The following is a 43,632-nucleotide window of genomic DNA, read 5'->3' as shown; positions in this document are numbered from 1 at the left end:
CCGCTGGTCGTCGAGGAAGTCGAGGTCAGCGCCGAGGGCATGACCATCGCCGAGGCGCTTCTGGCGCGGTTCAACCTGCTGAACCAGCGCTTCGACATGCAGGTCCCGCCGATGATCCGGATCTACATCGCGCAGGACAAGGCCAGCGGCCGCTGGATCTTCCACCAGCTGACCCATCACATGATGGACGACCAGACCTCGGTCAACCTGCAGGAACGCGAGATCGAGGCCTATCTGCAGGCGCGGGGCGATCAGCTGCCCACGCCCACCCAGTTCCGCAATTACGTGGCGCAGGCCCGGCTGGGTCTGCCCCGGTCCGAGCATGAGACCTTCTTCCGCGACATGCTGTCGGAGGTGGATGAGCCGACCGCGCCCTTCGGCTTCAGCGATGTGCTGGGCAACGGCGGCCTCATCCACGAGGAGCGCCGCTTCGTCGACCCCGACCTGGCGCGGCGCCTCTTTGCCGGGGCCCAGAAGATCGGGGTCAGCACGGCCAGCCTGTTCCACGAGGCCTTTGCCCTGATGATCGCCCGGCTTTCGGGGCGTGAGGATGTGGTCTTCGGCACGGTCCTTCTGGGCCGAATGCTGGGGGGCGAGGGGGCCGGGCGGATCATCGGCCCCTGCATCAACACGCTGCCGGTGCGGATCGCGCTGGGGGAGCTTGCGGTCCAGGACGGCATCCGGCGCACCCATATGCTTCTGGCCCGCCTTCTGCGGCATGAACATGCGCCCCTGAGCATGGTCCAGCGCAACAGCGCCATCCGGTCCAATGTCCCGGTGTTCAACTCGATCCTGAACTACCGCCGCCCGACGCAGGGCACCGGCGTGGGCCATTTCGGCCCGCAAAACCAGACCGCCGCCGCCAGCCCGGACGGCCCGGACCTTTCGGTTGAAGCTGACAAGGCCAGTGCGTGGTTTTCGACGACGATCCCGGGGCGGCATTTCATCCGCTTCTTCGAGCGGACGAACTACCCGCTGACCCTGTCGGTGGATGATTTCGGCGACGGGTTCCGGATGGTGGCACAGGTACAGGCGCCGATCGATCCCGACCGCGTCTGCGGCTATATGCAGACGGCTCTTGAGGACTTGGCCGCCGCGCTGGACTCCGCCCCCGAGCGTGGCCTGAACGAACTGACCATCATGCCCGAAGACGAGCGTCACCGCCTGCTGGTGGAGTGGAACGACACGGCCGTGCCCCTGGCGCCTCTGGTCACCCAGGACCTGATCCGGGCGCAGATGTCGCGCACGCCGGACCGGGTGGCGGTGAAATGCGGCGACGAGATGCTGAGCTATGCCGGGCTGGACGCCCGCGCCAACCGCATCGCCCGCGCCCTGCGCGACCGCGGCATCGGGCGCGGCGCGCTGGTCGGGCTCTGTGTCGGGCGCAATGCCGATCTGCCGGCCGCCCTTCTGGGCATCTTCCGGGCCGGGGCGGCCTATGTGCCGCTGGACCCCGCCTTCCCGGCGGACCGGCTGCAGTTCATGGTGGAAAATTCCGGCCTGCAGCTTCTGCTCTCCGAAACCGCCCTGGCCGGTGGCTTCGGCCTGCCGCGCGATCGGCAGCTGCTGCTGGATGGCGATGCCGCGGCCCTCGCCGCGCTGTCGGACCAGCCGCTGCCGCCCGATGCGGCGCGCGATGCCGGGCCGGAAGATCCGGCCTATGTGATCTATACCTCGGGTTCGACCGGCACGCCCAAGGGCGTGGTCATCCCGCACCGGGCCGTGGTCAACATGCTGCAAAGCATGGCGCAGGTGCCGGGGATAAAGGCCAGCGACGTGCTGATGGCCGTCACCACGCTGTCCTTCGACATTTCGGTGCTGGAACTGCTGCTGCCGCTGACCGTCGGGGCGGCGGTGGCGGTGGCTTCCAGCGCAGAGACGGCGGATGCCTATGCCCTGGCCGGGCTGATTGCTAGGCATGGCGCCAATATCCTGCAGGCCACGCCGGTCACCTGGCGCCTGCTTCTGATGACGGGCTGGACCGCACCGCCGGGCTTCAAGGCGCTGGTCGGCGGCGAAAGCCTGCCGCGCGAACTGGCCGAGGCGCTGATCGGGCAGGGGGTCGCGCTCTGGAACATGTACGGGCCGACCGAGACCACCGTCTGGTCGACCTGCTGCCAGATCCGCGATGCCGGCCATATCGGCATCGGCGGGCCGATCGCCAACACCCGCACCTATGTGCTGGACAAGCATGGCCAGCCCTGTGCCGCCAGCGTGCCGGGCGAGCTTTACATCGGCGGCGCCGGAATGGCGCTTGGCTACTGGCGCCTGCCCGAGCTGACCGCCGAGCGTTTCCTGCCCGATCCCTTCCAGCCGGGCGCCACGATGTTCCGCACCGGCGACAGCGCCTGCTGGCGCGAGGATGGCACGCTCGACCATCTGGGCCGGCTCGACTTCCAGGTGAAGATCCGCGGCCGCCGGATCGAGCTGGGCGAGATCGAGGCCCGTATCGACCGCCATCCCGGCGTGCGCGCCTCGGTCGTCATCGTGCGCGAGGATCAGCCGGGCGATCAGCGTCTGGTGGCCTATCTGACCGCGCGGGACCAAGCGGCGGCACCGGGCTCCGATCCGCATCGGGATCTGATTGCCGCCCTGCGCAGCGCCTTGCAGGACCAGCTGCCCGATTACATGGTGCCCTCGGCCTTCGTCGTGCTGGCCGAGATGCCCCTGACCCCCAATGCCAAGATCGACCGCCGGGCCCTGCCGGCCCCGGTCGGCACCGGGATGGCGAGCCAGACCCATACCGAACCCGAGACGCCGGTCGAAGAGCACCTCGCCGCCGTCTGGGCCGAGGCCCTGAACCTGCAGAAGGTCAGCGTCACGGATGATTTCTTCGAACTCGGCGGTCATTCCCTGCTGGCGCTGGAGGTTCTGGTCCGCGCCGAGCAACGCCACGGCATCAGGATCCCGGTCCGCGCCATGCTGGAAGGCCGCACCATCCGCCGCATCGCGCAGATGCTGGACAACACGGCCGCGCCGGCGCTGCCCAATGGCATCGTGAGCGTACGGCAGGGCGATGCCACCCAGACGCCCCTGTTCTGCATCCCGGGGATCGGCGGCGTGGCCCTGCAATACGAACGGTTGGCCGCCCGGATGCACACCCGCCGGCCGATCTATGCCATCGAGATGCATGACTTCGACTTCGGGTCAGACGCCCAGCCCTCGCTGAGCAAGATGGCCGCCACGGTCGTGCATTACATGCGCCAGGTGCAGAAGACCGGACCCTATGCGATCCTGGGCTATTCCTTCGGCGGCAACCTGGCCGTCGAGGTCGCCGCCGAACTGGAGAGCCAGGGCCAGAAGCTGGAACTGGTCTGCGTCATCGACTCCTATGCGCCGGGCTCCTTCGTGATCGGCGGCAGTGCGGTGGAAAAGCTTGTCCAGCACGTGAAGATATTGGCGCGCTCCTCGTTGCGGGATGCGGTCGGATATATCGGCTCCCGGGTGCAGCGCCGGCTGGGCCTGAAAGCGGCGTCTGCGGTTTCGCCGCGCGACCCCGCCCTTCAGCCGCCGGAAACCGAACTGCAGCGCCGCCTGCGCGCCGCCGCCGAGATGGGCAGCAGCGCCTTCTCGACCTATCTGCCGCGCCGGTTCAAGGGGCAGGTGGCCCTGATGCGCGCGCTGGTCATCGATGATTGGGTGCAGGTCCGGGATACGACCGGCACCAATGGCTGGAACGAGTTCTGCTGCAAGGTCGAGGTGATGAACATCAAGTGCCGTCACCTGGATCTGTTCAAGGACCCGCATATCACGACACTGGCGGAATGCGTGGACAATCTGCTGATGCGCGGGGAGGCGGTCGCAGGCGCGGCCTAGTGGCGCTCCGGAACGGAAAGAGGGGGAACCCGGATCTTCCTGCTCAGCGGCTTTCCGGGTCCCAAACCTCGGGGAGCCATGAAAAGTCGCATTCCAGAATAGCGCGCACCCCGCCTGCAGGAACTCATCCCGTAATAAATCTTATGTAAAATTACCGCTGTTTTGAGCCCGCTTCAGCTGGCCTCGCGGGCATCGACCAGCCGGCGGAAGGCGGCGTTGTCGCTGTAAAGCGTGTCATAGTTGCCCAGGCCCACCATGCGGCCGCGATCCAGCACCAGGATCTGGTCGCAGTTGCGCACCGTGCTGATCCGGTGCGCGATCAGCAGGATCGTCTTGGTCCCGGTCAGCTCGTTGATCGCCTTGACCACCTCCTGCTCGGTCAGATTGTCCAGCGCCGAGGTCGCCTCGTCAAAGACGATGATGCCGGGATTGTTGTAGAGCGCCCGGGCAATGCCGATGCGCTGGCGCTGGCCGCCCGAAAGCCGCACGCCGCGCTCGCCCACCATGGTGCCGAAACCCTCGGGCATCTGGGTCTCGATGAATTCGAGGATCTGCGCCATGCGGGCGGCTTCCCGGACCCGTGCCATGTCGATCTCTGCGGGCAGGAGACCCAGGGCGATATTCTCGGTCACGCTGGCATCCAGAAGGAAGATGTCCTGCGGCACATAGCCCAGATCCGCCTGCCAGGCGCGCACATTGGCCGGGGTGACGGGCACGCCATCGACGAGGATCTGACCCTGATCCGGGGTCAGAAGGCCCAGGAACAGATCGACCAGCGTCGTCTTGCCCGCCCCGGTGGAACCGACGATGCCCAGGGTGGAGCCGGCCGGGATGGTCAGGTTCAGGTCAGAAAGCGAGTCGCTTTCCGCCTGCGGATAGCGGAAACCAAGGCTGCGCAGTTCGACGGCATGGGTGAAGGGAAGGGACGTGGCCGGGGCGGCGGGCAACGGCGGCAGGCTGTCGCGCTCGGCCAGATCGGCGGTGATGCCATCGATCACCGCCCCGCCAAAGCGCAGTTGGGCCAGCGATTGATAGACCCCCTGCACCGCGGGCAGGATACGGTAGCCGGCGAAGGCATAAAAACCCAGAAGCGGCAAAACCTGCGACAGGGCGCCGGTTTCGCTGCTGCGGTATTTCACCATGAGGGCAAGGGTCAACAGGATGATCCCGCCAAAGGCAATCGCCTCGATCGCATAGCGCGGCACCATGGCCACGCTGTTCGTCGCCGCCTGAAGATGGCCGAAGTCATGCGAGGCGCGGGCAAAACGGCGGCTGTAATGGGCCTCGCGGCCCAGAAGCCGGACCGCCTTGATCCCGCCCAATGCCTCTGAAACGGTGCGGAACCGTTCATGGCTGGCCAGAAAATGCTCCTGGCTGGCGCGGGCCAGATAGGTGCGGATCAGGACATAGATGCCCAGATAGGCGCCGGCCAGCACCAGAACCCCAATCATGGCAACCTCGGGATTGACCACGATCAAAAGCGCGACCAGCACGACCAGCAGGACGCTCTGGGCGATCAGGTTGGCGGCGGGCTGATAGGCATTGCCGACCAGAACGTTGATGTCGGAGAGCAGTTTCTTGCCCATGTCGCCGCTGTGGCGGTGCAGGAAATAGACATAGGGCTGGCGCAGATAGGTCTCCAGAAGACGCGCGCCGATCCGGAAGGTGCAGATCTGGGTGAAGCGGTTCACCAGAAAGAGGCCGATACTGCGGACGGCAGCCGAAGCGATCAGCAGCAGGAAGGACACCAGACCCAGAAAGATCAGAAAATTCTCTGGATCGGTAAAGCCGAAGGTGTCGTGAGCCCAGGCCAGCGTGGCATTCTTGGCGATCAGGTCCGGATTGGCCAATACGGCGAGGAAGGGCATGATCGAGACCGTGCCCAGCGTGTCGAAAAGCGCCATGACCACCACGATGCCCACGACCAGCCAAGCCTGCCAGCGTTCCTGTGCATCAAGCAATCGGTAGGCTTTCAACAGGTACTTCAATCCCACTCCCCGAACTCGTTCACACTACCCTGACAAGGCAGCGCCTTGCGATAAAGGTTGAGCAAAGAGCTCACCCTGCCACAACACAGATTGCTGCCCACATGAAGGCCCGGCGCACTTTCGGATGCAAAAGTCTGCCTGTGCTGCCAAAAAACCACTCATATTAGGGGTATAGGAACGATCCTTACACAAATGAGACCGTTTTGCACCATCCGGAATCCGGGGCCGGAGCCCCGGCATTTCAAGGCAGGGGCAAGGGGGCCTGTTGATACTGTTTCCCGCCGCCGGTGCCGAACCAGGAGGGGGAATGCTGGTTGAGGTCCATGAGCAGGTCGCCGCGGGGATTGTGGTCGCCGAGGGCGCTGAAGATGCTCCAGGCGCCGTATTGGCTGGAGGCGGCGACATCGCCGTAATGCATGAAGGGGCCGTCGCTGACCGCGGCCCAGCCGATCCAGAGTTCGTGGTAAAGCTCCGCCATGGCCTGACTGCGCGAGAAGCCCGACAGGAAGGTGGTCAGCGTCGCCAGATCGGCCGCGCTGATCCCGTCGAGCGCGAAAGAGTGCAGCAGGTGCGAGCCGCCTTCATAGGCGACCAGATCCAGGCCGTATTTGTCGGCGATCGCCTTGTGGGCCGCCCATTGCGCTTCGATCTGCGGGATCGACTGGGGATAGTTCGGATCCTCCATCTTGGCCTTGAGCCAAGCCGTCGCATCGATGCTGCCGTTCTTCAGCACGGTCAGCAGCTCGTCGCGCAGCGCCGTCGTCGCCATGGTGGCGCTGCCGAAATAGGTCGTCACCGCAAGGGAATCAAAGACCGCGGAAGGCGGCACATAGCCGGCGGGATCGTATTTCTGCCAGAGCGATGCGGTCAGAAGCTGGGTGGCAATCCAGGAATTGTCGGTCTGGGCCCCCATCACATTGTCCACCCGGGCATCGGCCTCGCTGCCGAAGACCTGATCCCAGATCAGCGCCGATTTGGTCGCCAGCATCGCGCCATAGCTGAGCCAGGCCGCGCCGTCGGTCGTGCCCCAGACCGTCTTGGCCTGGGCGGCCAGCCATTGCGTCTGGGTGAAGGCCCAGTTCCAGGTCTCGTTGCTGTATTCGACATGGACCTTCAGCCCGGGGTTCAGGTGGTCGCGCACATAGGTCGCGAAATTGCGGATATAGGACTCGTCCGCCCCGGCCGGCATGTTGAACCAGGGCTCGGTCCCGGTCTGGTTGGCCAGTTCCACCATCACTTCCACCGGCACGCCCGCCGTGGCCCAGGTCACATCCCCCGTCTGCGGGCGGTCCGCCCAATGCGCCGAGGTCACGCCATCGTCGGTGTTCATCCATTCCATGAAGCGCAGCTCGCGCGCATCCTGCACCACCGCAAGCCAGGCCGGGTTGAAGATCTCGCCCGCGTCGTGCAGCGCCTCGTATTGCTGCGGCACGATCGCCACGTCGCGCAGGTAATTGCCGTTGTGCTTGGGGTCGGTCGCCGTGATGTCCATCGTCAGCGTGTTGCCCGTCATGCTCTGGAACACGATCCGCCCGGGTTCCGAGCTCAGGATCTTGGCATCGCCGCCAAGCTGCACCGTCCCCTCGCCGGTATAGGTCAGCACATAGACMCCSGCCCGCGAGGCCGCCGCCGCCGCATCCGTCGAGCTGCTGCCCCAGTCCCAGACCGTCCCCACCGAGGTCAGCCCCGCAGGGATCGAGGTCGGCCAGCCATTCGCATCCAGATAGCCCCGGCTCTGCAGCGACGTGTAGTTCATCGCATCCCAGGTCGTCCCGCTGTGCCCGATCCACGGACGCGACGTCTTCATCAGATCCAGAAACGGCATCTGCGTCGACCAGTCCGAGATATGCGTCAAGCCAAAGGCCAACGTCGGATCCGTAAGACCGGATCCGGATGCGATGCTCGTGCCTGCAGTGGTCATGTTTTTCCCCTGTCCGTCTGCGCGTTGTGCATCTGGCCCAGGAGACGAATCTTGTCGTCCTGCCGGAAACAGACACAAACCTCGGTAGCGATGAAAACTGTAATCATGGGCCTCGACATGGCCTGATTATGTCGAACTCATGAACAAAGCCTGTAATTTTGGCGGAATTTTGCCCCTCCGCTCTACAGTCGCCATAATTGTCTGTAAAAAACCCCGCAAGTCGGGAACCGCCGCAAAATTTCCAACTGGCAGCATCACGCCGAAGCCGGAGGGGCATTTGCCTGTTTTTTCGCCGATATGGGGGGCCAGGCCGTCGGTCTGGCGGATTCCGGCTAGATTTACGGGGCCGCTCAGGGCCCCGCTACAAACCGTGGTAGGGGCACGGCCACCGCGCGCAGCGCGTCCTGCAGCCGGGATTCGGCCCGGGCCAGGGATTCGCCCTGGGCGATCGGGGTGATCAGCCGCACGATGGCCCCGTCGCTGCGCCCGCTGCGCACCTTGGAAACAGCCATGATCAGCTTGGCATAATAAGAGGACGCCGTCCGCCGGCCCTGCTGGTCATACCAGTAATAGACCAGCATCCGGTCCAGCCCCTTCTGGATCACCGCCCGGTTCAGCGTGAAGGGGGCGCCCGGCGCATCGGCGGGCGCATCGATTGTTTCCAGCGCGGAAATCTCCCAGCCGGCCGAGGGCAGGCAGATCGTGGGCGAATGGGTGCCGCCGGCCATCTGGTCGCGGTACCAGGCGATGAAGAGGTCGACGGTCTGCGCCGCCGCCGGATTGGCGAGCGTCACCAGATGGTAATCATCCGCCGCCAGCACCTTTGCGGTCTGGGCATCGAGCCGTTGCGGCGCCGAGGCGGTCCAGTCGCCGATCTGCATCGGAAAGGCATAGAAGGGATCGCGCGCAACCTGTGCCAGCGGCCGTGCCGGGATCACCGCCCAGGCCAGCGCCCCCACCGCCATCAGAAGCGTCACCCCGACCAGGGCCCGCGAAGGCTCGATCCGGCGCAGCCGGGCAAACTGCGGCCAGAGCCCGTCGAAATCCAGGTCCAGCGCCTCGGCCAGCGTCATCTTCTGCGGGTTCAGGAGCAGCATGATCCGCGCCAGGGCAAAGAGGATCAGCACGCAGACGAGGAAGATCACCCAGCCTTCCATGAAATGGGTCAGGCCCTCGACGAATTCGGTGCCGTAGCGGTCCACCACCACGCCGGCAATCGCGATGCGGACCGAATTCATGAAGACGGTGATCGGCACCGCCGAAACCAGCAGCACCGCCTTGTGCCAGGTCGGCCCTTTGTAGAGCACCGCGAAGATGTAGGAGAAGGACAGGATCGGAAACAGATAGCGCAGGCCCGAACAGGCCTCGGCCACCTGCAGCTTGTAGACGCCCAGGTCGATGATGTTGCCGTCCAGGAAGACCGGCACCGACAGAAGATCGAGAAAGACGATGCCGAGATGCGAGGAGACCCCCTGCAGCCAGGTCGACAGCCCGTAATAGAGCACCCCCGGCAGGGGCAGCATATAGATCAGGTGCAGGACGGGCGGCCAGAACTGCCGGCCCCGCGCCCAGCCGAAGGTCACGAGGATCATGCCGCCGACCCAGAGGATCATCGCATAGGCGGCGAAATCGGAAATCTGGATCAGCCGGCCGAACCCGCCCAGAACCATGGCCAGCAGGATCACCACCACCCCGGCGCCGCGGTCGGTCACCGGATGGCTCTGGATCGGCACGCGCTTGAGATGGCGCAGGAACAGGAAGGCCGAGAGGAGCGGGATCAGGGGCCCATGGCTGTATTCCGGCAGGGCCCAGGCCTCGGCCAGGGCGGCGACGCCGGTCTGGAAATAGATCCCGGCCGACAGCAGGGCGAGGCCGAACCAGAACAGGCCCCAGGGCCGGGTTTCCCCCTGAACGGAAAACGGTTCAGTGAACGACTTGGATCCCGGCACCCTGCACTCTTTCCCCGACACACCAGCTTGCGCCCTCTCTAGCAGCTTGGGGCGGATTTCTCAATTTGCATCGCATGGTGGGGCGGGGCGGGGACAGGTTTCACGCCGGGCTGTGGATCTCATGCCCAACCCCATTACCCGCCGCGCGCCCGGACCCAGCCCAGAAAGGCGCGGTCGGGGGCATGGATCTGCGGGCGGCCGGTGGCCTCCCACCAGGCGCGCCATTCGGCCTCCAGCGCATAGACATCGGCCCCGGGGCTGAGCTGGCGCGCCGCCTCGAAGGTTTCGGGGGCAAAGGGCGGCAGGCGGGGCAGGCCCGCGGGGTCCGCCGCCTCGGGCTCGATCACGCCGCGCGGGCGGAAGGCCAGGATATCGCCGGGCTCCTCCTCGATGCGGTAATCGGGCAGGCCATCGGCGCGGATGATCTCGCGCAGCATGGCGCGGAACACCCGGCGCGGGCTGGTCGAGCCGGATTTCTTCAACAGCGTCTCCAGCGAGATCCGCCATTCCGGTTGGCGGCCGACATGTTTGCGCGCGATCTCGTAAAGCCGGCGCTCCAGGGGTTTGCGCAGCGAGAAATAGCTGCGGCTGAGGGTCAGCACCGATTTCGACAGCACCGCCCGGTAAAGCCAGTCCGACAGGGTGACCGAGACCGAGACCATCCGCCCGGCCCGGGTGTGGCGCACGATCTCCCAGGCCTCGATCAGGCCGAAGCCGGAGGTCACCTCGACATCGCCGGTGGCGATATTGGTGGTGATGCGGGTGCCCGCCAGCCGTTCGAAAGCCTCGCGCAGGCGCTGGTAGCCATCGCCCGAGGTCTCGCGCCCGGTGGCCAGCAAGAGGTCATGCGCGGTCAGCGTCAGCACCCGGCTGGTCGGCTGGCCCGCGTTCAGCGCCGCCATCAGCTGGCTGATGCAGAAGATCAGGATATCGGCGTCGAAGATCGTGGCCCTGCCGCGCACCGAGGGCGTCACGGTGATTTCCGCCGCATTGTGGCGATAGGTCAGGATGCGCAGGTCGGGCCGGGTCGACAGCGAGAACAGGGGATGTTCCATGCTGGCCAGGTCATGCTTGGGCGCCACGCCGAAGAAATCGCAGACGAAGAAATCGACCTCGGCGGGTTTGATATCTGGCGGCCTGAAAGCCGGCGCCGGTTTCACCGCAGCGGCGCGGGGCGCTCTCACCGCGCGCCCCCCCTGCCCCGATTCACCGCCCGTTTCCCGGCCCGATTCCCCACCCGTTTTCCCGCCCGTTTCCCGGCCTGGTTTCCGATCCGATGCCCGCCCCGCGGCCCCGGATCCTGCCCCGCCCTATCGTCGTTTCATTGACACCCATGCTAGGGCCTCGGGCCCTGCCCGTCCAGAACGGCTTCGGGGGATCGGAGTCGGGCCAGCGGGGGATCAGAGTCGCCCTATCGTGGGATCAGAGTCACCCTGACGCGCAAAAGCCCCGGGATCGGCTTTCACATCAAGGGCTTGCAGAAAGCCGCGAAAGCCGTAACCCTTAAATTAACATACCCATAACTGAAAAAGACGGCAGACTTGGGCAAAACCGGCCAGATCCCGCGGTCCGACCCGGCCCACCCGCCCCGCGAAACCCCCGATTTTGCTGAGAATCAGAAGGGATGTTCGCTCCTGCTTGGCATGTTCGGTCTTTTGCGGTACCTTGGCAAAAAAGCATGACATGGCGGGATAAGATGAGCGATCAGGCCTTGCCTCCCTACTTCAACATCGGTCCCGACCGGGCGATGAAAACCCTGGGCGCCGGCACCGGCACCGCCGATTTCGCCGCCATCGCCGAGGCCTGCCGGCGCGGCCGCGACGACCTGGCGGCGCGCGGCATGGATGAAAGCGGCGCCAAGCGGTTGCGGCTCTTCTCCACCTGGGAAATCACCAAATACCTGATCCCGGTCGCCGTCCAGCATTTCCGCCGGGTGCTGCGCCTCAACCCCGACCTGCCGCAGGGCCGCGCCGATACCGAGGGCGGCGCGCGCTGGTTCACGCTGGACGAGGTGCTGCGCCTGCGCGCCCATTTCGGGCAGGAGGGTTCCAAGGCCAAGGAATACCTGCCCTACCGCCCGGCCGGCCTGCCCGCCAAGATCGTCACCGTGGCCAATTTCAAGGGCGGCGTCGGCAAGACCTCGACCTGCGCCCATCTGGCGATGTCGGCGGCGCTGGATGGCTACCGGGTGCTGGTGATCGATCTGGACAGCCAGGGCTCGATGTCCTCGATCTTCGGGGCGCGGATCGCCGATGAATGGGGCACGGTCTTTCCGCTTCTGGCCCGGCATTACGCGCAATCCTTGCGCGCCGACAACCAGCGCCGGGTCGACCGCGGCGATGCCCCTCTCGCCATGGACGAGACCCTGGCCGAGGCTTTGAAGGTCAAGGCCGCCGATGTCATCCACAAGACCCACTGGCCCAATATCGACCTGATCGGGGCGCAGCTGAACCTCTACTGGGCCGAGTTCCAGATCCCGGTCTGGCGCATGGCCTCGCGCGGCTGGAAGCTCTGGGATGCGCTGACCGATATCCTCGCCGCCGATGGCGTTCTGGACCAGTATGATGTGATCTTCCTCGATACGCCGCCGGCGCTGGGGTATCTCACCATCAATGGTCTGGCCGCCGCCGATATCCTTCTGGTGCCGCTTGGCGCCTCGTTCCTCGAATTCGACAGCACCGGCCGGTTCTTCGACATGCTGCATTCGACCTTCCATTCGATCGAAGAGGGCGAGAACATCGCCGCCCGTGCGCTTGGCCGACCGGAACTGTCCTTCGAATGGGATGCCGTGCGCGCCGTGATCACCCGCTATGACGCCGGTCAGCAGGCCGAGATGGCCGGGCTGATCCAGGCCTATATGGGGCGCATCCTCTCGCCCTGGCGGCAGGATTACACCGCGCTGATCGGCCAGGCCGGGGAAAGCGTCAACGGCATCTACGAGGCCGATTACCGCGACTTCAACCGCGAGACCTATGCCCGCGGCCGCGCCACCTTTGACGAGACCTATGCCGGGCTGAAAGAGCTGCTGATCGGCGCCTGGCGCCGCGACGAGACGGAGGCAAAGGGCGCAGCATGAGGGTCTTTCCGCGAGCTTTGAGAAAAAAATCAATATTTTCAATGCTTTACGTAACCACGTTTCGCGTGCGAAACATCGGAGGGCGCCAGGGATGGCCAAACGCAAACGTCTGACCCTGCCGCATCTGGCCGAAACCCCCGGCCTTGCCGAGCCCGCTGCCGAAAGCCTTCCCGCCCCGTCCCGCGCCGAGGCGCTGTTTCCGATGGGGGTGTCGCGCAGCAGCGCGCCGATCTCCTGGGTGGCGGGCGAGGCATCCGCCGTGGCCGCCCTCTCCGATCTCGCCGGCGAGGTGGCCCTGGCCCGTGACGGCGGCCGGATGATCGAGGCCCTGCCGCTCTCGGCGGTGGAGGGCGATTATCTGGTGCGCGACCGGATGGTGGCCGACGAGGCCGAGCTTGAAACCCTGATGCAATCGCTGCGCGCCCGCGGTCAGCAGATGCCGATCGAGGTCACCCCCCTGCCCGGGGGCCGCTATGGCCTGATCTCGGGCTGGCGGCGGCTGACCGCCCTGCGCCGCCTGCAGGCCGAGGCGCCGGAGGAGCGCCGCTTTGCCAGCGTCCTCGCCATCCTGCGCCACCCCGAGGCCGCCTCGGAAGCCTATCTCGCCATGGTCGAGGAAAACGAGATCCGGGTCGGCCTGTCCTATTACGAACGCGCCCGGATCGTGGCGCGGGCCGCCGAACAGGGGGTGTTTCCCGATGCCGCCGCCGCCCTGTCGCGGCTGTTCGCGGCGGCCAGCCGGGCCAAGCGGTCCAAGATCGGCTCCTTCCTGCGCATCGTGGCGGCGCTGGACGACCGTCTGCGCTTTGCCAGCCATATCCCCGAACGGCTGGGCCTGGCCCTGGCGCGGCGGCTCGAGGCCGATGCCGCCTTCACCACCCGCCTGCGCGACCGCCTGCGCAAGACCCCGGCCGAGACGGCCGAGGCCGAACTGGCCCTCCTGGAGCGCGCCCTGACCGCCCCGAAACAGCCCCCCGCCCCGAGCGCGGGGCCCGCGCCTGACGGACCCCTGCCCGAGGCCGCCCCCCCTGCGCCCGCCGCCGAAACCGTCTCTGTTCCCGCCCGACCCATGCCCCCCTTCCCCCTGCCCGGCACCGAGGAGATCCCCGGGGTCTGGGTCGAGGGCGGCCTTGGCGTCCTCACCCTGCGCGGACCGGGGGTGACGGCCCATTTCCAGATGCAGCTGATCCGCCTTCTGGCGCAGTTCCGCGATTAACCGCCGCGCCGGAGATCGCTCAGATCCTGCCCGGCGTGAAGGTTTTGTTTCCATTCCGGCGCTAAACCGGACATCTGATGGCCAAGCCATGCTAGAGTGGTCGCGCCTTGAAAGAATGTCGTCCATGAAGCCTGTCCCCTCCGGTCCCGAGGAATTGCGCGCCGCCCGTCGGCTGGGCGCCCGTCTGATGTGGGCGGCCTTCGTCTTTTCGGTCTTCGTCAACCTCCTCGGCCTGACCGGCTCGCTCTTCATGCTGCAGGTCTATGACCGGGTGCTGCCCTCGCGCTCGGTCGAGACCTTGCTGGCGCTGTTTCTGCTGATTTCGGGTCTGTTCCTGCTGACGGCGACGCTGGATTACGCGCGCGGCCGGGTCATGGCGCGGGTCGGCGCGCGGTTCCAGACCGCACTCGACCGCCGGGTCTTCGAGGCGACGCTGCGCCGGGCCTCCAACCCGCAGGAGCGTGCCATGCCGGCCTCGGCGCTGCGCGATGTCGAGGCGGTGCAGCAGTTCTTCATCTCGCCGGTGCTCCTGGCCCTGATGGACCTGCCCTGGGCGCCCTTCTTCATGGCCTCATTGTTTCTGTTTCATCCGATGTTGGGCTGGGCGGGGCTGGCCGGCGGGGCGATCCTCGTGGTCCTGACCGTGGCCAACCAGATCCTGACCGCGCGCAAGGTGGCGGGGGCGCAGGTGGCCAGCCAGGCGGCCTCCTTCTTTGCCGAACAGGTGCGCTCGGGGACCGAAGTGGTGATGACGCAGGGCATGCGGCGCGTCATGACCGAACGCTGGGTGGTGCGGCGGCAGGACGGGCTGGCGCAGGTCCTGTCGGCCAATGACTGGACCGGCAGCTTTTCGACCCTGACCAAGACCTTCCGGCAATATCTGCAATCGGTGATGCTGGCGATCGGCGCCTATTACCTGATGAAGGGCGAGATGTCCTCGGGCGGGATGGTGGCCTCCTCGATCCTGCTGGGCCGCGGCCTTGCGCCCATCGAACAGGCGCTGGGGCAATGGCAGGTGGTGCAGAAGGCGCGGTCGGGCTGGGTGGCGCTCGGGCGTTATCTGGCGGCCACCCCGCTGCACCCGAGCCTGGCCGACCTGCCCGCGCCCAAGGCCTGGCTGCAGGTCCAGGCGCTGACCGTGGTGCCGCCCGGCGCCAAGCTGCCGGTGATCCGCAACATCTCGTTCCAGCTCGATCCCGGCCATGCGCTGGGGGTGATCGGCCTGTCGGGCTCGGGCAAGTCGACGCTGGCGCGCGCGCTTCTGGGCTATTGGCCGCCCTCGGGGGGCGAGATCAGGCTCGATGGGGCCACATTGGCGCAATATGACCCGGATATCCTTGGCCGCCACATCGGCTATCTGCCGCAGGCGGTGACGCTCTTCACCGGCACCGTTTCGGAGAACATCGCCCGCATGGCCGAGGCGCCGGATGGCGAGGCGGTGGTGGCCGCGGCGAAACGCGCCAATGCGCATGAGATGATCCTGCGCCTGCCCGAAGGCTACAACACGGTGATCGAGGGCAACATGAGCCAGCTGTCCGGCGGCCAGCGCCAGCGCATCGCCCTGGCCCGGGCGCTTTACGGCGATCCGGCGCTGCTGATCCTGGACGAGCCGAACTCGGCGCTGGATGCCGAAGGCTCCGAGGCGCTGAATGCCGCGGTGCGCGAGATGAAGGCGCAGGGCAGGGCGGTGATCATCATGACCCACCGGCCGCTGGCGATTGCCGAATGCGATTTCCTGATCGTGATGGAGGGCGGCCAGATCACCAGTGCCGGCCCGCGCGACCAGGTGCTGGAACAATCGGTCAAGAATGCCGGCAGCCTGAGGCCCTCGCTGCAGCGGAGCAAATCGCCATGACGAAATCCGCCAAGGCGCCGCGGGGTGCCATCCATTCCGTCTCTGATCGCGCCAGGCCGGCCGGATTTTCCCCCGCCGTCGCGGGCAGCCCGGCCACCGCCGCGCCGCGCCAGCCGCAGCACCGCGACCCGACCTGGCCGGCCCGGCTGCCGATGGCGATCGGGATGATCTCGCTGGTGCTGCTGGTCGGCGGCTTCGGGGTCTGGTCGGTGACCAGCCGGATCGCCGGCGCCGTGGTGGCCCCCGGCACGATCCAGGTCGAAAGCAACCGCCAGGTCGTCCAGCATCCCGATGGCGGCGTGGTGGGCGAGATTCTGGCCCGCGATGGCGATCATGTGAAGGCGGGGGATGTGCTGATCCGGCTCGATGGCAGCCGCACCCAATCGGAACTGGCGATCGTCGAGGGGCAGCTGCGCGATCTCGCCGCCCGCGAGGCCCGGCTCGAGGCGGAACGCGACGGGCGCGATGCCGTCACGCCGGTCGCCTCCTATACCGGCCAGCTTTACGACGATGCCGATTTCGCCGCCCGGCTCGAGAATGAGAAGAGCCTCTTTCACGCCCGCCTCGATGCTTTGGCGCAGGAAAGCGGCCTCCTGAAGGAACAGAGCGGCCAGCTGCAGACCCGGATCGACGGCACCCAGGCCCAGCTTGACGCGGTCCACCGCCAGGTCGATCTGCTGAGCGCCGCCCTGGCCACCCGCAAGGACCTTCTGCAGCAGGGGCTGGAACAGGCCTCGCATGTCATGGACACCGAACGCGAGCTGGCCAATCTGCAGGGCCAGGTCGGCCAGCTGACCGCGCAGATCGCCGAGCTGAGGGGCCAGATCTCGTCCAATTCCATCTCGATCCTGCAGCTGACCACCAAGCGGCGCGAAGAGGCGGTGACGCAGTTGCGCGACATCCAGGCCAAGGCGCTGGATCTGGTCGAACAGGAACTGGCGCTGAAGGACACGCTGTCGCGGCTGGTGATCCGGGCGCCGGTGGCGGGTGTCGTCTATGGCTCGCGCGTCTTTGCGGTGCGCTCGGTGGTGCAGCGGGCAGAGCCGATCCTCTACATCATCCCCCAGGGCCAGCCCCTCGTGGTGGCCGCCAAGGTCGATGCGACCCATATCGACAATGTCTATATCGGCCAGCCGGTTTCGCTGCGCATCACCGCCTTCGACCAGCGCGAGACCCTGCCGGTCGAGGGCCGCGTGACCCAGATCTCGGCCGATGTGCTGACCGACGACACCACCCATCAAAGCTATTACGCCGTCAGAATAGAGCCTGATGCCGCCGGATTGGCCACTTTGGGCGGCAAGACCCTGGTGCCGGGCATGCCGGTCGAGGCCTTCATCACCACCGGCGACCGCAGCCCGATGAGCTACCTTCTGCACCCGTTCCAGATCTATTTCGACAAGGCCTTCCGCGAGTAGGGGAAAGCTCTGGCGCAAGGCGGGATGTCGGTCCAGACTGGCACCGCTACGGCAAGGGCGAGGCGGGGCAAGATGGCAGAGGCGGAGTGGCGCGGTCGGGCCGGGGCGGATGCGCCGGTGGGGGCTTCTTCCGTTTCGCGTCAGCTCTGGCCGGACTGGGCCAAGGGGCTGGGCATCATCCTGGTGGTTTTCGGCCATGTCTGGCGCGGGCTGCTGCCGGCAGGCATTCCGATCGAAGGATGGCTGTTCCAGACCGTGGATCGGCTGATCTATGCCTTCCACATGCCGGTGTTCTTCTTCGTCTCGGGCCTGTTCTTCCATGCGGGCCTGGTCCGCCGGCCGCCTCTGGCCCTGCTGTGGTCCCGCGTCGTCACCCTGCTTTGGCCGCTGGCAATCTGGACCTGGATCTTCTTTGCCTTCAAGGCGGCGGTCGGACAGCTGGCCAATACGCCGGTGCCCTGGAGCGCCTTTCCCCTGATCCCCCTGCCGCCCCGCGAAGAGTTCTGGTTCCTCTGGGCCCTGTTTCTCGTTCAGGCCGTGCTGATCCTTGTCCTGCGCCCCGTGGTGCGTCACGCGGCGTGGCGCCTTGCCGGATGGGGTCTGGCCTATGTTCTGGCCCTTCTCCTCGCGGTCTTGCAGCCGGGGGTGGGAAGCTTTGCGGTCTGGTTGGTCGGGGCCTATAGCAATGCGCCCTATTTCATCCTGGGCGTGCTGCTGTCGCAGCCTCTGCTGGCCAGAACCCCGGTCGTGCCGGCGCTGGCGGGCGCCGTGGTCTTTCTGGTCTTCGAGGGCCTGGCGCTTGTGCTTGCCAATTCCGCGGCGGTGGCGCTGCTGGTTGGCACCGGGGCCACCCTGGGCTTCGTTCTGTGCCTGCGCGGGCTTGAGGCCATCGACCCACGCGGCCTCGGCTGGCTGGCGCGGCTGGGTCAATGGTCACTGGCGATCTATGTGGCGCATGTGATCTTCTCGGCGGCGACGCGCATCCTGCTTTTGAAGCTCGGGGTGGAAAGCCTCGGGCTGCATCTCCTCCTCGGGGTCGCCACCGGGGTCATCGGGCCGCTTGTCCTTTTGGCCCTGGCGCGCCGCGCGGGTCTCCTGCCGCTTCTGGGGTGGCAGAGCCTCTGAGCCCGACTGGGGCGCTTCTGACACAATATCACCACAGAGCGGGTGAAAATCCACGGCAGATGCGGGTTTCATGATCTGCTGGCCTGCCGTTGTGCTAGCTTTGGCCATCTCGTCGTCGGAGGACCCGCCAAGGGTCACGTGATGCGCCGGGTGAGGCAGAAATCGAACAGGGCAGGGCAGATGCACTTGCACGGCTTATGGCGTGGTCTGGGGCGGGTGGCTCCCGCGGCGGCGCTGGTTCTGGCCGGTTGTGACGGCGGTGCCCCCTTGCCCGCGGCGCGGATGGAATTGCCGGCGCGGTATTCGCATGTGGCGCCGCCGCCGCGGCCCGATGCCGCCCTCACCACTTGGTGGCATGGCTTTCATGACCCGGTGCTGGATCAGCTGGTGGCCCAGGGCCTGGCGCAGAATGTCTCGCTGCAGATCGCCGCCGTCCGGGTCCGCGAGGCCGAGGGCAATGCCCGCGCCAATGGTGCCGTGCTGTCGGACAGCTTCTCGCTTTCGGTGGATCACACCCATTACAGCGACACCGCGGCGGGAGAGCTCGCGATCAACGCCTCTCCCTTCGGCGGGCGTCACAAAAGCGCTGTCGCCGCCGCCTCGGCCCGGGTTGCCGCGGCGCGCTATGGTGCGGCCAATGCCAGGCTGCAGCTTCTGGGCGAACTGACCCAGGCCTATGTCGACCTGCGCTTTGCCCAGGCCCAGATGGCGCAGAGCCGGCTCGACCTTGCCTCGCGCCACACCACGCTCGACAGTCTGAAGGCCCAGATGAAGCTGGGCGCCGCCACCCGGCTCGACATCGTCAGCGCCGAGGCCCTGGTGGCCGAGACCGAGGCCCGCCTGCCGCAGCTTGCCGCCGCCAGCGCCCGGCAGGAGGGCAAGATCGCCACGCTGCTGGGCCAGCCGGCCGGCACGCTGGGCATCAACCTGGCCTATCCCGGCCGCCAGCCGGTGCTGGCCACGCCGGGCCGCATCGGCATTCCGGCCGACCTGGTGCGCCGCCGCCCCGATATCCGCGGGGCCGAGGCGCAATATGCCGCGGCACTGGGCGATCTGGGCCAGGCCCGCGCCGCCTTCTATCCCAGCCTCAGCCTTTCGGGCACGATCAGCGCCCCGCTGGACAGCCTGACCGGCACCAGCCATTCCTCGACGCTGGGCCTGTCGCTGCCGCTCCTCAGCCTGCCGCGGCTGCAGGCCGAGGCCGATGTCGCCCATGCCACGGCCGAGGAGGCCTATCTGAACTGGCGGCTCTCGGTCCTCTCGGCGGTCGAGGATGTCGAGACGGGCCTCGCGGCGGTGGCGGGGTCGCGGCTGGCGGTGCAAAGGACCCAACGCGTGGTGGCCCTGAACGCCGAGGCGCTGGATCTGTCGCGCAAGCTTCTGGAAAGCCGAGGCGATGTGACAGCACTGGACGTGCTGGACCGCGAGCGCCTGGTCTCGCAGGCCCGGACCAGCCTGGCGCAAAGCCAGCGCGATTATGCCAGCGATACCATAGCGCTTTACGTGGCCCTCGGGCTCGGCCCCGATCCGGAGGCGCCATGACCCGGCGGGATGTCGCGCAGTTCTGCCACGCCTCTGGGCCCATAATGGCCCGGGGCCGGCACAATTGCACCGGAAGTCTGGACAGGGACCCAAAATTCGACACAATTCACGGTTGTTATCCTTTTGATAAGGATTTGGTGCCAAGCCTGAATGTGGATGGATGCGGTCTGAGGCGTGGTACGAAGGAGAGAAGTGCATGTCATTGGGTTTCGTGATGATCGGTATGGTTCTTGGGTTCGTGGCGGCGGTCACGGTCTGGATGGCGGGGGCTGGCGTCTTCATGGCCCTGCTCGCCTATTCCGGCTGTGGCGCCCTGGGCATGGTTTCGGCCGTGATCCTGGCCACGCGCCAGACGGCGGACGATCAGCATGCCAAAGGCCAGGCCCTGGCCTCCTGATAGTCCGGGGGCGGTAAAACCCCTGCGAAAAGGCGTTGTTGCACGGGCGCGGGCGATCGGCCATGCTCCAGGACATTGGTTTTTGGTTGCAGCAGCAGGTCCCGTGTCGTGATTACACCCATTCTTCTGTCCGGCGGGTCCGGAACCCGGCTTTGGCCCCTGTCCCGCAAGAGTTACCCCAAGCAATTCTCGGCCCTGACCGGGGTGGAGAGCCTGTTTCAGGCCGCAGCCCACCGCCTTTCCGGGCCGGACTGGGCCGCACCGGTGATCGTCACCAATTCCGATTTCCGCTTCATCGTCACCGAACAGCTGGAAGCGGCGGGCATCCGTCCGGGCGCCATCCTGATCGAGCCCGCCCCGCGCAACACCGGCCCGGCGATCCTGGCGGCGGCCCTGCATGTGGCGGCCGCGGACCCCGATACGCTGATGCTGGTGGCGCCCTCCGACCATGTGGTGCCCGATGCGGCGGCCTTCCGTGCCGCGGTGGCGGCGGCGGTGCCTTCGGCCGAGGCCGGCCGCATCGTCACCTTCGGCATCCGGCCGACCCGGCCGGAAACCGGCTATGGCTGGCTGGAGCTTGGGGCCGACCCCGGCGATTTCGCGCCGCGGCCGCTGCCGCTCAAGCGCTTTGTCGAAAAGCCCGATGCCGCAAGCGCCGCCGGGATGCTGGCCGCCGGCACCTATCTGTGGAACGCCGGCATCTTCCTGTTTTCGGCCCGCACCATCCTGGCCGCCTTCGAGGCCCATGCCCCGGCCATGCTGGAACCGGTGCGCGCGGCCCTGGCGGAAGGCCAGGCCGATCTGGGCTTTCTGCGGCTGGCACCGGGGCCCTGGGCCCGGGCGGAAGAGATCTCGATCGACTATGCGATCATGGAACGCGCCAGCAACCTGACCGTGGTGCCCTTCGCCGCCGGCTGGTCCGATCTGGGCGACTGGGATTCGGTCTGGCGCGAAAGCGGGCCGGACGCCCTGGGCAATGTCGCGCGCGGCCCGGTCACCGCCATCGACTGCGAGGATACGCTGCTGCGCTCCGAGGCCGAGGGGGTGGAACTGGTGGGCATCGGCCTGAAGGGCCTCGTCGCCGTGGCCATGCCCGATGCGGTGCTGATCGCCGACCGCTCCCGCGCGCAGGAGGTCAAGCTGGCCGTCTCGGCGCTCAAGGCCAAATCCGCCAAGCAGGCCGAAACCTTCCCGCGCGACCACCGCCCCTGGGGCTGGTTCGAGACGCTGGCCCTGTCGGACCGCTTCCAGGTCAAGCGCATCGTGGTCCATCCCGGCGCGGCCCTGTCCTTGCAAAGCCATCACCACCGGTCGGAACACTGGATCGTCGTCTCGGGCACCGCCAAGGTGACGGTGGATGACAAGGTCCAGCTCCTGAGCGAAAACCAGTCGGTCTATATCCCGCTCGGCGCCGTGCACCGGATGGAAAACCCCGGCAAGATCCCGATGGTCCTGATCGAGGTCCAGACCGGCGCCTATCTCGGCGAGGACGACATCATCCGCTACGAGGATGTCTATGCGCGGGGGCAGGGGGCGAAGGGGTAGCATGGAGGGGCCAGCCGTGCTTTCCGAAGGGGTCGCGCGCCCGACAGGGCTCGGGGCGTTTTCCACCTTCCGCGCGCGCAGGCGGTTTGGATCGCTCGACGGCTTGCGCTGTCTGTGCATTCTGGCCGTACTCTGGCATCACGGGCCGATCTGGGAGGCCTGGCCGGAGGGGCCGAGACTGTTGAGCCGGGGCTTCCTCGGGGTCGATTTCTTCTTCATCCTCAGCGGCTTTCTGATCACCACCCTGCTGTTGCGCGAAGCGGCGACGAAGGGGCAATTCTCGTTGCGCGGCTTCTACTGGCGGCGGCTTTTGCGCATCGTGCCGATCTATTTCCTGCTCGTGACGGTCGTCTCTGCCTGGTTCGTCTGGGGTAAAGGGCAGAGGGAATATGCCGAGCTCGTGCCGTTCTACTATCTCTTCCTCGCCAATTTCCTGACCTCGTCGATCCCGCTTCTTGCCCCCACCTGGTCTCTCGCGGTCGAAGAGCAGTATTACCTCGTCTGGCCCCTGCTGCTGCGAAGCCTGCCGCAAAAGGCGGTGCTGCCCGTGCTGGCCCTGCTCATCGCCATGAATGTGGCGGGGATCATGGGCGCCTTCGCCGGGCTGGGGATCCATGCCCTCGATGTCGGGCCCCTGCATCTGGCCCTGCCCAATGCGACCTATGCCCCGATCCTGATGGGCAGCGCGCTGGCGGTCATCCTGCACGATTCTCGCGGCTTCACCTGGCTTCATGCCGGCCTGGGCGGATGGCTGACCGCGCCGGCCCTCCTGGCGCTGCTGCTTGTCCTGGTGCAGATCCTGCCCGAGGATATGCGCGGACTTCCCAATCTTGCGACCCATCTGGTGATGACCGCCCTGCTTGCCAGCCTCATCCTGCGCGAAGACAACGGCCTGGCGCCGCTTCTCCGGCTCCGGCCGATCGCACGGGTGGGGGAGGTGAGCTACGGCATCTACCTCTACCATCTGATCGGCCTCTGGGTCGCCACCAGCCTTCTGTCGCACCTTGGCCTTGGCACACCCTGGGGGGTGCAACTGTCTTACATGGTGGTGTCCGTCCTGATCGCAGAGATCAGCTATCGCACCATCGAAGCGTGGTTCCGTCGCTTCCGCTGAAGGGCGGCGTGCCGATCAAAGCTCCAGAAGCACCCGCGCCAGCTGGGAGCCCCATGACAAGGCCGGGTCGTAAAGCCTTGGGCGCACCTGCTCGAGGTTCTTGAGCAGCGTGGCATATGCCTCCTTGTCGGTAATGAGTTCTGTCAGCGCGCGCTTGAGATCTGCAGCATCATCCACCCGGAACGACCTGCAGGCGGGACCCAGCACATCGACAGCCGGGACGATTGAACTCAGAAGCGTCGGGATGCCATGGGCCGCCCCCTCCAGCCCGACCAGGGCCAACCCCTCGTTAAACGCGCTCATCGTCGGGCAGATGATCAGATCCGTCCCGGCGATTTCACGGTGCACCCCCGCAGAGTCCAGCTTTCCAAGAAACCGCAGGTCTGCGAGCCCGGACGCCTTCACCGCCGCCCTGAGTTCATCGTCACAATTGCCGGAGCCGGCAAAGGTCAGGTCAAGATCCGGAAATTGGGGCTTGAGCGCGGTGAACACGTCCAGCAGCATGAACACACCCTTGAACCGCTCGATCCGCCCCAGATAGAGGAGTTTGCGCACGCAATGTCGCTCCTCCACCTTGTAGCGGGCGACGATCTGCGGATGTTCGGCGCGACCCCTTATCCGGCCCTGCGTGACAATGCCAACCTGGTTGGCGCATTCCGGCGAGGTGCAGACCGCGCCGTCCAAAGCCCGGCTGCGGTGTTCCAGCAGTTTCATCCGCAAGGTTGATTTGAGGCCGGCCGGCTTGCGCCCCATGGGCCAGAAGGTGTTATGCGCGGTCAGCACCAGCCTGCGCCCCCGCTTCAACCGTTTCCAGCCACTTTGGGGAAAGTCTGTGCTGGCGATCACGACATGCGGGTCGAAGGACTCGACTTTGGCAATCACGTCGCGGGCAAATTTGATCTGGCTTCTGTAGTAGCTCATCCTGCCCGTCCAGGAGGGGCGCACCACCTGGACGAACTGGACACCTGGCCCGGTCTCTGCTGGCCGAGCAAAGCCCGACACCATCTGCACCGAGGCGCCGATCCTCCTGGCCAGCTCGTAAAACTGCGCGGAATAGGTCACGCTTGGCACCCTGGGGTCGGCCTTGCCTTCTCGCCAATATTTGTAGGTGCCGACGATGTCACCGGGATCGCCGACGAAGGAAATGCGCAGCGGCCCCTCCTTGATGCCAAGATTGCGCTTTATGTCTTCGGCGGCCCCCTCCGGAACCTTGATGATCTCCTGATCCAGCCCATCACTCATTCAGAAGCCCCATACCGAAAGAGGAGGATGTTCATGCGGCGCTCCCCTGAGCAGGTTCAATAATAGCTCTGGTCATAGCCCGTGCTGGTGTCGGCAAAGGCGCATTTGTTCAGGACGGTGCCGAGCACATTGGTCAGGTGGCCGACCTCCTGTTCGCAGCGGTCGATCTGGGGCAGGGTGCTGGCACCCGCTGCCGCCACGATCAGCGCGCAGTCGACATGGGCGAAAAAGCCGAGGTTGTCGTCATTGCCCTGCATCGGCGGCGTGTCGAAGATCATGATGTCGGGCTTCCACTCGGCCTCGATCCGGTCCAGCGCCATTTCGGTGTCCAGGCTGTGCAGCAGTTCGGCCGAGCGGGGCACCGCCATGCGGTTGGTGCAGATCGCCAGATTGGGGCCGTAGCGCACCGCGTAATCGGTCAGCCGGGCCCCCGGGCGCAGCAGGCCGGGGATGTCGGGGGCGGCGGAATATTCCAGCAGATGGGCTTGCGACGGGCGGCGCAGGTCGAAATCCATCAGGATGATGCGGAACTGGCCATAGCGCGCGAGGCTCAGCGCGAGGTTGAGGCTGATCGTGCTTTTCCCGCATTTCGTGGTGGGGGAGGTCACGGCCAGCCGCGTCCAGTTCTCGGCCTTCATCTGGCGCACCACGCGCGAGCGCAGCAGGTCATAGGGCGTCGAGAATTCCGGCCCGAGGATGGCGTTCAGCCTCTGGCGCCGCGCCTGTTGCGGCGAGATCTCGATGGCCCGCAGCGCGGCCCAGTCGCCGCTGCCGGGGGCGGGGCCCTCGGGCAGCGCGGCACCGGGGCTCGGCGCCGCGGCCTCTGCGCTCTGCACCTGGCGCCGGGCGATGCGGGCCTTGGCCATTGCGGCTTCGAGTCGTTCCATCTTTCTCCCTCTCCCTCCCTGCCGTCCCGGGTGCCTTGCCCCCTAAAGCCCGAGTTTGCTGGTCATCTTGGCCATAATGATGTCCATCGGCATGTAATAACGGTCGACCAGATAGGCCCCGCCCGACAGCCCCGCGGTCAGGGCGACGAGAAACAGCGCGATGCCCAGGCGCCGGCGCAGCGTTTCGCCCGGGGTGCGGGTATAGGGGATCGTCCCGATCGGCTTGATGTCGAGATGGCGTTCCAGGTCGATCGGGCGGCGCACCGATGTGTTGAGAAGCTCCACGAGGCCGACCAGCCCGAGGCCCAGCATCAGCCCGGCTGCGGCCCCCATCGCCGCGATCCGCTTGCGGCGCGGCCGGACCGGCTTGTCGGGCACGGTGGCGGGGTCCAGCACGGCGATGCGCTGCCCCTTGGAGAGCACTTCGATCCGCTCGCCGGTCGAGGCCTTGGAGAGCCGGTCGGTCGCGGTGTTGTACTGGCCCTGGATATTGTCATAGTCGCGCTGCAGGGCCTGCAATTGCACGGCCACGCCGGCGCTGCGCTCGATCGCGTCCTTGAGGGTGGCAAGCTGCAGGCTCACATCGTCGCGCTGCTCGCTCAGCTGGATGATCTGGGCGTCCTGATCGGCCAGATGGATGTCGAGCGGCGAGGTCGAGCGCCGCGGGGCGGGATCGGCGCTTCCGGTCGCATCCGTGCCGGTCTCGTCGGGCGTGGCCTTGCCGTCCGAGGTGGCGCGGCCCAGATTGACCTTGGCCTCGAGCTCGGCGATCTTGGTCTTGATCAGGGCCACCTTGGGATTGGTCGGGGCATAGACGGCCAGGGCCTGGGTCAGGTCGATCTTCAGCTGCGCCAGCTGCTGGGCCTCGGGCGAGAGGTTGGCGCCCTGGTCGGGCAGGTCGGTCTGGCCGGAGGCGCGGTAGATGTCGATCAGGCGCTGCCTCTGGTTCTTGAGGTCCGCGATCTGGCGGTCCAGCCCGGCGAGCCTTTCCTGCAGGTTGGATTGCTGGGTCAGCCGGTAGCTTTGCGTATCGGGCAGGGCATCGGCATTCTGGTTCTGGAAGGCGAGGATCTTGGCGCTTTGCGTGGTCAGATCCGCCGAAAGCCGGTCGACCTCCTGGCGGAAGAACTGCAGCGTGTCCTGGGCCTGGGTGGTGCGGCTCGAGGTGCTGTCGGCCAGGATGCGGGTGATGTATTCATTGACCACCGCCGCCGCGACCTGCCCCGAGGGCGCATCGAAGGCGACGGTCATCAGCGTGGCCTGATCGCGCCCGGCCTGGGTGTCGATCCGGGTGGCGTCGAGCATCGCCGTCACGACGTCGTCGGGGTCCATCGTGTCCATCTTGGGCAGGGCGGCGAACTTGTGCGCGATCTCCAAGAGGTTCTGCCGGGTCAGCAGGCGCTGCTGGACGATCTGCAGCTGTTCCAGCGCCGCGGTGTCCACCGTGGGTGCGGCCAGGGCATCGGGGATCTGCGAGTTTTCCAGAAGCAGCCGCGCCGAGCTTTCATAGACCGGCGGCAGGCGGTAGGCCACGACGACCGAGATGGCCGTCACCACGAGGAAGATGATCAGGATGTAATGCAGCCGCCGCAGCAGGACCGCGAGATAATAGCGCAGATCAAGATTCATGTCCCGGCCCCTTGGTCACGGGTGGAGGCGTTTCGGATGGGGGATCGGCAGATGGGGCGGCGGCAGACGGGTCATCGCCGGCATCGGTCTTGAAATGGTCGAAGCGGACGTTGCGGTCGGCGCCGAAGGTCGGCAGCTGGGCTGCGAAGAAGAAATTGTCATGCAGCACCTCGGCCAGGATGTCGGTGTCGACATGGCGGCTTTCCAGCGTCCAGGCGTAAAGCAGCGCCATGTCGCAGAACTGGTTGATCAGCCGCGGCACGCCCTGGGTGACCTTGAAGACATAGTCCAGCGCCGCGGCGGTGAATTCCTCGCCCGACCCGCCCACCGCGCGCAGCCGGTGGATGATGAAGGCGCCGGTCGTCTCGCGGTCCAGGGGTTCGAGGTGGTAGCTGACCGCGATGCGCTGTGCCAGCTGTTCCAGATGCGGCCGGCAGATCATCTCGCGCAGCTCGGGCTGGCCCACCAGCACCAGCTGGACGACCTCATCCTTGCCGGTGTTGATATTGGTCAGCATCCGAAGCTCTTCGAGGCTTTCCTGCGACAGGTTCTGCGCCTCGTCGAAGATCAGGATGGTGCGGCGGTCGGCGGCATATTCGGCGATCATGAAATCCTGCATCGCCTGGAAGAGCTGCACATAGCCGGAATTGGGGTCGAAGGTCATGCCGAGGGAGTTCATCACCCACTGGATCAGCGCGCCGCGCCCGCCCTGGGCGTTCGAGATCAGCCCGACCGTGACCGAACCGTCGAGGGTCAGCAGCAGCTCGCGCAGGAGCGTGGTCTTGCCGCAGCCGATCGCCCCGGTCAGCAGGGTGATCGGCGCGCGCGAGACGACGCCGAATTCCAGCACCGAAAAGGCCTTGCGATACTGCGGCGACCACATGAGCAGATCGGGGTCGGGCAGCAGCGTGAAGGGGCGTTCACGAAAGCCGAAGAATTCGGCATAAAACCCCTTATGCTCGGGTCCGGTCTTTTGTGGCCGGGGCAAGGCATTGTCTTGCGAACGTCTGACCATGTCTCATTCAAACTCTTTACCGCCAACTTGCGGGGATTATGCGCCGCGCGACATATCTTCCATCTGGGCCAGACCTCGTACAAAAGCAACCCGTCAGGGTGATTCGGCTCTGAAATTCTCCCGCTACAACCAGAGGATGTAATCGGCGCGGCCAATACAGGGCACTTTCGCCTATTGTCATCTGACCCCTTCCCATCTGTTGCCAAACAAGAGACAATCCCTAGGGGGATAGCGGAAGATCTTGTCAAGATTGCGGTATCTTGCCCCCGTCGTGCCATAATCCCGTCGATTTTAATCGGAAGGCGGCGGGAATTGTTGTAACCAATGGGAGGGGGCTTTTCTCTGCCTGTTGTCTGGCGTGCCACGTTTGCTGTGGCGCGTCGGGCGGCGTGTCGCAGGCGGTATTTTGCTGGTTAAGGCGCCAGCCTTTAGGAGGTCACGGTGCGTTTTGAGCCGATCACGGTTTTTCTGGATATTGTTACCCACGGTCCCGCAGGGGTCGTCCTGCCCCAGCCGCCCGGCTTTTATCACCGGGTTCTGAAGCGTCCGATCGATGTGGCGCTGGTGCTGCTTGCCGCACCCATCATCCTGCCTGTCGTGCTGCTGATGGCCTTGCTCATCTTTCTGCATGACGGTCACCGGCCGTTCTACTGGAGCGAACGCGTCGGTCGCGGCGGGCGCACGTTCCACATGCTGAAGCTGCGGTCGATGGTGCCGGATGCCAATGCGCGTCTGCAGGCCTATCTGGCCAGCGATGCCGAGGCGGCGGAAGAATGGACGCGGACCCAGAAGCTGAAATACGACCCCCGGATCACCCGGTTCGGTCGGATGCTGCGCAAGACCTCGCTGGACGAGCTGCCGCAGTTCTGGAACGTCTTCAAGGGCGACATGGCCCTGGTCGGGCCGCGCCCGATGATGCCGGACCAGCGCCCGATCTATCCGGGCTGGGCCTATTACACGCTGCGCCCGGGTGTCACCGGTCCGTGGCAGGTGTCGGACCGCAACGAATGCGAATTCGCCCGCCGGGCGGATTTCGACCTCGATTACCACAGGGACCTGTCCTTCGTGAACGATCTGCGGCTGCTTGCGAAAACCGTCGGCGTGGTGTTGCGCGGGACGGGCTATTGACAGCCAGCCCCCGGTCCCCTCAGGTCTGGGGAGACCCGGGGAGGGGTGCCATTCAAGACTGCGGTTGGCCAGGCTTGCCATTGCCAGGGCTGGCGGCAGGATTGCTGCAAGCAGGACGTTCACATCATGATGACGGGACCCATGACGACGTGGCGCGGTGCCAGGATCCTGCTTCTGGTGGGGCTTCTGGCCCTGCTGGGGGCTTGTGAATCCGCCAAGCAGAAGGCCGAGCGCCATCTGAAATCGGCGCTGGAGCTGGTGCAGCAGGGCGATGCCGAACGCGCCACGGTCGAATTCCGCAATGTCTTCCAGCTCGACCCCGGCAACCGCGCCGCGCGGATCGCCTTTGCCGAGTTGTTGCGCGACCGCGGCAACCTGCCCGAGGCCCTGGCCCAGTACCAGAATGTCCTCGACCAGGCCCCGACCGACCTCGAGGCGCTGAAGGCCACGGCGCGCCTCATGGCCGATATCGGCAACTGGCCCGAGGCCGGCAAGCGGGCCGATGCCGCCCTGGCCCAGGCGCCCGGCGATCCGGCGATGATGGTGGTCAGGGCCGGGGCCGATTACGCCACGGCCTTCGGCTCCGGCGATGTCGATGGCCGCCGCAAGGCCGCCGCGGCCGCCGCCGCGCTGATCGCAAAACTGCCCGGGGATCTGCTGCCCCGCCGCATCGTCATCGAGAACTTCGCCCAGGACGGCGATTTCCCCGCAGCCCTGCAGGCGATCGATGCGGGGCTGGAGGTCATGCCCAAGGAAAAGGCGCTTTACCAGCTGCGTCTGACCATGCTGGCCGCCGAAAGGGACGATGCCGCCGTTGCGGACGAGCTCTTGAAGATGATCACCCTCTTCCCCGACGACCCCGGACTGGCCCCGGCGCTGGTGCGCTGGTATCTCAGCCAGAACCAGCTGGACACGGCCGAGGGCTTCCTGCGCGGCCGGGCCGAAGCGGGCGATCTGGCCTCGCGGATGGTGCTGGTGAATTTCCTGCAGCTGCACCGCTCGCCCGCCGCAGCCCTGGCCGAGATCGACAAGATCCTGGCCGCGCTGCCCGCCACCCCGCAAGCCAACCCGCCTGCCGCCCCGCCGCCGCCCGCCGCGCCGCCCGGCGCTGCCGGGGCGCCGGACGCGCCGCCGCAGGTGACGCCGGAGGATCTGCGCACGCTGCGCGCCAGCATCCTCTTCGACGAGGGCCAGCATGATGCGGCGATCTCGGCCCTCAAGGATCTTCTGGCCACGGCCAAGCCCTCGGACCAGACCCGGCGCATCAAGGTGATGCTGGCGCGGATGGAAGTGGTGGCGGGCGATCCGGTCCAGGCGCGGGCGCGGATCGAAGAGGTGCTGGCCGAGGATGCCGGCCAGTCCGAGGCCCTGAAGCTCAAGGCCAGCTGGCTGATCGCGGCCGACAAGACCGATGATGCCGTGGCCCTGCTGCGCACCGCCCTTGACACCAATCCCCGCGATGCCGAGGCGATGACGCTGATGGCCGCGGCCTACGAACGGGCGGGCAGCCGGGATCTGGTCGGCGACATGCTGGGCCAGGCGGTGGTCGCCTCGGGCCGGGCGCCGGCGGAATCGATCCGCTATGCCGATTTCCTGATCGCCGCGCAGAAATACCTGCCGGCCGAGACGCTTCTGATCGATGCGCTGCGGCTCGACCCGGCCAATGTGGCGGTTCTGGCGGATCTGGGCCGGCTCTATGTCCTGATGCAGGACTGGCCGCGCGCCGGGAGTGTCGCCGACCGCCTGGACGAGATCGCCTCGCCCGAGGCGCTGGATGTCAGCCGCCGCCTGCGCCCCTCGCTGCTGGCGGGCCAGCAGAACATGGATGCGGCGATCGGCTATCTGCAGGGCTCGGCCCAGGGCGCCGACAGCAGCAGTCTGGGCACGCGGACCCGGCTCTTGCACGCCTACCTGGCCAACAACCAGCCCGACAAGGCCCGCGCCCTCGCGCAGGACATGCTGGCCAAGGCGCCCGACGACCCGGCGACCCGCTTCATCGTGGCCACCGTGCTGGGGGCCACCGGCGATGCCGCCGGGGCGGAGACGGTCTACCGCGATCTCGTGCGCCAGGACCCCGGCCGGGTCGTGGTCTGGTCGGCGCTGGTCCGTCTGCTGGTGCAGGCCGGCCAGGCGCCGCAGGCCGAGACGGCCCTGGACGAGGCCCTGACCCATCGCCCCGATGCCAGCGACCTTCTGATGCTCAAGGCCGGGTTCCAGGAACAGCACCAGGACATCGCGGGTGCCACCGCGACCTATGACAAGCTCTATGCCGCCGATTCCGACAACCTGGTGCTGGCCAACAATCTGGCCTCGATGCTGGTGAGCGGCGTTGCCGATCCGGCGAAACTGGACCCGGCCAAGCTGGACCGCGCCTGGCTGGTCGCGCGCCGGATGAAGGACACGACCGAGCCCGCCTATGCCGATACCTATGGCTGGATCACCCGGCTGCGCGGCAACCCGACCGAGGCGCTGCCCTATCTGGAAATCGCGGCCCGGGGCCTGCCCGGGGACCCGCTGGTCCAGTTCCACCTGGCCGAGACCTATCAGGCGCTGGGGCGCAGCCCGGAGGCCCAGGCCCAATATGGCAAGGTCCTGGCCCTGGTGCCCGCCGATGATGCCCGCGATTTCGTGCAGGCCGCCCGGCAGGGCGCCACGGCCACCCCCGCCGCGGCCACCCCCGCCGCGGCCACTTCCGCCGCACCGGCCCCTGCCGTACCCGCCCCGCCGCCCGCTGCGGGGGGCAACTGATGGCCGGGCCACAAACTGTGGCTGTCATGGTACGTTTGTCTGCCGACTGGCGCGGGTGTCCTGCCGCGTGTTGCCGTTCCGGCGTGCCGGGGCTTAGTGTTGAACATCATTACCTTGCAGAGCGAAGATCATGTCGAAATTCCTAAGACCCCTGCTCACGCTTCTGGCGTTCCTGGTTCTCGTCCCCGTGGTTCTGGCGCCTGTGCTGCTGACGGCCCCGGCCGCCATGGCCCAGAGCAGCTACAAGATCAGCCCCGGCGACATCCTGCAGCTTGAAGTCATCGAGGACCCCTCGCTGAACCGCAATCTTCTGGTCCTGCCGGATGGCAGCATCACGGTGCCTTCGGGCGGGACGATCCGGGCCGGGGGGCATACGATCCCCGAGGTGCAATCCGCCGTGACCCAGATGCTGGCGCCGAATTTCGCCAAGTCGCCGACGGTCAACCTGGCGGTGGGCCAGCTCGCGCCGCCGCGCACGGGCAGCGGCACGGCCAAGAAGGCCACGCTGCCGGTCTATGCCATCGGCGAGGTCGCCAAGCCCGGCCGGATCGATGTGGAACGCGGCACGACGCTTCTGCAATTCCTGGCCGAAAGCGGCGGGCTGACGCCCTTTGCCGCCACCAAGCGCATCCAGCTGCGCCGCACCGATGCCGCGGGTCAGGAACGCTCCTACCTCTTCAACTATGATGCCGTGATGTCCGGGGCCCAGACCACCGTCATCACCCTGCAGAAGGGCGATGTGATCATCGTTCCGCAGCGCCGCCTTTTCGAATGAAATGACCATGGCGCGTTGGGGGGCGGGTCTGGTGGGGCGAGGTCTGGGCATGTGCGGCAGCACTGTCTGCGGGCTTGCCCTGCTGTTGTCCGCCTCTGCCGCCCTGGGCCAGAGCCTGGCGCTGCCGGGCACGCCTGCGGCGGGTGCCGCGCCCGATCCGGCCACCAGCCAGAATCTGCGGCCGCCGCCGCGGCTGAGCTTCGATCTGTCCAGCGGGCTGACCTATGACGACAACCCCGATCTGGCGGTGACCGGCGGCAAGGCCGAGACCCGGTTCGACACCCGGATGGGCCTGAACCTGAACCGGCAGACCCGCAACACCTCGCTGGCGCTGTCGCTGGGTGCCATGGCGCGGGCAAGTTCGGGCGACGGGTCCGGGCTGCGCGAGCCCTCGGCCCGGCTGGACTACAAGACCGACACCGGCGCCACCCGGCTGAGCCTCAACGGGCTTTACCAGCAGACCCCGGTCGATACCTTCAGCCCGGCGCTTCTGTCGGATGGCACGATCGCGGGCAGCGATCTGGTGGCCACCACCGGCACGATCACCAGCAGGACCGCCGGGTTCAATTTCGAGACCGGGGTCAAGGCGCCGCTCGGCTTCACGCTGGCCGGCCAGTATGACGGGCGCAGCTACAGCAACACCACCGATCCGGGCCTTTTCGACACCACGGTGCGCAGCCTGTCGACCGGGGTGATCTGGCGCATGGCCTCGGGGGCGGAGGTGACGCTCGGGGCCGAGGCCGATACCACCGATTACGCCAATCTGACCCAGACCAGCCGGCGCAGCCATGCGGTGACCCTGGGCTATGACGCGCCGCTGCGGCCGGATCTGAAGTTGAAGCTGAGCCTTGGCCAGAGCACGGCCACCGGCAAGGATGCCGGGGTGGAGACCTTCCGTTCCTCGGGCCTGATCGGCAGCATCGGGCTGGAACAGACCCGGGTCAATGGCAAGGCCACCGCCACCCTGAGCTCGGAACGCGATGTGCTGGGCGCCCGCCAGACCCTGAGCTTCGGTCGCAGCCTGACCCTGCGCACCGGCAGCCTCGATGCGACGCTCGGGGTTTCGGGGCGCAGCGGCGGCGCGCTGGAGCCGGTCGGCAGCCTGACCTACGAGCGCATCCTGCCGTCGGACCGCTTCAACCTCAGCCTGTCGCGGCAGATCGCGCTCAATTCCGACAATGTCGACCAGGCCAGCACCTTCGTGGATTTCGGCTGGCAGCACCGGATCAATGCCGTCTCCAGCCTTGGCCTGTCGCTGAACCTGGCGGCGGTGGGCGGGGCGGGCAATGGCACGGTGACCGGGGCCAGCCGCAGCACGCTGCGCGCCAGCTGGTCGCATGATCTGGCGCGGGACTGGCAGCTGACGACGGGCTATCAGTACCGCAACACCGACCAGTCCGGCAGCAGTTCCGCCACCTCCAACTCGGTCTTCCTGACCGTCAGCCGCAAGTTCACGCTGCAGCCCTGAGGCGGGCCCCCGGAGCATCATGACCCAGAAGCCCCTCCGCCGCCCGAGGCTTCCGAATCTGGCGGCCAGCCTCTGGCTCTTGCTGGCGCTGTGTCTTCTGCCCGAGCTTGTGCTGTCGGGGGCCGATCTCGGGCTTTGGGGGGCGCCGTCCTGGCGCGGGATCGCCTATGCCTGGGCCGGGTTCTGGCCGGGGCTGCTGCATGACTGGGCGCCGAATTATCCGGGCCAGGTCTGGGTGATGTTCGTGACCTATGGTTTTCTGCATGCCGGGATCGTGCATCTTCTGGTCAACATGATGTCGCTCGTCTCGCTGGGGCGGGCGGTGACCGACCGGGTGGGGCAGGGCGGCTTCTGGGGGATCTATGGCCTGGCGCTTCTGGGCGGGGGCCTGGGCTTTGGCCTGCTGAGCCAGGCGCCCAACCCGATGGTCGGCGCCTCGGGGGCGCTGTTCGGCCTGGCGGGGGCGCTGATCCTCTGGGGCTTTGTCGACCGCTGCCGCGCCGGGCAGGGGCTCTGGCCGATCGGGCGGGCGCTGCTCTGGCTGGTGGCGCTCAACCTGATCCTCTGGGCGGCCACCGGGGGGCGGCTGGCCTGGCAGACCCATCTCGGCGGTTTTCTGGCCGGCGCCGTGGCCGCGGCGGGGGTGGAAGCCTGGCAGGACCGGCGGGCGGGCTGAGCGCCCGGGGCGCGGGTCAGAGGATCAGATCAGAGAATCAGGTCATGGGCGGTCAGGGCGGTGACGCCGACCAGGACCAGGCTGGCATCCGTCGTGCCATTGCCGTCGGTATCGATCTGCAGCCGGTGGGTGGATGCCTCGAAACGCACCTCGCCCGCGGTCTGCGAGAAGTGCCGGGTGCCGATGAAATGCAGCGTGTCGAAGGCGAGCTCGATGCGGTCCTGGCCCGGGACGAAATCCTTGATCACATCGGCGGTCGTCTGGATGCCCATCTCGGCCGCGGCAGAGAAGACGAAGACATCCGCCCCGGTGCCGCCCCAGAGCTGGTCCCGCCCGAAGCCGCCGGCGATGAGGTCGCGCCCGCCGCCGCCATAGATCACGTCGTCGCCATAACTGCCCGAGATCGTGTCGCCCAGCCGGCCGCCCTCGATGCGGTCGGACCCGATGCCGCCGGTGATCTGGTCATGGCCATAGCCGCCGTAGAAGAAATTGCGCCGCGCATCGGTGCCGTCGTCCGACAGGAAATCGTCCAGCCCGGTGCCCATCAGCGTGTCGCGGCCATTGCCGCCCGCGGCGATGTGGCAATGGCGCAAGAGATCGGCCCCGTCGCCGCCATAGGCGTTCCAGATGCCGGTCAGCGTATCGGCGCCGCTGTCGCCATAGGCCAGGATGCGGTTGGTCCGATAGGAGGTCCCCGGCCCGCCGATGATGACATCGGCACCGCTTCCGCCCGCGAAATAGCCAAGCTGTCCGGTGCCATGCAGCGTGTCGGCCCCGTCGCCGCCAAAGAGATTGGCGCTGTCACAGGCGGGCATCATGCGCAGCAGGTCATTGCCGGCATCGCCGAAGGCCACCACATGCAGATAGGCGGCGCTCGGCTGCGAGATCCGGAGGATATCTGCCCCATTTCCGCCATAAAGCGTGTCGAAGTTGCTCAGATTGATCAGGGTGTCATTGCCGTCCAGACCGCTGATCACCTCGGCCGCCGAGGTGTCTTGCAGGCGATTGTCCCCCGCCGTCCCGAGAATCTCACTGGCCACAAGCGTTCCTCGCCACAATTTCGTCACAAAGGTTAACGGTCTGACCCCCGATCGGCAATCCGCAGCCCCGCCAGAGCTGCGCAAGTGGAAACAATCCGCCGAGCCGCCGCCCGGGACGGTGGCCGGCAGGGGGGGTCAGGCGGAGGTCAGGCGGAGGTCAGGTGGAGGGGTTTGGGGCAGAAGGGCCGGGCCAAAACAGAAAGGCGCCCGTGGGCGCCTTTCCTTGGGGTCTGTGGATCTTGTGAACCGGCTTGCGGATCAGACCGACTTGCCCGACTTGCGGCGCATGACCAGGCCCATCAGCGCGAAGCTGCCCAGAAGCAGCGGCAGGCCGGCAGGCAGGGGAACGGCCGACAATTGGCCATAGATGTTCATGTGCGACAGGCCCTGGCTGCTGATCGTCCAAGACCCGCTGGTCACGCCATCGGGCAGGCCGAAGGCCGCCCAGTCCGGGTTGAACTGCCCTTCGCCGCTTTTCAGGGCAAGAACGAGGTTGGTCCAGATCGATCCGGCCGGCGGCGGGGTCAGCAGATTGGCAAAGTCGATGCTGAAGGTGCCCGAGGTGGTGCCCAGACCGGTGAGCGTGATCCCCGAACCGGCAAGATCGCTCTTGTCGATCATGCTGTAGCCGGCCCCGAGGAAGGCCAGAAGCGGATCCTGCGCGGGATTGCCGTTGATGTTGCCCACGCCGGAGGTGATGCAGGTCGTGGCGACCGTCGTCGTCAGGGAGAACTCCCGATCGGTGGTCTCGGGTGTGCCCGGGCAATTCACGGTCGCGGCATGTGCCCCGAGGGCGCCAAGGCCCAGCCCCAGCGCCAGGGCTGCGACCTTCAGGGGTTTCGCGAAATCGAAATGCATTTCAGTTGCTCCAATTCATTGAAAGAGGGACCCTGGCGGGACCCGCACCGTTACCCCACGTGCTGGAATCGCCAATAAGCAATCACAATTTAGACACATTTACGCCATTAATCAAATTATTTAAATGCAGGTTATTGTGGAGGGAATCCTTAAAATAGGGCGCAACTCAAGGATGATTCACCTCTGGATTCATCGGGATAAAGATCTGCCCTTGTGATTATTGTTGCCGAATTGGAAATAGTGGCACCGCAGCCTGCGCGCCCCCACCTTGAGCCCGCAACTTGAGGGCCCTTGGGCCCCGTGTTAGGTTTTCCCGCGCCGCCCGGGTGGGCCCCTGCGGGACGGAAAGAACAGCCTTGGGCGATTCTCGACACAGTCAGCGCTGGAGCGCGCTTGCCGGCCCGAGCGCGGAGGTGGCCGGTCTTTTCGGCAGTCTGTTTGCTGGGCTTTTTGGCGGGCTGCCGCCGCAGACCCCGGTCCAGGCCTATCGCAGCACAGCCCCGGCCGGGCCGGGGGATGTGCATCCTGCCGAATGGCTGCTTGTGGCGGCGGCCGCGCCGCGCCGGCAGGCGGATTTCCTGAACGGGCGGGTCTGTGCCCATGCCGGCCTGCAGGCCCTCGGGATGGCCGATGCGCCGGTCGGGATCGGCGCCAGGGGCATGCCGCTCTGGCCGCAGGGGGTGGCGGGCAGCATCGCGCATTGCGAGGGCTTTTGTGCCGCGGTGGTGGCCCGCAAGGCGGGTGGGCCTGCGGGGCAGGGCGGCGGGCTGCGCAGCCTCGGCCTCGATATCGAGCGGTGGGCGCGGATGGACCTGGCCTATGCCCCGCATATCCTGACCGGGGCCGAGCAGCGGGACCTTCTCGCCCCCGATCCTGCCCGCGATGGCTTCCTCGCCGACCCGGCGCTTCGCCTGGCGCTGGTCTTCAGCGCCAAGGAGGCCTTCTACAAGGCGCAGTTCCCGCTGAGCGGGCAATTCCTCGATTTCCGGGCGGTTTCGGTCGGCCTCGCACGGACGGGCTTTACAGTGCGGCTGGAACAGCCCATCGCAGGACTGGGCGACAGCGGGGGACATTTTGCCGGTCGATACGCTATTCTGGAGCATCACGTTCTCACCGGCCTGATTCTGTAACGGACCCGTCTTTCGTGCGGCAGGGCCGCAGGAGGGGGAGCCTGCGGCGTGGCGGATTTGGCGCAGGATATCCTGCGGGATATGCCCTTCTGGTTGCGCCACGGTTTTGCCACGCCGGGCGGCTAGTCTGTCATGCCTGCACGACTGGCGGCGGATCGGTCACTTTGCCGCAAGCCGGGGGCCAATATCGACGCCAATTGCATTGACGGGATTGTGAACGTGAACGAGCATGACGGGAACCGGACAGGAGTCGCCTCTGGCGGGGGGCCTATTGGGTCCGGACAGCGTATACGAAAGTGAATTCTGGTATGAATGACGGCGGTGTGCCGCGGCGTGATGTCAATTCAGAGGTGGCGGGAGAGGGCGCTTCCTTTGCCAGCCCGGACCCCTGCCTGCACGCCAGATTCGAACGTCAGGTCCTGCGCGCGCCCGATGCGGTGGCGCTGGTCTGTCAGGGCGTCGCGCTGAGCTATGCCGAATTGAACGCCCGGGCCAACCGGCTGGCGCATCACCTGCTGGATCTGGGCGTGGCGCCGGGGCAGCTGGTGGGCCTGCATGTCGAACGGGGCATCGGCACCGTCGTGGGGATCCTCGCGATCCTCAAGGCGGGCGGGGCCTATCTGCCGCTCGACCCGGTCTATCCGGCCGAACGCATCCGCTTCATGCTGGAGGATTCCCAGGCCCCGATCGTGATAAGCGATGCGAGCCTGGCCGATGGGCTGGCGGGCAGCTCTGCCCGGCTGGTGCTGATGGATGCCGGGGCCGAGACCGCCTCCGGGGAAAACCCGACCCGCCCGGTCGCGGGCGAGGATCTGGCCTATGTGATCTATACCTCCGGCTCGACGGGCAAGCCCAAGGGCGTGCAGATCACCCATCACAATGTGACGCGGCTGTTTGACTCCACCGCTGCCTGGTATCGCTTCGGCCCCTGCGATGTCTGGACGCTGTTCCATTCCTATTCCTTCGACTTCTCGGTCTGGGAGATCTGGGGCGCGCTGCTTTATGGCGGCCGCGTCGTCGTGGTGCCGCAGGAGGTCAGCCGCTCCACCGAGGCTTTCCGCGAGCTTCTGGTGCGCGAAGGGGTCACGGTGCTGAACCAGACCCCCTCGGCCTTCCGCCAGCTGATCAAGGCCGACATGGCCGGGCCGCCGGCCGATTACGCGCTGCGCTATGTGATCTTCGGCGGCGAGGCGCTGGAATATCAAAGCCTGCGCCCCTGGTTCGACCGCTATGGCGATCGCCGGCCGCAGCTGGTGAACATGTATGGCATCACCGAAACCACGGTCCATGTGACCTGGCGCCCGGTCTCGGCCGCCGATCTGGATGCCGCCCTGGGCAGCGTCATCGGGGAACCCATTCCCGATCTGCAGCTTTATATCCTGAACGCGGCGGGCGAGATCGCCGCGACGGGGGAAACCGGCGAGATGTATGTGGGCGGCGCAGGTGTGGCGAAGGGCTATCTGAACCGGCCGGAACTCACCGCCGAGCGCTTTCTGGCGGACCCTTTCTCGACCATGCCCGGGGCGCGGCTCTACCGCACCGGCGACCTTGCCCGGCGCCTGGTCAATGGCGAGATCGAATACCAGGGCCGCATCGACCATCAGGTGAAGATCCGCGGCTTCCGGATCGAGCTGGGCGAGATCGAGGCGAGTATCGCCACCGATCCGGCGATCCGCGAAGTGGCGGTCCTCGCGCGGGAGGAGATGCCCGGCGACTGGCGCCTCGTGGCCTATGTCGTGGCCCCCGGCTTCCAGGGCGACATCGCCACCCGCCTGCGCGACCGGCTGCGCGTGACGCTGCCGGAATATATGGTGCCCTCGTGGTTCGTCACACTCGAGGCCCTGCCCCTGACCGAAAACGGCAAGGTCGACCGCCGCGCCCTGCCGGCGCCGGATCGCCGGACCACCCAGGCCGATTACAAGGCCCCCGAAACCCCGCAGGAAGCATTGGTCGCCCGGGTCTGGGGCGAGGTCCTGGGGCTGGAGCGTATCGGCACCGCGGATGATTTCTTCGCGCTTGGCGGCCATTCGCTTCTGGTGATCGACGTGATCCAGCGTCTGCGCGCCGAGGGCCTGTGCATCGAGGCCAGCCAGATCTTCCTGACCCCGACCGTCGCCGCCGTGGCCGCCGCCGCCGTGGCCGAGGTGGCCGGGGCGGCAGTTCCGCCCAATCTCATTCCAAACGATTGTTTGGAAATCACCCCGGCCATGTTGCCTCTGGTGACTCTGGAGCCGGCCGACATCGCCCGGATCGTCGCCGCCGTGCCGGGGGGTGCCGCCAATATCCAGGACATCTACCCGCTGGCCCCCCTGCAGGAGGGGATGCTCTTCCACCACCGGATGGGCGGGGCGGGCGATCTCTATCTGGTCAGCACGCTCTTTGCCGCCCCCGACCGCGCGGCGATCGACCGCTATCTTGCGGCGCTGCAACAGGTCATCGACCGCCATGACGTGCTGCGCACCGCCTTCCTCTGGGAGGGGCTTGCCGAACCGGTGCAGGTGGTCTGCCGCAGGGCGCCGCTGGATGTCGCGGTGCTGGATCTCGACCCGGCCGAGGGCGATATCGCAGGCCAGCTTCTGGCGCGTTTCGATCCGCAGCACGTCCGCATCGATCTGGGCCGGGCGCCGGTCATCCGCATCTTCCTCGCCCATGATCCGGTGCAGGGCCGCTGGGTCATGCTGCGCCTTCATCATCACCTGATGGAGGATCACACCGCCGACGAGATCATCAGCGAAGAGATCATCGCCCTTCTGGGTGGCGCGGGGGACAGCCTGCCCGAACCGCTGCCCTATCGCAATTTCGTGGCCCATGCCCGCCAGGTGGCAGGCTCCGAGGCGCATCGTCGCTTCTTCACCGCGATGCTGGGCGATGTGGATGAGCCCACGCTGCCCTTCGGGCTGAGCGATGCCACCGGCGGCGCGGCCCCGATCCATGAGGCCCGCCGCCCGGTCGAGGCGAGGCTGGCCGCCCGTCTGCGCCGACTGGCGCATCAGAACCGCGTCGGGGCGGCGAGCCTCTTCCACCTCGCCTGGGCGCGGGTGGTGGCGCAATGTTCGGGCCGCGAGGATGTGGTCTTCGGCACCGTGCTCTTCGGCCGGATGCATGCCGGCCCGGGGGCGGAACGCATCGTCGGGCCGCTGATCAACACCCTGCCGCTGCGCCTGAAACTGGGCCATGCCAGCGTGGCCGAGGCCCTGCGCCAGACCCATGAGGCGATGGCCGCCCTGCTGAGCTATGAACAGGCGGCGCTGGTGCTGGCGCAGGGCTGTTCCGGCGTGGCGGCCAATGCGCCGCTGTTCAGCGCACTGATCAATTACCGCCATCTCAAGATCAGGGCCGAGGCCGGAACCCAGCTGCCCCATGCCATGGCCGCCGCCGTCAGCCGGATGGGGCTGGAGCTTTTGCGCTTCGAAGAGCGCACCAACTTCCCCTTCGAACTGTCGGTGGATGACATCGGCGACGGCTTCCTTCTGGAAGCCCAGGTCCAGATGCCGATCGATCCGCAACGCGTCTGCGCCTATATGCACCGCGCGCTGGAAGAGCTGGCCGCGGCGCTGGAAACCGCGCCTGACCGCGCGGTCGGCAGCCTCGACATCCTGCCGGCCGAGGAGCGCCAGCTTGTCGTCGCAGGCTGGAACGACACCGCCCGCGACTATGCCGGCGCCGCGCATGCGGGTCTTGGACGGGCGGACCGCCTGCACCTGATGATCGAGGCCCAGGCCGCCGCGACGCCCGACGCCGTGGCGCTGGAATTCGAGGGCGAAACCCTCAGCTACGATGCCCTCAACCGCCGCGCCAACCAGCTGGCCCGCGTCCTGCGCGCCCGTGGCGTCGGCCCCGATGTGCTGGTCGGGGTCTTTGCCGAACGTTCGTTCGAAATGGTTCTGGCCCTGCTGGCGGTGCTGAAGGCGGGGGGCGCCTATGTGCCGCTCGACCCCTCCTATCCGGCCGACCGGCTGGGCAACATGCTGGAGGATGCCCGCGCCCCGGTGGTGCTGGCCCAGCCGCATATCGCGGCCCTGCTGCCCGAAACCGCCGCCGAGGTCCTGCTGCTTGCCCCCGAAACCTGGGCCCTTCAGGACGCGGCCAACCTGCCCGACACCGGCAGCGGTTCGGATCTGGCCTATGTGCTGTTCACCTCCGGCTCCACCGGGCGGCCCAAGGGCGCGATGAACGAACATGGCGCCATCTGCAACCGCCTGCTCTGGATGCAGGAAGAATATGGCCTGACCCCCGCCGACCATGTGCTGCAGAAGACGCCCTTCAGCTTCGACGTCTCGGTCTGGGAGTTCTTCTGGCCGCTGATGGTGGGCGCGCGCCTGGTGATTGCCCGCCCCGAAGGCCACCGCGATGCGGCCTATCTGGTGGACCTGATCCGCAGCGCGCGGATCACCACGCTGCATTTCGTGCCCTCGATGCTGCGGATCTTCGTGGAACAGGACGGGCTGGAGGCCTGCACCACCCTGCGCCTGGTGATGTGCAGCGGCGAGGCCCTGCCTTACGAACTGGTCAAGCGCTTCCTCGCGCGGCTGCCGGCGGCGGGCCTGCACAATCTTTACGGCCCGACCGAGGCGGCGGTGGATGTGACCTACTGGCCCTGCCGGCTGGAACCCGGTCGCAGCAGCGTGCCGATCGGCTATCCGGTGGCCAATACCCAGATCTATATCCTCGACACCCGGCTGCAGCCGGTGCCGGTCGGGGTGGTGGGCGAGATTTTCATCGGCGGCGTGCAGGTCGGGCGCGGCTATGTCGGGCGCGACGATCTGACGGCGGCGCGTTTCCTGCCCGATCCCTTCGCCGCCGAAGTCAGCCCGGGGCGGAAGGGCGCGCGGCTTTACCGCACCGGCGATCTGGGCAAGCATCTGCCCGATGGCGCGGTGGAATATCTCGGCCGCACCGATTTCCAGGTCAAGATCCGCGGCCAGCGCATCGAGCTGGGTGAGATCGAGGCGGTGCTGGACAAGCATCCCCGGGTTGGCCAGAGCGTGGTCATGGCGCGCCCCGACCCCAATGGCGGCTTGCGCCTGGTGGCCTATGTCGTGCCGCTTGCGGCGCAGGACCAGGGCCCGCCCGAAGGGACTGCCCTGCGCGATTACCTCGCCGCCGAAGTGCCCAGCTACATGGTGCCCGCGGCCTTCGTGGTGCTGGAGGCGCTGCCGCTCACCTCCTCCGGCAAGGTCGACCGCAAGGCGCTGCCCGAACCCGGCCCGAGCGCGGCGCGCGACGGCTATGTCGCCCCGCGCACCCCGGCCGAGGCCGATCTGGCCCGCATCTTCGCCGAGGTCCTGTCGCTGGAAACGGTCGGCATCCACGACAATTTCTTCGAACTCGGCGGCCATTCCCTGCTGGCCATCGGCGTCATCGAGCGGATGCGGCGGATCGGCCTCAAGGTCGATGTGCGCACCATCTTCACCACGCCCACGGTGGCCGAACTGGCGGCCGCGGTCGGCGAGGAGACCGGCCTCGTCGCGGTGCCGCCGAACCTCATCCCGCCGGGATGCACCGAGATCACGCCCGAGATGCTGCCGCTGATCCGGCTGAGCGCGGAACAGATCGCCGGCATCGCCGCCCGGGTGCCGGGCGGGATGGCGAATATCCAGGACATCTATCCGCTGGCCACGCTGCAGGAAGGCTTCCTCTTCCACCACCGCCTGACCACCGAGGGCGACCTCTACATCATGGCGACCCAGTTCGCCTTCGATGACCGCGCCAGCCTCGACCGCTATATCGCCGCCCTGCAATTCGTGATCGACCGCAACGACATCCTGCGCACCGCCTTCTTCTGGGACGGGCTGCCGGAACCTGTGCAGGTCGTCTGCCGCCAGGCGCCGCTGGTCGTCGAGGAAGTCGAGGTCAGCGCCGAGGGCATGACCATCGCCGAGGCGCTTCTGGCGCGGTTCAACCTGCTGAACCAGCGCTTCGACATGCAGGTCCCGCCGATGATCCGGATCTACATCGCGCAGGACAAGGCCAGCGGCCGCTGGATCTTCCACCAGCTGACCCATCACATGATGGACGACCAGACCTCGGTCAACCTGCAGGAACGCGAGATCGAGGCCTATCTGCAGGTCTGCAGG

Annotated in this window: 27 protein-coding genes; 17 read left to right on the top strand and 10 right to left on the bottom strand. The window is 66.9% G+C overall.

Annotated features, from left to right (window positions below; translation table 11 throughout):
- Positions 1-3,816: non-ribosomal peptide synthetase (locus tag AC1DZT_RS24315; RefSeq protein ID WP_478009239.1), on the top strand; the 3,816-nt coding region annotated here is incomplete at its 5' end.
- Positions 3,817-3,989: 173 nt separating this feature from the next.
- On the opposite strand, the gene AC1DZT_RS24310 is transcribed toward AC1DZT_RS24315, so the two are convergent.
- From AC1DZT_RS24310 to AC1DZT_RS24295, 4 genes are all read right to left on the bottom strand, one after another.
- A complete protein-coding gene (locus AC1DZT_RS24310) occupies positions 3,990-5,804 on the bottom strand; it encodes an ABC transporter ATP-binding protein (protein WP_478009238.1) in 1,815 nt (604 codons plus the stop codon).
- A 241-nt stretch (positions 5,805-6,045) separates the two neighbouring features.
- Complete coding sequence (locus tag AC1DZT_RS24305; protein WP_478009237.1) at positions 6,046-7,671, bottom strand: hypothetical protein; 1,626 nt, start codon at positions 7,669-7,671, stop codon at positions 6,046-6,048.
- A gap of 404 nt (positions 7,672-8,075) precedes the next feature.
- Complete coding sequence (gene xrtD / locus AC1DZT_RS24300; RefSeq protein WP_478009236.1) at positions 8,076-9,674, bottom strand: VPLPA-CTERM-specific exosortase XrtD; 1,599 nt, start codon at positions 9,672-9,674, stop codon at positions 8,076-8,078.
- Between the two features lie 134 nt (positions 9,675-9,808).
- Positions 9,809-10,834 carry a replication initiator protein A gene (locus tag AC1DZT_RS24295; protein ID WP_478009240.1) on the bottom strand — a complete coding sequence of 342 codons (1,026 nt, stop codon included), beginning with the start codon at positions 10,832-10,834 and terminating at the stop codon, positions 9,809-9,811.
- A 536-nt stretch (positions 10,835-11,370) separates the two neighbouring features.
- On the opposite strand from AC1DZT_RS24295, the gene AC1DZT_RS24290 reads away from it, so the two are divergent.
- From AC1DZT_RS24290 to AC1DZT_RS24250, 9 genes are all read left to right on the top strand, one after another.
- Positions 11,371-12,750, top strand: a complete 1,380-nt coding sequence (locus AC1DZT_RS24290) for an AAA family ATPase (RefSeq protein WP_478009235.1) — start codon at positions 11,371-11,373, stop codon at positions 12,748-12,750.
- Between the two features lie 91 nt (positions 12,751-12,841).
- Entirely contained in the window at positions 12,842-13,966 is a 1,125-nt protein-coding gene (locus AC1DZT_RS24285) for a ParB/RepB/Spo0J family partition protein (RefSeq protein WP_478009234.1), read from the top strand.
- 124 nt (positions 13,967-14,090) lie between these two features.
- Positions 14,091-15,821, top strand: coding sequence for a type I secretion system permease/ATPase (locus AC1DZT_RS24280; RefSeq protein WP_478009233.1), 1,731 nt, complete (start codon positions 14,091-14,093; stop codon positions 15,819-15,821).
- The gene (locus AC1DZT_RS24275) at positions 15,818-17,236 is read left to right on the top strand and encodes an HlyD family type I secretion periplasmic adaptor subunit (protein ID WP_478009232.1); all 1,419 of its coding nucleotides are present in this window, start codon (positions 15,818-15,820) and stop codon (positions 17,234-17,236) included. Before AC1DZT_RS24280 ends, AC1DZT_RS24275 begins: the two co-directional genes overlap by 4 nt.
- Before the next feature lie 72 nt (positions 17,237-17,308).
- Positions 17,309-18,361, top strand: a complete 1,053-nt coding sequence (locus AC1DZT_RS24270) for an acyltransferase family protein (RefSeq protein WP_478009231.1) — start codon at positions 17,309-17,311, stop codon at positions 18,359-18,361.
- A gap of 180 nt (positions 18,362-18,541) precedes the next feature.
- On the top strand, positions 18,542-19,903 hold the full coding sequence (locus AC1DZT_RS24265) for an efflux transporter outer membrane subunit (RefSeq protein ID WP_478009230.1): 1,362 nt from the start codon (positions 18,542-18,544) through the stop codon (positions 19,901-19,903).
- A 196-nt stretch (positions 19,904-20,099) separates the two neighbouring features.
- On the top strand, positions 20,100-20,300 hold the full coding sequence (locus tag AC1DZT_RS24260) for a hypothetical protein (RefSeq protein ID WP_478009229.1): 201 nt from the start codon (positions 20,100-20,102) through the stop codon (positions 20,298-20,300).
- A 108-nt stretch (positions 20,301-20,408) separates the two neighbouring features.
- Positions 20,409-21,845, top strand: coding sequence for a mannose-1-phosphate guanylyltransferase/mannose-6-phosphate isomerase (locus AC1DZT_RS24255; protein WP_478009228.1), 1,437 nt, complete (start codon positions 20,409-20,411; stop codon positions 21,843-21,845).
- Between the two features lies 1 nt (position 21,846).
- Positions 21,847-22,959 carry an acyltransferase family protein gene (locus AC1DZT_RS24250; protein ID WP_478009227.1) on the top strand — a complete coding sequence of 371 codons (1,113 nt, stop codon included), beginning with the start codon at positions 21,847-21,849 and terminating at the stop codon, positions 22,957-22,959.
- Between the two features lie 15 nt (positions 22,960-22,974).
- Here AC1DZT_RS24250 and AC1DZT_RS24245 read toward each other — a convergent pair whose 3' ends face one another.
- Genes AC1DZT_RS24245 through AC1DZT_RS24230 form a run of 4 tightly spaced genes read right to left on the bottom strand, consistent with a single transcriptional unit; the run spans position 22,975 to position 27,732 of the window.
- Entirely contained in the window at positions 22,975-24,201 is a 1,227-nt protein-coding gene (locus AC1DZT_RS24245) for a glycosyltransferase family 4 protein (RefSeq protein ID WP_478009226.1), read from the bottom strand.
- Between the two features lie 56 nt (positions 24,202-24,257).
- Positions 24,258-25,088, bottom strand: a complete 831-nt coding sequence (locus tag AC1DZT_RS24240; RefSeq protein ID WP_478009225.1) for a CpsD/CapB family tyrosine-protein kinase — start codon at positions 25,086-25,088, stop codon at positions 24,258-24,260.
- 42 nt (positions 25,089-25,130) lie between these two features.
- Entirely contained in the window at positions 25,131-26,717 is a 1,587-nt protein-coding gene (locus AC1DZT_RS24235) for a GumC family protein (RefSeq protein ID WP_478009224.1), read from the bottom strand.
- Complete coding sequence (locus AC1DZT_RS24230; protein WP_478009223.1) at positions 26,707-27,732, bottom strand: ExeA family protein; 1,026 nt, start codon at positions 27,730-27,732, stop codon at positions 26,707-26,709. The genes AC1DZT_RS24235 and AC1DZT_RS24230 overlap by 11 nt, the downstream gene beginning before the upstream one ends.
- A gap of 441 nt (positions 27,733-28,173) precedes the next feature.
- Here AC1DZT_RS24230 and AC1DZT_RS24225 point away from each other — a divergent pair, with 441 nt between their 5' ends.
- The 5 genes from AC1DZT_RS24225 (at position 28,174) to AC1DZT_RS24205 (ending at position 34,527) form a co-directional block, all read left to right on the top strand.
- Positions 28,174-28,860, top strand: coding sequence for a sugar transferase (locus tag AC1DZT_RS24225; RefSeq protein ID WP_478009222.1), 687 nt, complete (start codon positions 28,174-28,176; stop codon positions 28,858-28,860).
- Positions 28,861-29,001: 141 nt separating this feature from the next.
- Positions 29,002-31,608: a tetratricopeptide repeat protein gene (locus AC1DZT_RS24220; protein ID WP_478009221.1), complete on the top strand. Its 2,607-nt coding sequence runs from the start codon at positions 29,002-29,004 to the stop codon at positions 31,606-31,608.
- Positions 31,609-31,738: 130 nt separating this feature from the next.
- Positions 31,739-32,383, top strand: a complete 645-nt coding sequence (locus tag AC1DZT_RS24215; protein ID WP_478009220.1) for a polysaccharide biosynthesis/export family protein — start codon at positions 31,739-31,741, stop codon at positions 32,381-32,383.
- Positions 32,384-32,390: 7 nt separating this feature from the next.
- Complete coding sequence (locus AC1DZT_RS24210; RefSeq protein WP_478009219.1) at positions 32,391-33,851, top strand: hypothetical protein; 1,461 nt, start codon at positions 32,391-32,393, stop codon at positions 33,849-33,851.
- 19 nt (positions 33,852-33,870) lie between these two features.
- Entirely contained in the window at positions 33,871-34,527 is a 657-nt protein-coding gene (locus tag AC1DZT_RS24205) for a rhomboid family intramembrane serine protease (RefSeq protein ID WP_478009218.1), read from the top strand.
- A gap of 29 nt (positions 34,528-34,556) precedes the next feature.
- Here the strand turns inward: AC1DZT_RS24205 and AC1DZT_RS24200 are convergent, their stop codons facing one another.
- A complete protein-coding gene (locus AC1DZT_RS24200) occupies positions 34,557-35,567 on the bottom strand; it encodes a calcium-binding protein (RefSeq protein ID WP_478009217.1) in 1,011 nt (336 codons plus the stop codon).
- Positions 35,568-35,825: 258 nt separating this feature from the next.
- Positions 35,826-36,425, bottom strand: a complete 600-nt coding sequence (locus tag AC1DZT_RS24195; RefSeq protein WP_478009216.1) for a hypothetical protein — start codon at positions 36,423-36,425, stop codon at positions 35,826-35,828.
- Between the two features lie 413 nt (positions 36,426-36,838).
- On the opposite strand from AC1DZT_RS24195, the gene AC1DZT_RS24190 reads away from it, so the two are divergent.
- Complete coding sequence (locus AC1DZT_RS24190; protein ID WP_478009215.1) at positions 36,839-37,555, top strand: 4'-phosphopantetheinyl transferase family protein; 717 nt, start codon at positions 36,839-36,841, stop codon at positions 37,553-37,555.
- A 323-nt stretch (positions 37,556-37,878) separates the two neighbouring features.
- A partial coding sequence (locus AC1DZT_RS24185) for an amino acid adenylation domain-containing protein (RefSeq protein ID WP_478009214.1) occupies positions 37,879-43,632 on the top strand: 5,754 nt, incomplete at its 3' end.

It is taken from the genome of Rhodobacter sp. P1_C2, from assembly GCF_056406375.1.
This window is presented reverse-complemented; position numbering and strand designations above follow the sequence as displayed.

Bases quoted from the DNA above. Each gene is read 5' to 3' on its own strand.
- AC1DZT_RS24220 (WP_478009221.1), top strand. From the start codon at position 29,002: ATGACGACGTGGCGCGGTGCCAGGATCCTGCTTCTGGTGGGGCTTCTG.
- AC1DZT_RS24245 (WP_478009226.1), bottom strand. From the start codon at position 24,201: ATGAGTGATGGGCTGGATCAGGAGATCATCAAGGTTCCGGAGGGGGCC.
- AC1DZT_RS24240 (WP_478009225.1), bottom strand. From the start codon at position 25,088: ATGGAACGACTCGAAGCCGCAATGGCCAAGGCCCGCATCGCCCGGCGC.
- AC1DZT_RS24235 (WP_478009224.1), bottom strand. From the start codon at position 26,717: ATGAATCTTGATCTGCGCTATTATCTCGCGGTCCTGCTGCGGCGGCTG.
- AC1DZT_RS24265 (WP_478009230.1), top strand. From the start codon at position 18,542: ATGCACTTGCACGGCTTATGGCGTGGTCTGGGGCGGGTGGCTCCCGCG.
- AC1DZT_RS24215 (WP_478009220.1), top strand. From the start codon at position 31,739: ATGTCGAAATTCCTAAGACCCCTGCTCACGCTTCTGGCGTTCCTGGTT.
- AC1DZT_RS24280 (WP_478009233.1), top strand. From the start codon at position 14,091: ATGAAGCCTGTCCCCTCCGGTCCCGAGGAATTGCGCGCCGCCCGTCGG.
- AC1DZT_RS24270 (WP_478009231.1), top strand. From the start codon at position 17,309: ATGGCAGAGGCGGAGTGGCGCGGTCGGGCCGGGGCGGATGCGCCGGTG.
- AC1DZT_RS24210 (WP_478009219.1), top strand. From the start codon at position 32,391: ATGGCGCGTTGGGGGGCGGGTCTGGTGGGGCGAGGTCTGGGCATGTGC.
- AC1DZT_RS24290 (WP_478009235.1), top strand. From the start codon at position 11,371: ATGAGCGATCAGGCCTTGCCTCCCTACTTCAACATCGGTCCCGACCGG.
- AC1DZT_RS24205 (WP_478009218.1), top strand. From the start codon at position 33,871: ATGACCCAGAAGCCCCTCCGCCGCCCGAGGCTTCCGAATCTGGCGGCC.
- AC1DZT_RS24275 (WP_478009232.1), top strand. From the start codon at position 15,818: ATGACGAAATCCGCCAAGGCGCCGCGGGGTGCCATCCATTCCGTCTCT.
- AC1DZT_RS24230 (WP_478009223.1), bottom strand. From the start codon at position 27,732: ATGGTCAGACGTTCGCAAGACAATGCCTTGCCCCGGCCACAAAAGACC.
- AC1DZT_RS24285 (WP_478009234.1), top strand. From the start codon at position 12,842: ATGGCCAAACGCAAACGTCTGACCCTGCCGCATCTGGCCGAAACCCCC.
- AC1DZT_RS24195 (WP_478009216.1), bottom strand. From the start codon at position 36,425: ATGCATTTCGATTTCGCGAAACCCCTGAAGGTCGCAGCCCTGGCGCTG.
- AC1DZT_RS24250 (WP_478009227.1), top strand. From the start codon at position 21,847: ATGGAGGGGCCAGCCGTGCTTTCCGAAGGGGTCGCGCGCCCGACAGGG.
- AC1DZT_RS24260 (WP_478009229.1), top strand. From the start codon at position 20,100: ATGTCATTGGGTTTCGTGATGATCGGTATGGTTCTTGGGTTCGTGGCG.